This window comes from Picosynechococcus sp. PCC 7117 (assembly GCF_001693275.1).
In the GTDB taxonomy this organism is placed as follows: domain Bacteria; phylum Cyanobacteriota; class Cyanobacteriia; order Cyanobacteriales; family MRBY01; genus MRBY01.
In genome coordinates this window covers 1-41976 of the sequence record NZ_CP016481.1, presented here as the reverse complement: position 1 = coordinate 41976, position 41976 = coordinate 1, and the positions used below count along the sequence as shown (strand labels likewise).

At 43.9% G+C, this 41976-nt stretch carries 41 protein-coding genes; 5 read left to right on the top strand and 36 right to left on the bottom strand.

What is annotated here, in order from left to right; translation table 11 throughout:
• Positions 1-150 precede the first annotated feature (150 nt).
• Together AWQ22_RS15080 and AWQ22_RS15075 are read right to left on the bottom strand one after the other, a co-directional pair.
• Positions 151-474, bottom strand: coding sequence for a toxin-antitoxin system HicB family antitoxin (locus tag AWQ22_RS15080; RefSeq protein WP_065711829.1), 324 nt, complete (start codon positions 472-474; stop codon positions 151-153).
• 2 nt (positions 475-476) lie between these two features.
• Positions 477-908: a putative toxin-antitoxin system toxin component, PIN family gene (locus AWQ22_RS15075; protein WP_065711828.1), complete on the bottom strand. Its 432-nt coding sequence runs from the start codon at positions 906-908 to the stop codon at positions 477-479.
• A gap of 545 nt (positions 909-1453) precedes the next feature.
• Here AWQ22_RS15075 and AWQ22_RS16450 point away from each other — a divergent pair.
• On the top strand, positions 1454-1669 hold the full coding sequence (locus AWQ22_RS16450; RefSeq protein WP_071925410.1) for a helix-turn-helix domain-containing protein: 216 nt from the start codon (positions 1454-1456) through the stop codon (positions 1667-1669).
• Positions 1670-1864: 195 nt separating this feature from the next.
• On the opposite strand, the gene AWQ22_RS15070 is transcribed toward AWQ22_RS16450, so the two are convergent.
• The 15 genes from AWQ22_RS15070 to AWQ22_RS15010 form a co-directional block, all read right to left on the bottom strand.
• Positions 1865-3976 carry a hypothetical protein gene (locus AWQ22_RS15070; RefSeq protein ID WP_065711827.1) on the bottom strand — a complete coding sequence of 704 codons (2112 nt, stop codon included), beginning with the start codon at positions 3974-3976 and terminating at the stop codon, positions 1865-1867.
• Positions 3977-4054: 78 nt separating this feature from the next.
• Positions 4055-5095, bottom strand: coding sequence for a hypothetical protein (locus tag AWQ22_RS15065; RefSeq protein WP_065711826.1), 1041 nt, complete (start codon positions 5093-5095; stop codon positions 4055-4057).
• Positions 5096-5124: 29 nt separating this feature from the next.
• Complete coding sequence (locus AWQ22_RS15060; RefSeq protein WP_065711825.1) at positions 5125-6018, bottom strand: hypothetical protein; 894 nt, start codon at positions 6016-6018, stop codon at positions 5125-5127.
• Between the two features lie 5 nt (positions 6019-6023).
• Positions 6024-6665 carry an alpha-ketoglutarate-dependent dioxygenase AlkB gene (locus AWQ22_RS15055; RefSeq protein ID WP_065711824.1) on the bottom strand — a complete coding sequence of 214 codons (642 nt, stop codon included), beginning with the start codon at positions 6663-6665 and terminating at the stop codon, positions 6024-6026.
• Between the two features lie 48 nt (positions 6666-6713).
• Complete coding sequence (locus tag AWQ22_RS15050; protein ID WP_065711823.1) at positions 6714-9683, bottom strand: ATP-binding protein; 2970 nt, start codon at positions 9681-9683, stop codon at positions 6714-6716.
• Between the two features lie 101 nt (positions 9684-9784).
• Positions 9785-10126 carry a nucleotidyltransferase domain-containing protein gene (locus tag AWQ22_RS15045; RefSeq protein ID WP_065711822.1) on the bottom strand — a complete coding sequence of 114 codons (342 nt, stop codon included), beginning with the start codon at positions 10124-10126 and terminating at the stop codon, positions 9785-9787.
• Positions 10127-10171: 45 nt separating this feature from the next.
• Positions 10172-13057 carry a DUF1156 domain-containing protein gene (locus AWQ22_RS15040; protein WP_065711821.1) on the bottom strand — a complete coding sequence of 962 codons (2886 nt, stop codon included), beginning with the start codon at positions 13055-13057 and terminating at the stop codon, positions 10172-10174.
• Entirely contained in the window at positions 13045-13173 is a 129-nt protein-coding gene (locus AWQ22_RS17410; protein WP_071925409.1) for a DUF1156 domain-containing protein, read from the bottom strand. The genes AWQ22_RS15040 and AWQ22_RS17410 overlap by 13 nt, the downstream gene beginning before the upstream one ends.
• 19 nt (positions 13174-13192) lie before the next feature.
• Positions 13193-15175, bottom strand: coding sequence for an ATP-dependent endonuclease (locus tag AWQ22_RS15035; protein ID WP_232321576.1), 1983 nt, complete (start codon positions 15173-15175; stop codon positions 13193-13195).
• Positions 15176-15178: 3 nt separating this feature from the next.
• Entirely contained in the window at positions 15179-18514 is a 3336-nt protein-coding gene (locus tag AWQ22_RS15030; protein ID WP_084449058.1) for a helicase-related protein, read from the bottom strand.
• A gap of 727 nt (positions 18515-19241) precedes the next feature.
• Complete coding sequence (locus AWQ22_RS15025) at positions 19242-20108, bottom strand: DNA/RNA non-specific endonuclease (RefSeq protein ID WP_232321575.1); 867 nt, start codon at positions 20106-20108, stop codon at positions 19242-19244.
• A 77-nt stretch (positions 20109-20185) separates the two neighbouring features.
• Positions 20186-20473, bottom strand: coding sequence for a hypothetical protein (locus AWQ22_RS16845; RefSeq protein ID WP_157094661.1), 288 nt, complete (start codon positions 20471-20473; stop codon positions 20186-20188).
• A gap of 60 nt (positions 20474-20533) precedes the next feature.
• Complete coding sequence (locus AWQ22_RS16840; RefSeq protein WP_157094660.1) at positions 20534-20935, bottom strand: hypothetical protein; 402 nt, start codon at positions 20933-20935, stop codon at positions 20534-20536.
• 356 nt (positions 20936-21291) lie between these two features.
• A complete protein-coding gene (locus tag AWQ22_RS15015) occupies positions 21292-21807 on the bottom strand; it encodes a TolC family protein (RefSeq protein ID WP_065711817.1) in 516 nt (171 codons plus the stop codon).
• Positions 21773-22708 (bottom strand): phage tail tape measure protein, encoded by a 936-nt coding sequence (locus AWQ22_RS15010; protein ID WP_065711816.1) that lies wholly within the window; start codon positions 22706-22708, stop codon positions 21773-21775. Before AWQ22_RS15010 ends, AWQ22_RS15015 begins: the two co-directional genes overlap by 35 nt.
• 563 nt (positions 22709-23271) lie before the next feature.
• On the opposite strand from AWQ22_RS15010, the gene AWQ22_RS15005 reads away from it, so the two are divergent.
• From AWQ22_RS15005 to AWQ22_RS14995, 3 genes are read left to right on the top strand one after another with little or no spacing between them, the layout of a single operon-like run.
• The gene (locus tag AWQ22_RS15005) at positions 23272-24126 is read left to right on the top strand and encodes a radical SAM protein (RefSeq protein WP_065711815.1); all 855 of its coding nucleotides are present in this window, start codon (positions 23272-23274) and stop codon (positions 24124-24126) included.
• The gene (locus AWQ22_RS15000) at positions 24123-24518 is read left to right on the top strand and encodes a DUF6375 family protein (RefSeq protein ID WP_065711814.1); all 396 of its coding nucleotides are present in this window, start codon (positions 24123-24125) and stop codon (positions 24516-24518) included. The genes AWQ22_RS15005 and AWQ22_RS15000 overlap by 4 nt, the downstream gene beginning before the upstream one ends.
• Positions 24519-24535: 17 nt before the next feature.
• The gene (locus tag AWQ22_RS14995) at positions 24536-28798 is read left to right on the top strand and encodes an NACHT domain-containing NTPase (RefSeq protein WP_065711813.1); all 4263 of its coding nucleotides are present in this window, start codon (positions 24536-24538) and stop codon (positions 28796-28798) included.
• A gap of 473 nt (positions 28799-29271) precedes the next feature.
• Here the strand turns inward: AWQ22_RS14995 and AWQ22_RS17310 are convergent, their stop codons facing one another.
• From AWQ22_RS17310 to AWQ22_RS14920, 17 genes are all read right to left on the bottom strand, one after another.
• Positions 29272-29613, bottom strand: a complete 342-nt coding sequence (locus AWQ22_RS17310) for a transposase (protein WP_257784305.1) — start codon at positions 29611-29613, stop codon at positions 29272-29274.
• A 45-nt stretch (positions 29614-29658) separates the two neighbouring features.
• Complete coding sequence (locus AWQ22_RS17305) at positions 29659-30066, bottom strand: IS5 family transposase (protein ID WP_065710377.1); 408 nt, start codon at positions 30064-30066, stop codon at positions 29659-29661.
• A gap of 174 nt (positions 30067-30240) precedes the next feature.
• Positions 30241-31275 (bottom strand): metal-dependent hydrolase, encoded by a 1035-nt coding sequence (locus AWQ22_RS14980; protein ID WP_065711812.1) that lies wholly within the window; start codon positions 31273-31275, stop codon positions 30241-30243.
• 104 nt (positions 31276-31379) lie between these two features.
• Positions 31380-32027: a hypothetical protein gene (locus tag AWQ22_RS14975; protein ID WP_030007995.1), complete on the bottom strand. Its 648-nt coding sequence runs from the start codon at positions 32025-32027 to the stop codon at positions 31380-31382.
• A gap of 152 nt (positions 32028-32179) precedes the next feature.
• Positions 32180-32962 carry a hypothetical protein gene (locus tag AWQ22_RS14970; RefSeq protein ID WP_065711810.1) on the bottom strand — a complete coding sequence of 261 codons (783 nt, stop codon included), beginning with the start codon at positions 32960-32962 and terminating at the stop codon, positions 32180-32182.
• A 367-nt stretch (positions 32963-33329) separates the two neighbouring features.
• Positions 33330-33593, bottom strand: coding sequence for a hypothetical protein (locus AWQ22_RS14965; protein ID WP_065711809.1), 264 nt, complete (start codon positions 33591-33593; stop codon positions 33330-33332).
• Between the two features lie 89 nt (positions 33594-33682).
• The gene (locus tag AWQ22_RS14960; protein WP_065711808.1) at positions 33683-34696 is read right to left on the bottom strand and encodes a DNA cytosine methyltransferase; all 1014 of its coding nucleotides are present in this window, start codon (positions 34694-34696) and stop codon (positions 33683-33685) included.
• Positions 34697-34699: 3 nt separating this feature from the next.
• Positions 34700-35761, bottom strand: a complete 1062-nt coding sequence (locus AWQ22_RS14955) for a helix-turn-helix domain-containing protein (protein WP_065711807.1) — start codon at positions 35759-35761, stop codon at positions 34700-34702.
• 137 nt (positions 35762-35898) lie between these two features.
• The gene (locus AWQ22_RS14950) at positions 35899-36156 is read right to left on the bottom strand and encodes a hypothetical protein (protein ID WP_065711806.1); all 258 of its coding nucleotides are present in this window, start codon (positions 36154-36156) and stop codon (positions 35899-35901) included.
• Positions 36157-36241: 85 nt separating this feature from the next.
• Entirely contained in the window at positions 36242-36472 is a 231-nt protein-coding gene (locus tag AWQ22_RS14945; protein WP_065711805.1) for a hypothetical protein, read from the bottom strand.
• A gap of 71 nt (positions 36473-36543) precedes the next feature.
• Entirely contained in the window at positions 36544-36966 is a 423-nt protein-coding gene (locus AWQ22_RS14940; RefSeq protein ID WP_065711804.1) for a hypothetical protein, read from the bottom strand.
• Between the two features lie 74 nt (positions 36967-37040).
• On the bottom strand, positions 37041-37469 hold the full coding sequence (locus AWQ22_RS14935; RefSeq protein WP_065711803.1) for a DUF1071 domain-containing protein: 429 nt from the start codon (positions 37467-37469) through the stop codon (positions 37041-37043).
• A 5-nt stretch (positions 37470-37474) separates the two neighbouring features.
• A complete protein-coding gene (locus tag AWQ22_RS16835; protein WP_012308513.1) occupies positions 37475-37645 on the bottom strand; it encodes a hypothetical protein in 171 nt (56 codons plus the stop codon).
• Between the two features lie 74 nt (positions 37646-37719).
• Positions 37720-38061 (bottom strand): hypothetical protein, encoded by a 342-nt coding sequence (locus AWQ22_RS14930; RefSeq protein ID WP_065711802.1) that lies wholly within the window; start codon positions 38059-38061, stop codon positions 37720-37722.
• Positions 38062-38134: 73 nt separating this feature from the next.
• Entirely contained in the window at positions 38135-38686 is a 552-nt protein-coding gene (locus AWQ22_RS14925) for an antirestriction protein ArdA (RefSeq protein ID WP_065711801.1), read from the bottom strand.
• Positions 38687-38763: 77 nt separating this feature from the next.
• Positions 38764-38967, bottom strand: a complete 204-nt coding sequence (locus AWQ22_RS16830; RefSeq protein ID WP_157094659.1) for a hypothetical protein — start codon at positions 38965-38967, stop codon at positions 38764-38766.
• A 14-nt stretch (positions 38968-38981) separates the two neighbouring features.
• Positions 38982-39326 (bottom strand): hypothetical protein, encoded by a 345-nt coding sequence (locus tag AWQ22_RS14920; protein ID WP_065711800.1) that lies wholly within the window; start codon positions 39324-39326, stop codon positions 38982-38984.
• A gap of 258 nt (positions 39327-39584) precedes the next feature.
• Between AWQ22_RS14920 and AWQ22_RS14915 the strand changes: the two genes are divergently transcribed.
• A complete protein-coding gene (locus AWQ22_RS14915; RefSeq protein WP_157094658.1) occupies positions 39585-39953 on the top strand; it encodes a hypothetical protein in 369 nt (122 codons plus the stop codon).
• Between the two features lie 1079 nt (positions 39954-41032).
• Here AWQ22_RS14915 and AWQ22_RS14910 read toward each other — a convergent pair.
• Positions 41033-41344 (bottom strand): hypothetical protein, encoded by a 312-nt coding sequence (locus tag AWQ22_RS14910; protein WP_065711798.1) that lies wholly within the window; start codon positions 41342-41344, stop codon positions 41033-41035.
• The gene (gene parA, locus AWQ22_RS14905; RefSeq protein ID WP_065711797.1) at positions 41338-41976 is read right to left on the bottom strand and encodes a ParA family partition ATPase; all 639 of its coding nucleotides are present in this window, start codon (positions 41974-41976) and stop codon (positions 41338-41340) included. The genes AWQ22_RS14910 and parA overlap by 7 nt, the downstream gene beginning before the upstream one ends.

Here is a 41976-nt window from a genome sequence, read left to right as displayed (position 1 = left end):
TAGTTACGTGATTACGTATTTAAGTGGTTACGTAAATTTTAGCGCGATTTTCCCACTTGAACACGTGAATAAAAAAACAAGTGATTACTTGATTAAGTGGATATAGGGGCGATCGCCAATCCATTTTTGTAAACCATAAATTCAAAAAATCTAGGCTTTGCTGCCTATTTTCTGGCGGAGTTTGGTGATGGTCTCTGAATTTAATTCGCTTTCTGGTTCTACGGTTTCCCTTGAGTCGAGAGCTAACTGCACTTCTTGGGGAGTAGCCTGACCTAAATCCTCTAACAGTTCTTGGAATAAGGCATTTTGTTGTTCAATCATCTTAGGGGAAATAGGTTCAACGATGTAATTTTGGGAAACTTGCCGGGTTAGGGCATAGACAATGTATTGATTTAGGGATACCCCCTCTTGGGAGGCTTGGTAACTAAGCTGTTGGTGGAGGGTTTCGGGTAGGCGTAGAGTTAAACGACTCATTATTATTCATCTCCTGTGAGTTTCAGAATGAGTTCGACGGGGGACAGGACAGGTAAGCCTAGGGACTGTTTTGCCCGTTGGAAATCTTTGAGGTTTGAGGTGACGATCACCGCATTGGCATTCATAGCACAGTCAATGATCAGGTCATCACCGGGGTCGGGGGAACTGGGTCGCCATCGGAAGTAAATTTCAGTAAATTCGGTGAGGGTCAATAGTTTCCTAAGAATAGGCTTGAGGGTTTGCCAACGGGTCGGGGATAGTTTGCGGCTTAAAACGTCTTGGTATTCATAGGCGACCGCTGTGGAAATATGAACGATGAATAATCCGGCTAACCAAGCTTCAATGATCAGCCCTGAGGCACTTCCCTGTTTGGTTAAGCCTTCTAAAACAATATTAGTGTCGATAACGAGGTGTAATCGGGCTTGCTCTGTCATGGCACTACTATAGCACTGGATTTAGTGTCATTAATTAGATCTGACGATCACCAACTTCCTCGATCAGCTTCATGGAAATCCAGATCTTGTTGGGCAGGCTTTAGCTCGCCAGGAACGTCGGGGTTAGGGAGATAATAAGCGATCGCTAAAACCCTTATTCTTTAGTTAAAATGTCCTAAAAAGGTCGATCTTCAAAACATTCTCCATATAAGGCTTTCAGGCAACATTTTTTCTATAACCGTAGGTTTCTGTCGAAATACGCCCTCTGGTCCATCTCGGCATGGCCCCTTAGGCTGACTGGGTTTCCAGCATTCTTGCGCGATCCCTTATCCGCACAAATGTGCACAGTACCCTTAATACGGCTAAGTTTAATGGCTACATCCCCTAATTTGAAATGGATATAGCCTTAGCGCAGGTTTTTGTTCCGTTACTACTCAAGCCCCGGATATCAGAGCAATTCAGCATTACTTAGGACATCGGAATATCCAGCACACAGTTCGATATACTCAATTAGCCGTCAATAGCTTCAATGAATTCTGGGACAATTGAACCAATTTCTCAAAAATTGGCTCCTGTATCCCTGGCCTCGAAAAGGATACAGCCTTAGCGACCAAAACGGGTCTATTGCTAAACAAAGGCCATCTTCGGAGCAGCAGAAGATTGTACATCAGCAACTCAATAAGGGTGAAACAGTCTCAGCTATCGCACGGCAATTCAATACTAGCCGGCAGACCATCATGCGTATCCAAGATAAATCCTGAGCCTATGTCGCGTTATGTACCTTTGTTGGGCCGAACCCAATGCTCGGCCAACCAGGGGGTAAAACTATGGGCTTCATGATGCCAAGCATCCCGTAAGTGGACTTCTTTAAGGGTTCCAAGTTCTGGGATGTTCATAAGATATTGAGAGGATAGGGAGGCGATTAGCCGAGAATTTCTGTGAACAAAATCAGTATTTTAAAACATTCTTTTATTAATAAGATTTTCAATAGTTTTCTTTATTTCGAAAACGGTATGGTCAAGTTCAGATTGAAAACTCAAGATTTCATCAAGGCTTAATTGACTAAAATCTTGTGCTATCTTATCAAGCCTATCCAAAGATAGTAAAGCATTCTGAATGGCCTCTGGTGCTTCTGTTTCCATGTTAAGATTTTGAGATTCATTAATTCTAAAAATATTGACAAGATCTCTTAAAGATAAATTGTCCTTAAATTTTTCAAAAATTTTTTCATCGATTTTAATCGCATGATCAGGATATTTAAGATTGATCTCTCTTAATATTTTTAAATTATCTTGATTTAAGAAAACATCAAAAAATTCATTATCAATTGAGATGTTGTTGAATACATCCCGAATATTATCCAACCAAATATGGATTGAAAGTGATTTCAAAGGCTCTAGTTTATCTTGTAAATTATTATCATTTTCAAACTTCTCTGTAAAATGCTCATTTATATAATGGAGAAAGTTTGTAAATTTTAAATGGCAGTTATCAAGAGGGTAAAAGGATTCATAGCCATCAATAATAAAATCCCATATGTTTTGATGTTGAGATCTAATGTCTCTTATGATTTTTAAAATTTTTATATATTTTCTAACATCATTTAAATCTTCATTGAGAAGATTATTAGAGCGATACTTTTCTGTTATTTTCCATAATTTTTTAGATAGTTCTTCAAGAGTATTGAAATTACTTTGGCGCAAAACCTTAACAAATTCTGGATCGTAATCCAAGAATTCTGATTTATCAATATAACTACTATAAGAATTTTCATCGCCGAATTGCTTACTTGAGATTAGTTTTAATAATTCCAACCATACGGTCTTAGTTGTTAGATTGAATATACTGTCTTGATCATAATATTCATCTTTAGAATGTTTTTCTCTCAGGCTTAAAATTTCTTGTTGAGTATTTTCTATATGAGATCTAGTTGTGTTTTCTAACTTTTCTGAAGAGAATTGAGAGATAGAATAAGATATTTTTTGATGCTGAACTTTATAATCTAATTCTAACATCATTTGATTGTGATTACTGATAAAATCTAAGCTAGAATCAATATTTCTCTTTTTGAAATGATCTAAATAAAAATCAGCCTGCTCGAAATCATTTCCACGAACACTCTGCTCAATTAAAGATTTATTCAAATTGAAAATAGCTTTTTCCTTCAAAAGAATTAAATCTCTAAAGCCTTCAAAATCTAAGTCTTTATATATTTTAATTTTATCGAAAAAGAACTCGGCTCTTTCCAAATCATCTGCATTAAGAGCCTCGTCAATTCTGTGTATCAATAATGTTATTTCTTCTAAGAAATTTCGTCCGTCAACTTGTTTTTCTAAAATTGATTCAATTTCATTCAAAGATAATTTTTCAGGTGTAATCTCTCGAAATTCTTGAGTAATAAGATTAGGTTCACAGTCAACTAAGATAAGTAAATTACTTGAACGACTAATGGCAACCCTTAGGCTATCAATTATTTTTCTATTCCTGATGCCATAAATTGGGCTATTCTGACCTTTAGACTTTTTTAATCTTTTAAGAGAGTTAGTTATATTTAAGATGAATATAGTCTTTCTTTCTAAACCCTTAATTTCCAGCTCAGAATAAACAATTTTACTTTTATGAGTATTATTATAATTTAAGTCGATAACTGCACAGTCAGAAGGATAATTCTTTTCTAAGAAAATGAAAAGCTGATTTAAATCAAGCCTAAAATCTGAAATATCCCAAAGTATAACTTTCCCATAGTCTAAACTTTCATCGGCATTGGATTGTGACGGAGAAATGCTAGGTCTTAATTTTTTATTCAAAACATATTTACTATATAAATCGCAAGTCTCATTTAATAAATTGGCAATATTAACTGGGTTTCTATAATTATTGACGAATGGCCTTTTAGGGGGAGTATCTATACTCTCCCCTAGTCTACTTGTAAAAAGGTTTTGAGTATAATCCCAATGAAATCCACTAGGGCAAATAGTTTGTGATTCATCCCCAGCTAAAATAAATCTAAATGTAAATGGATTATCTTTATTCCGAATCAATTTGCCATATTCTAAAATTAATGCCATTTGTAATATTGTTAAGTCTTGAACTTCATCAACAATAATAATCTCAGCAGACTTACATAATGGTTCAAATTTATCTGTTTAAATTTTATTTAAATTTTCTCTAGCTTTAAATAAATCAGGAAATACTCTTGAAAACTCTTTTTCTCGAAATAAGTAAGATGCAATTTTATGAGCTATTTCTAAATCATAGTAATCAATACTTGTTTCTTGACGGATTTTAGAATAAGACTCAAAATCCAGGAAAGGTTCATTTCTTCCGGGTACTTCAATATCGCCTCGCATCCATGAGAATGGTAAACAAAGTCCATAGATATAAGCACGAATTTCTATCCATAATATTTCTAGCTTCCAGTTTCCAAACTTTCTTTTTTTAAGCTCTTGTCTACCCAAAGGACTATTTGAATATCTTTTTAAAGCTTCTTCAAATTTTTTTAAACTATACCTATTGACTTGGTTATAATATCCAATAAATTCGTTAAAAGTATATGCTTTTACTTTTTCTGATACGTCACTTTTTTGAAAAAAGAGATTAGCTTTATTTTTTAAGCCTTCAGTATAAGTAATATATAAAATTTGGCTGATATTTTTTTCACAAATGAATGCTAGCTGAGATGCTGCACACTCTAATGCTACTGTTTTTCCACTACCTGGATCGCCTTTAATAGCATCTAACTTATATTGATGTTGACGAAAAGCATCAAACTTAATTTCGTTGATAACATCGTTCTGTTCATCAAAACAAGGATCTAGTTCGGCTAGTTTTTGAAATTGGTAATCAGAGCTTTTTCCAGGATCTAATTCTGCTAAGTGGTCATGATGCCTAACAATTCTACAATAAAATTTTTTGACAAATTTAGCGCTTGACGAATCTAAAGCTTCAGATTCGTTAATAATATATTTTCCAGTTATCCACCATAAATAATACTTGCATCCCCGTAATTCAGTCCTAAACCAAGGATATTCAAGGCTAACTGTTGATTTTATTTTGGTTGTATTACCGCTAAGAATAAACTGTCTGAAAATCCAGTCTATTTTTGATCTATGCTCTCTATAATATCCTGACTGTAAAAGCTCATTATGAGCATAGACTTGAAAATTCAACTGGTTATCAATATCCATAATTATTTAGACTTTACCTATCAGAAAATTTAATTTTTTCTCAAAATTATAGAGCAATACTTTTTCCATTTTCTTAAAAAAAGACCGTCTACATTATTGTCAAATAAATTACTAACTAAAATTTCAGGAATATTTACCCTAAAACTCGTCTTTTGTAGATTTTCATAACCGAATTCTTGATATTCTCGAACTATTACAAAATTCTGATGATTATTAGTTTTATTCTGTAAAAAGTTAGAAATTTGCAATAATGAAACATACCTACGATCGATTATGAAAAATAAACTTTGACTGGGTGCAAGATCTAAAATACTATCTAAATTATCTTGTACTATGTTCTGCTGCCAAAGCTCATTAAGACAATTTTGGAAGACAATAATATTGCTTTCTTTAAAAATTCGAGAAAATTTATCAGGGGATCGAGGCTCACACAAGTCAATAGTATGCGGATGGATGTTAATGTAATGCTCTTGATTGTAGCGCCCGACTAAGTATTCTGTAATTTCTCTTGCACTCTGCCAGTGAGAAGTTTCTAGGTCAAATACATTTGTTTCAAGATTATGGTTATTCTCTGAATGCTGACTTAAAAAGTACAGAAAGCCGATTATCTCTGGACATGGACCAGAGCCTAAAAAAGAAATTTTAAAATCTGCGTTAAAGTTAAATTCTTGTTCGATTTGGCAAAAAATATCTGAGCAAATCTCAGCATATTGTGGATAGTAAGCTAGTAAATATGCGGCTTGAGTTTTTATATCTCGATAATCGGCCTGAACCCAGTCTTTCTTATAACTCTTTCTGAGATTTATAAGATTATCTTGAAGAGAGGATAAATATTCTTCAAATTTTTCTGTTTGACAATTATCAAAGAAGCGCGGTGAATATCTAATTGCTTCTAAAATTTCATCATAAATGTTTGGATACATAGTAATTAGTATATTGTTCTGAAAGTAAGGTTAACTCTTGGGGAAACTTTTTTCTTCGTCTTGGCAACTTGGTGAATCCAGTTATGCTGCGTGTTTCCTCCCATTATCAAAAGACTTCCATGCTGGAGCTCTAAGTCAATTTTATTTTTGGGATTACTTTTATGTTTTAAAGAAAACTTTCTAATTCCTCCAAAACTCACTGATGCAATAACAGGATTTAAACCTAACTCAGGTTCATCATCGCTATGCCAAGCCACTCCATCGCTACCATTTCGGTATAAATTCAGTAGCACACTATTAAAGGTATTTGCTACAACTGACTCAACTTTTAATTTAATAATTTTTAACACATCACTCCAAGGCTCTGGATGCTGTAAGATTCCAGAATATTTATAGTCTTTCCCTTCATCGCCATACCAAGCAGTCAAGCGTGGAATAGCCTGTTGTTTGCCAAAAATTTTAATATATTCTTGCTTCCAGTTAGTATTATTTAAAAGCTGATCTAAAAAAGCGTTACTTTCCTGAAGTTTAAAAAAATTTTGATAATATAAAACTTCCCCATCAGAGCTAATAATTTTCTCTGGATTAGAATCTGATGATTTTATTGGGTCTAAATTATTCCAAATATTAAGCTGCTGACCATTCATTTTTTTATCTCTAGGTTTATGTATTGAATGAATTTTTAAGACTTTATCCTATTCATCTGAAAAATCAGAATTTAATCCGAGTTCTTGTAGGGCATTCTTGATTTCATTAGTAGTTTGTTCTGAGATATCACCCGCCAAAGATAGATTGATGCTGATATCCATCTGAATTTTTTCATTGGTGGCGAACTTACTCAAAATTTTGAGGTAAAACTGAGACCATTTTTGAGGGTTTAAGCTTCCCTGCCACTTTAAGTGGTCAGTTATTGGGGGTGGAGGAGGAGGGGGAATTACCGGAGCATCACTAGATAGAATATTTAATGTCGTTGAAGTTTGAATATTATTCACCTCGGCGACAACTGTATAGGAGCCCGGTTTTTCTCCTGCAACCAAGACACCATTATTTTTAATAACGGCTCCTTCCGCTTCCCAATGGATGTCATCAAGTTGCACTGTCCCGCCATATTGATCACGACCTTCCACTTTAAGGAGGACTGTTTCACCAGGCTTAAGCTGGATATCTCGCTGATTGAGCACTAATTGCTCCAGAACCGGGGGTTTGGTGATTTTTTGCTGGTATAGTGCTGCTTTTTCGGCTTTGATCAACACCACATCATCGGAAATTTCGATATCTAGTGGGGAAATATTATCCTGAAAAATAAAGGGTTCATATTGGTCATTGCCAGACCTACCACAGTAAGCGAATTTTCCTTCTTTGATGCCACGGGCGATCGCCTGTTTCACGGCATCACTGGAAAGTAAACGGGGAAATATGGGAGAAGCAAAGAAAGCATCATGGATGGATTTGGTACTCCACTCCGAGAAGGCAATTGACCAATTACGGACGAGGAAGTTAGGGCTGACTGCATCTGTAACAATATCTTCGCTGCGCAAACGGTTCAGAATGAATTTGACGAGGGAATCGGCGGCACTGGAGGTAATCAGACCCAAGTCTAAGATTTTAATTTCGTTATTGCGATCTAGGAGGGCTAAACGTTTATAGGATCGCCAAACGGCTTCCCGTAGATCTCTTTGGGATTTTTGGAGATTGATGCTGAGTTGTTTATGTTGCTCTTCGTCTAACTTAGTTTGTTCATCGCGGATATCTTCCCAAGCCAGTAATTTTCGGGCTTCTTCCCTGAGAGAATCGTCGTTCTCCGCCAAGGAAAATAAAAGAGCACTTTTATAGGTGCGGGCGGATAAACCAGCTTCTCGAACCAGGGTTTCAATGAATTTTCGGGTATGGTCTAGGTCTTGATAGGTATAGTCAATGTCTAAAACTGCCAGGGTCAAAGCAGCTTGGTTGGGTAGATTACTGGGAGTGGTAGGAAAAGGAATAATTTGTAAGCCTTGTCCAGCGGGGAAAACTTTTCTGATTTCTTCCTGTAATCGTTGATGAATGCGATCGCCGGAAATATTGGCGCGACGATCTGCAAGGAGTTTATTGAGATTTGGGTAAATGTTGAACCGATAGCGGGTTTGGTTCACGGTGAGGTAATAGCACTCACTGCGCAACGCTTCGAGGACAGTCTCGACATTGGCAATGTCTAGAGCAGGTTCGGCAACGGCTAAGCGAATTTCTGGGGTTGTCGCTTCAGCATTGGATTGCCCGCCATTGGATTCAAAGAAAATGGTGGTGGCAACTTTACGGTGAAGACGAGCTTTTTTGATACTAGCATCGGCTTCATGGTCTAGCCGAAGGGCATGGGCATCGTTTTTACCGCAAATATCAGTGGTAACCGCGCCTTCAAGTTTATCTGTGCCGAGTTGATCAAAGGCAGCAGCACGGAATAATGGGTCATCGAGAGGAGCTGTCCCTAGACCAATTAACGGATCACGATGATTGCCCTGATAACCTTCTTGATAAGCTTTGGAAACCCAGGCAGCGAGTAACCGTAAAATTCCTCTCGTTCTCTGGAAACGTGGTAGAGCTTGCCATTTCCGTTCAAATACAGAAAAAACACTGGGATGGAAAGGATAGGTAGCTTTGAAGGCTTCTTTAGCGTTATCGACCGGAAACCAACTGGGAATTTGTTGACGGTGGTTCAACATCCAATCGGCGTAATCATGGCAAGTATTGATCGCATCCTTGGGTAACATGATGCGGCCATCGGCAGTGAGAGCATCAGGATTCCATTCAAAGAGCCGACGACGGATAATTTCGGAGGTTTCGGACTCGGCAGAAATCATGATTGCCTTACCGAGACGATCCAACATTTTCTTGTAGCGTTGCTCGTCGGCTTCGTCTGGGGGAGTGTATTCCAGTTCTGAAGCGGGAATAGAAACGACTAGAACAAGATTATCTGAGCCTCGGGCAACTTCGGAGAGGGATTGGACAAAATTGTAGAGCTGGTTGTTATAACCTTTTTTACGGTAGGTAGAGACATAGTTGATAATCTCATCCATCAAAATCAGATTTGGTTTATCTTTGGGCAGCAGAGCCCGAATAACATCGCCTTTGGGTTCGATAAAGTCGGCTTCGTGTTCTGCCAAGATTTTTAATGCCGCTTCGCCGCCAAGTTGATAGGCGATTTCCCCCCATGGGGTTCTACGTTTGGGTGTACCGTCATCGCCGCCGCGCCCGGTGGTAGAGTCGAACTCTGTACCAACAAAAACGGCAACGTTGGCTGCGGGAACAGTATTTAAACCAGCGGCTTGCAAGATTTTGTTTACCCCAGTCCATTTATTAGCTCTGGAACCGTTATTGGCCAGGTGATAGAGGGTCGCGAGGGAGTGAGTTTTGCCGCCGCCAAACTGAGTAGAAAGATTAAAAATGGCGTTGGTGCCTGTAGTTTCTCCGGCGAGGCGACGCAGTACTTGGGCAGAGAGTTCGGTCAGATATTTGGTGAGATAGGTGCGATCAAAAAAGCGATCGCCTTGGATATAGTCTGCTGGGGCAGTACCTCTTCTGACGTCATCTAGATGAACGGCAAACTCAGAGGCATCTAGGGGTTTCCCTTCCCGGAGATCTGCTCTGGGAACTAAGCCATCGATTCTGTACCAAGGTTTGAGGGTTGCCATAATCCGAGATTTTTTTAGAACGGTGAAGAGGAGTTAAAAGTTTTGTGTTTAAGTGATTTGTTAAAGATTTTCGAGGATGAGAATCAGATTTTGTTTTTTCCTCACAGGCTCACCCCTTCCTGGCGCACGTTACGGGTAAAGGCATTATTGGTATTTTGCCAGGTGTCGAGGTTCATCAGAAAGCAACTGATTACGGTGTCATATTGAAGACAGAGATCGGCAATGAATTGGCTATTTTTTTTGTTTTCTTGATAAGCATCAAATTGATTTTTGAGCAGTACCAAAATATCAATATCGGAATCAGGGGCAGCATCGCCACGGGCTTGGGAACCGAAGAGAATGACTTTGGCGAGGTTGTCCTGGTAGTTTTTTTGGAAGTGGTCGCGGAGTTGTTGGAGGATGTGGGAGAGGTTCGGATTAGGGGCGGTGAGGGTTGGATTCATGGTTTTATTGGGGGTTGTGTTGCGTCTTGGAATGTTGCGGAGACATTAAAAACCTAAGCCTTTTTTCTTTGCGAGTACGCCATCTACCCAGCGTTTTTCGTCTGTGCCAGTGGGATAGAGGGCTGATAATGACTGGGCTAATGTCCAGAATTTTTGGTCTTGTCCAATGCCGTCATCAACGATAAATCGTTTGAGGGCTTCGCTACGTCCGGCGGCAAAGAGCAGCATGGATTGGTGGATGCGGTCGAGAACGGTCTTGCCGACTTGGGTAACGGTAATTTCTGTGGTTCCCTGTTGTTCTGTGACTTGTTCGATCACTTCGCCAAAATCGAGGCTGAGTTGTTTACTCCTAGATCTGGATCGTCTGGGGAGTGGGTCTTGGATGCCTTCTTTGCCAAAGAGATAAGTAGCTCGGTTGGAAACAGGCAGTAGGGTGGCATTACTACCACTGATTTGAACCAGACTGGTGAGTTTTTCGAGGTATGCGCCTAAGCCCTGGGCAATTTTCCGAGCGGCATCATATTCGAGGGTGTAGCCGGAAGATTTGATCACTTTGCCGTCGTCATCGGTTTCGGTTTCGGTGGTGGGGTCGGTGGTGAGTGTCCAGAGCCACATGGCGGTTAGGCGGGCATCTTCTTCGAGGTCGGTGGCAGTGGCATTGTCGAAAATCATGCTGAGGGCTTCTTTGGAAACGGTCGCCCACACATATTCTAGGTATTCTCTGAGGGTGACTTCTTCGCCGTTGGCTCGTTCGACGCTGGCATAGCGGGAATAGATTTCGAGGGCTGGCCCCAAACAGGCAAAGATGGCATCGGCTCCGACGACTCCTTCACTGGCTAAACGGGGCATCCATTCATGGATTCGTTGGGGGAGTTCGCCGAGGATTTCTCGCCAATCGCCGATTTCGTTACTGATGCGGGGACGACAAACCAGATGAACCGATGAGGCTAAAGCAGCAGAGTTCATTGCTCGTAAACGGGAACCCATTTCCGTGTCAATCGGCCAGGATCCGGTGATTGTCCAACCCGCTTCGATCATGGCATTTAATTGGGCTTCCCAACCGGATGTAGACTTATGGGCAAAAACAATTACGCCAATACCAGTCGGGGACAGGTAACGATAACCTTCTGCCATTGCTTGACCCATTGTTTTTTCAAAATAGGCTTTATCTTTACCTTTAACTTCATCAACAATACATTCATCATCTTTGGGGGTTAGCAATGTCTGAAAATTGGCAGTTAAGGTTTTGTTTAAAGTTCTTTTTAGCCAAACATAAAAAAAGTCTGACAAATCTGCATAAGGAACAGCATCATAGTAGGGAGGGTCAGAAATAAATGCTTGAGCAAAATCATCTGGCAAGGAATGGGAAGCAGCATTAATTTTTTGAGTTTGAGCAACAATATCAAGTATTAAATTAGCCTGACATACATCTAAAACCCAATTGATTGCACCATCTAAACCACCAGTTGATCCAGAAAAGGAGTTAGCTTCAGCAATATCCCAAACCATCGGAATAGCTTGCCTAGCAAATAAACCTTCAATATTTTCACGTCCAGTATGCCACCTAGATAAAGCGGTTAAAGTATTGGCTTGTCTATCAATTGCTAAACTTAAACAACTTTGAACAGCGATCGCCAAACCTTGATCATCTTCACTAGCTAACTTTTCCCCAACTTCTTGCACCAATCTCACCAAAGTTGTTAACGCTAAAGATTGCCGGAAAGTGAATAAATCACCCCATTCTTCCATGCCATAAAGTTGAACACGAAAGCCTAACGCTCCTTGCGGTGGTAAAGGCTCTTCAGGAACTAAACTTAACTCTCCTTGATGTTCTTTTTTTCGCTTTTCCAACTCCACCTTTGCCCGTTTAATAGCAGCTAAATCCTGCTCATTTGGCAACCGATAAAACCGACCTTTCTCACTCGCTTTCGTTGTCACCACACAAAACAACCGCGCATCATCCGCCCCACCTTTCCTCGGTTTAAGCTGGGATCTCACCGAAGCCACTGGAGTAGTAAAGCCCGTCACCGGACAAGTCGCCGAACCCCTTGTTACCGTGCCATCTTCCACTTCCTTCGCCTTCTGCGGTTCAAAAATCTCTAATAAAGGTCGCCGCACCGTCCGCGTTATCCCATCCGCGTAAGTAATCTCCACCGTTTCCGTTAGTACCTGCCCTTGATTATCTCGTACCCACCGCAATGCTCTTAATCTTTTTGGCTTTTTCCCTAACCAGAGCGATCGCATTAACGGCACTTCTACCGGAATCCCCGACCCATCATCCGGAGCCTCAGAAATAATCGTCCTCGCCCAAAGATAGGCAATGGGAGTCGAACCGTCCTCATCCTGCGGGTAAAACTCCCCTAACTCCTTTTCCGCCTCTTCCTTAATCCACTGCCCCCACTTCCGCACCTCATCCGCCAGAGTTTGCCCATACTTCGGGATATATTCCAACACCACCTTATTGAGGAGAACCGCCACCGGATTCAGATCCGACGCAAAGGCATCCGCCCCAACCCTGAGAGCCTCCAACGGGATCGCCCCACCACCAGCAAAGGGATCAACCACCAGCGGACGAGTTCCCGGTACACCGCCCAAAGCCTCATGGGCAGCCACCGTTAAAGCCCGACTCGTTTCCAGATAATCTGGCTGAGTGCTATTGTCCCAGTTCGCAAAATCCGCAATAAAATCCAGTAGCCGATAACGCAAAACATTCCGATGCTCCGGTTTCGCCATATCCAAAGCATTTTCCGGCTTCGCTAAGACCTGCCACTTTTCCCAAGTCTCCGTAGAACAACCATTCGCCAGATCCTTATCCGTTGCCGCCTTCTTCGCAAAAGCAGTGATAAGTGCCGCAGCCCGCTCCCGAAACTCATCAGGACAGAGAGGATCAACCGGGTCAATCCATAACGCCGCACAGGTCACCGCGCCCACCAAATATGGAGCGTAGAAATATGACCATGACGAATCGATTTTTCCCGCCGCGCATGGGCAGAAATTTTCTTGATCGGCAGGTCAACTTCAATGAGGCGTTTTGGGTAGGTCGGCATCGTTAGAGATTTTTAATAGTTAAAGATGAGTTAAAAAATTCCACTCATCAAACCAAGTAGAGCGATCCACAAGACTAAGTAGTGCAATAAAATCTTGCTCAATATCGAACTGTATATTTTGAGCGCTAATTACTTGATTAATAATTGCTTGAACATCATCTTTCTTAGCGTATTTATAAAACTCTTGTGTCGTCAAGATGCGATTAAAATAGTTACGATAAACAGTCGATAACTGAACATTATTTTCTGGGATTGATTTATCATTTCTCCCTAACATCTCATCACTCTTAAGTTTATCTCGCACAGCATTGGCACATCGATAAACCACTTGTTCTATCGCCCCATCATCATTGAAAAATTGCTGTAGCTTAGGAGTCATGTGATTAAGATATGCTTGCTGTAAAGCTTGAGTGAGAGAAATTGAGTCTATTGAAACCTGTTGATCACTCAACCACAAAGATAGCAACTTACCAAACTTATCAAAATCTGTCAGCAAAGTAGATTCAAACGTATAAGAGTTAGGAATATAAGTTGGTAGCTCAAACCTATTATTGAGATTATTTAGGATTTGATTTTTGTGGTCATCACTCAGGAAATCCCTATCGAAAATTAACGCGGATTTTTGCCAGAGGGTTTGTTGGTTTTTAATTAATTTAAAGATTTTTTTATAACTTGGTAAATCCTTAAAAAGGCTAGTGACTCCACCCAACACCCAGAAAGAATATTTTTTTGTATTTACACCAATCGTATTCTTTTGCAGGAGAGTGTAAATTGCCTTAGCATCATCCTGACCTTCAACAAAAATAATCTTATCCGCTTCAATCGCATTAACAAAATCCAAGCCGTTACTATTGCCCAAAGAACTAATCACAGGATTTAAAGCTGAAGGATAAATACCTTTAAAGTGGGAGTCGACAAAAAGTTCCTGTTGAGATAAAGGATTATATTCATACTGGGGTCTATTTTCCAGATGAAATAACTGATGTAATGGCACTTGCCGAATCAAACTTTCATTATGAGTTGTCAAGAAAATTTGGGTCGTCTCAGAAAACCTTAAGAGTGTGTTGATTAGTCGTTTTTGAATATCACGGTGAATATGGCTATCTGGTTCATCAAAAAGCGTTAAATTTAGATCATTCTGTTCCCCAGGTGAATATAAATTTAATAGAATTACAATAATCTGTAATGTCCCACTGCCCAATAAGGAAATATCTTTTTCCACATCGCGATTATCAATTTTGTAATTAATAATTACCTTAATATCATTTCGGAAATTGCTCGAAGTGAAGAAGTTGATTTCCGTGCTGGAACTATCAAAAAGAATATAGGACAGATCACGCTTAAATCTTTCATATAGTTGAGGGTCAGCCTGATCACTATGAAGCGTATAAAGACGATTACGGATAACTTCCACTGACTCTCGTTTTTGAATCGACTCACGCACTTGGGGAGTGGTCAAAAATCTTTCATCAGCTCTAATCGCAGCAACAGGAGAAGCAAAAGAACAGGCGATCACTTTAGGGAAGTTACGAAATATTTGATTAAACTGGACAAAATCAAAGTTTTGGCGGTTTAAAAACTCTAGCTTATAGCTGTTTCCGTGGGAATTGGCAATAGAGAAACCAATAGAAAATGTATGGCGTACTTCTGAATTATCTTGCTTAAATTCAAAGGCTAAAATTAGCTCTATTTTTTGAGTTGTGTCACATTGAAAAAATAAGTCATTAATACTAGAACTACGGACTGTTTTAATATCCGTATAGAGTATGTATTGATTATTTTTAAAAACATAATCTCCCGCTTGCCATTTACCAGAAGCAGAACGACTAGCTTGATAAATCAAAACATTAAAACACTCATGCCAAAGGGCGATCGCCTCAAGTAGATTTGTTTTTCCCGCATTGTTAACCCCAGTAAAAACATTAAAATCTGGATCAAGATTTACAGTCACATCCTGAAAAGACTTAAAATTTTTAATCTGAATTTTGCTAATCTTGATCACAATTTATTCTCCCTTTGCTTCCATAATCAAATCAGAGTTGACTTGGTAGTGTTCAACACTCATGATCGCTTCCCAACCCAGAGTACGCGGATCACGAATCGGATAAACTTCCGGTTGGGTTGCACAGTTGAAAACCACATATAACCAATAATCCCGCTTTAATCGTTTTGCCGTGCGGTACTCATTCCGACTTAAGGCCACAGCCCCCACACCTGCCCGACCTTTGACCTCAATAAAACGCACATCAGTAGCAGTATAGGGGTCTTCGGGGTGCGGTTTGCGAGAGATTAAGTCGAACCCTCGATTCTGGGACTCCACACTCTCTACTTGATAACCTTGGGCTTCCTCATGGGCGATCACAGCTTCTACCGCAATCCGTTCGATTTCAGCATCACTAACCATCATCGCCATGGTGGGGGAATCCCGCTCTGGGTGAGGTAAGACCCATGCCCGACCATAATGATGAATCCCGCCGATCACACAATTAATCTCCTGATTGAGTTGTTCCGTGCGAGTTTCCAGACGGTCATTGAGATCATCCAGACGATCCTCAAATTGCTTAATCCGACCATCTAAACCTTGCTCCTCCGACCCAGAGGCTTTCTGATCCATCAATTCAATAAACTGACATTGAACCTTATCAATAATGGTATTCAGACTAATTTTCATGTGAGCCTGAATCTTCTCGATGGTATGCCGACGCTCTTCTTGAACCTCATTTAAAAATGGCTCCAAAGCTTCCTCATAGAGATGGGTCTCCACCGATGCCAACGACGGCAAACAACTAGCATCCGGTGGGGTGGTCTCTAGAGGGGCGATCGCCAAATCAAGGAAAACCTCTGGCTGCCTTACTGACATCTCACCAGAAAGACGGGTCTCCACCACAAATAATTTTTTATGGAGTACATTACTGCGTCCATCCCGGACTTCTGCCACGAATACATCAAGACAAGAAGGCTCATGACGATTGAGGTCATAAAAGATTGCTCCTCGTTTCAAATCCGCTTGGGTACTCTCTAATACCGAGAACCTGACCGCTTCAAATAATGGATGCCCCGGTGTCACCCATTCCAAAGTTGCATCTTCTTTCAGCAGATTTTTATCAAAAACAATATTTTTGTACTCTCTACCGAGCTTGCCATAATCTCTTTCGAGGCGATCGCCAATTTGCATCAGAGTTCTAGGTAAACGCCCAACTCGGTATTCGTGGCTATGTTTACGCACCAGCTTCGGAGTCAAACTCGCTTCCGTCGCTGCATCCACAAAAAAATCTTCAATACTCTCCGGCGTTAGCTTTTTCTCCTTTGCATCAACAGTTTTATCCAGTAGCTTCGATAAATCCAGTTCCCGCTTAGCTAAGCCTTCGAGGGTAGAATTCGTGATTTCCTGAAAATGCTGTAAATCAACCTGCTCAACAATTCGAGCCTTGATCACATCCTCAGTTAAATTTCGAGAATACATATCCCGCACCATTCGTTCCAAATGATTGGATGGGAATAAATCACCTAAAACGTTGAAAACTTTACCTGTTTGTTCTGGATCTAAATCAGATTCAATTGCGCTGATCCGTTCAAATAACTTACTGAGAACACGACCTTCACGAGTATTTGTTGACACAAAATTGAGAATTAGGCAATCTTTTTCTTGACCATAGCGATGAATCCGCCCCATCCTTTGCTCTAATCTGACTGGATTCCATGGAATATCATAATTAACCATTAGCCAGCAGAACTGGAGATTAATACCCTCCCCTGCCGCTTCCGTCGCAATCAGCACTTGACAGGACTCCCGAAATTCTCGTTCCGCAAAAATTCGGGTATTGGGAGTATTGCGATCGCCGATCTTCATGCCCCCATGAATTTGCGTGACTGATAAGCCCCAATCCCTAAGCTTTAGAACCAAGTAATCTAATGTATCCTTATGCTCGGTGAAAATCAGTAGCCGCATTTTTGGATCATCAAATAACCTGTATTTATTGATAACCTCCTTAAGCTTGACTAACTTAGACTCTACTTCACCCGTTTCAAGCTCCAAAGCCATTCTAATCAGCTTAGTCAATTCCACAATTTCATCACGTAAATCTTGTGGGTCAATAGAAGCAACAACATTCTCCAAATTAGTCAGGATATTTTGCTGTTCTTGCTCTGTTAAATCATCAAAATCATCAGGTAATTTACTATTAATTTTTTGTTGACGATAAGCCTCTGGATCTTCCAAAATCTTTTCACGTCTATCTTTCATCCGCTCTAGGCTACGTCGTACAGCAAACATACTTGAAGCAAAACGCCTCTGCAACATCGCCATTGTGAAGCCTAACGCTCGACCTCGAACAGAATCATCTTGAGAAGCCTTAATCGACTGGTCTTCTACATACCGAGTTAGTTCATGGTAAAAATCTGCTTCTTCATCATCAATTGTGAAATCAATCGTTTTTACTTCCCGCTTTGTAAATAATTTAGTTACCTGACCAGTTTCAGGATCGGGAAAAGTCACAAGGGATTCTTTTGTTCGACGGAGATAAAATGGCGCAGCATTATCTTCCATTGCTTTATGCAGACTTTTTACATCTCCATAAACATCCTTATCTAATAACTCCAAAAATAAACAAAAATTATCTGGATCTCCCTTATGGGGAGTCGCTGTCATCAATAAGTAATGGTCAGTTAATTTAGATAATTCTTCCCCAAGCTTGTACGCTAAAGTCTTTTTCTTTTCACTATAAGCACTCATTTTATGGGCTTCATCGACAATAATTAAATCCCAATTAGCCCTAAGCAAACTTTCTCGTGCATCTTCAATCCTTGAAACCCAAGATACAGAAGTCACAACTTGATTTTTTTCTTGCCATGGATTTTGACCATAGTTTGCCCTCAAGGTATCGCCCCTAAGAACTTCAAAATCTTCCCTAAACTTATCCTTCATCTCTCGCTGCCACTGGAATGTTAAGTTGGCAGGAGCAACGATGAGAACCCTTTGGGCTAGACCTCTAATCTTCAATTCCTTGAGTAGCAGACCCGCCATGATCGTTTTTCCCGCACCAGGGTCATCAGCCAATAGAAACCGAATTCTGCCAGACTTCAAAAAATAGTCATAGACCGCTTCTAACTGGTGAGGAAGCGGATCAACACGGGCGATCGCCAGCGAAAAATAGGGATCATATTCATACGCCAATCCCCAGCGGAGGGCATCAACAGCTAAACGAAAACGACGCGGATCTGCATCAAAGCTCTCTGCTTGCTTAATAAAAGCCAATTGTTCAATCTGTGCCGCATTTAAAATCTGGTCATAAAAACGATTCGTCTCTAAGCCAACAGCTTGTACCTTCAGAGAAGACCCCATCGGACTAGAACTAATGACCCTGACTACTTCTGGGTACAAAGAACTTTTGATCAGAACATTTGGCTTTAACACACTCGTAATCCTTGCAATACAATACTCTAAGCCTGATTTCCAACAATTACTGAAGGGAAGAATTAGCTGAAATCAAGAAATTGAAAGCAAGGATACTGAAATCTAACAGAGTACTTTATTAATGCTGGCATAGGTGGTCGGTTTCCAGTGATTTTTCCCATGCTAAGAAGAAACAACCATCACCTACAACTAGAATCACGAAAATGTAACATTTTCTGGCAAATTCTCTCGAATATGAGTTTTGTGAGCTTTTTTACTGCTGTGTAGCATCGCCAAATATCTACCATAGGCATAAAATAGAGTTGTCACCCGAAAACTTTGGTCGGTTTTCCATGGGTGACTATTTTTTTGGAGAAACACAACGGCGATCGCCTTCCTTCAAACCCTTACAGAGCAATGATCTCCAGCGATAAAATGAATTTAAAAGTAGACAAAAAATGACTTAAGCTTACAATAACTTGTAGCTATTTACAGTGAAACCTATATACAGCAATGCTTTCAGGGATTTTAGTAAGCTTACGATAATACGCTTTAAAGCACGCTTCACCGCCTAAAATTTTATATGCGATTATTCACTTCATCAATGCTTTTTTCTCATTGGAGATGACGAATAGGCGCATCGCAAAGCGGATTTCTTCGAGATCGCCTATCACCATCATTTTTGTAAACCAAAATTCAGGCCACTCCACTGCTCTACTTCATAGACAGTGGTTTTACCCAGGCGAAAGTCCGTGCCGAATGGAGTGTCCTGGGGAAAGAGATAGACTTCAGTCTTGCCGTTGTATTGGATGATACGCCAGAAGTAATCAGGAATATCGTTCGGTTCGTCAGCATTGATCAGGCTGAGGGGTTGGTTGTCGTAGGCGGTTCCCACAATCACATAAACCTCACCGTATTGCTTGACGAGATCTCGTTCATATTCTTCGAGTTCTTTCCAAGCGCCCCGGTTCAGGCTAGCTTTCTGGGGGACGATATTGCTGAGATAGTTCACTTGTTGCCAGTTCTTGCCTCGAAATGAAGCGAGAGGAGCTAGGTGGCCTCGGTCATAGTTGCCCCATTTATAAGCTCCCCGGAAGTCTTCGGGTTCTAAAGTCTGGTCGCGGGCGATCGCCGGATCAGCTTCCCACTCCCGGTCTTGCTCTGAACTGCCTGTAATAGTGGCTTGGTCTAAACGGAAGGCGACCCAATCAGCGAACTTAGTATCGTCGTTGGAGCTGAGGCAATAAATACCCCGCACAATTAAATCATTAGTGGCTGGGGTTCCGGTGGGTAAACCATTGGGGAGATGGATGGGGCAAGGGTTATTGCTGGCAATCGCCGCTTGGGGGGGAGCTGCACCCTGGGAGTCTGTCGGTTGGGATTGAGTTGGAGTAGAGTTTTGCGCCTCATTGGGTTCCGTGGGGGGTTCGTAATTTTGTGCGCCAAAAAAGACTAGGCCGATGCCAATCAATAAAGGGATAGCTCGGATGGGATGCTTGATGATTGATTTGGCTAAGGCGATCGCCCACTTGATGTCTCTCATGGATGCTGTAATATTGACTCTCTCCATTATCTAGGGAGACTGCCAAAAAAAAGGGGGCGAAGCCCCCAGCAGAACAACTAGCGAGAAACAGGAACCGAAACGACCCAGACCAGCCCAGAGACAGAGCAGACCCCGGGACGCACCCAGACCGGAACACCCACCAAGCGGGAAGCCCGGAACCCGAACCGAGCCGCAGCACCAGGGGAAGCGAACTCAGCCCAGACCACCGAGCCAGAGAAAGCCCGGAGCGAGCCGCGCACCGACCAACCGACACAGCCGCAGGACAAGGCAAGGCCAGAAACACGGCGGAACGGAACCAGAGCACGGGAACCAGAACGACCGACAGAAAAAGAACGACGAATCACGGCAAAAACCTCAGCAACGAAAGGACGAAAAAGAAAAGGGGGCGAACCCCCAGGAAAAAACTAGACAAGAACACCAGAGCGACGGAGCCGACCGACCCGGGCAGCAAGAGCACCACCGGAGAGAGGACGACCAGACCGGGAAAGCAGCAAGCAGCAGGACGACGGAACGACAGCAGCACGCACCGCCAAGGAACAAGCAGGAGCAGCAGCAGGACGAGACACCGCTGGGGGAACCGGAGCCGAGCCAGCAGAACCGGAACGACGGCTCGACTGAGCTCGCCGAGGTCCAAAGACAACGAGAAACAAGACAGAAACGAGAAACCAACAGAGCAAAAACACGGGCAAAACCCCCAAAAAAACAACAACGCGGCCACACCGCAAGGGTTTTTCTGCCCCGCTCAGTAACCTGTGGCAATTCAGTAACGACCAGCGGAAAGCCCGGAGTGCGCGAGGAAAATGCACCCTGGCCGCGCGGAAAGTAAGCTCGCCAAATTACCAGTAACGGTGCCTCTGGAAGTCGCGCATTAGGCCAGACCGAAATCAATATCAGCGCCGCAGCTCGGTATAGGCTTTGTAGCGGGTATTTGGCGGGGAAAATAGAAAACCTGTGTGGCCTCAATAACCTGTGGCGAGGCAGTGAACCTTTCGGGAATATGCAAGTTTGCCAATATAAAGCCCCCTTGGGGGCACGTGCCCTTCGCGGCGTAGAGCGATGCGTTTATAAACCGCGCTTTGCGCACGATATTTTAAGGACTAGGGAAAAAATGAAAAATCCTTGGGCTGTTGGATACCCAAGGAAGTCTGTCAGTGTTTTTGTTCTACTGTTTATCTTCGCAGATGTCGTTAATCGTCATGGTTAATTTCTCTTTTTCTGCGGTTAGCTGGGCCAAACGATTTTGAAAGTTGAGATATTCGGCAGGGCTGCCCTGACCCCGCTGGAAGTAGATTTCAAAAAGTTGAAGGCGTTTTTGCTCGGCGGTGAGTTCGGTTTCAAGTTGGGCCAGTTGATCAAGGTCGGCTTGGATTTGGTCGGCGATCGCCTGTCTTCTCATCTCAGTTCTGATATCGGCTTCGACTAGATTGAAGCGACTGGCATCGGCCTGGGCTTCGGTAGTGCGGATTTGTAACTCGGCCCGTTGGCGATCGCCACCCCCAAAAAGATTTTGCAGAATACCGATGGGATTAGGATTTAACCAAGTTGTCCAGCGGCGATCGCGTTGGTAGTCAGCAGAGGCTTCAAGGTTCTCTAAACGAGATGCTTCAACATTTTTAGCCTGGGTAATGAGTTGTAAATCGGGGTCATTCTCGATCTGGCATTGGGTCAGGGTCGCCAAGTCGTAGGGTGATTTCGGCGTTGATTGTGCCTTCACTCTGCTCCAGCCACCTAATGCGGCGCACAGTACCAGGGTAAGGGCTACGGATGGTAGAGACTTGGGCAAGGCGACTTTCCACATCGGCGAGTTTGGTATTGAGGTCACTGAGTTGATAGGCACGGCTGCGCTGTTGGTTCTCGAACTCCTGTAATTGCTGCTGGTAGGCAAGGGCGTTGGCATTGGCTCTTTCGATGCGTTCGGTGATCGCCAGGGAGGAGAGATATTCTTGGTGCTGCCGCTGGGCCTGGGCATCCTTGAGGGCGGCGATCACCTTGTTGAGTTCTAATTCGGCGGTCTGTTGGTCAATCTTAAGGGTTTCGAGTTTGGCTTTCTCGTGGGTGACTAGCAGTGGCTCATTGAGCTGGGCAATTTCTTCAATGAGGGATTTCTGGTCGGCGATCGCCAATTTGGCTAATTCTAATTTGGTGGTGGCCTGGGCGATATTGGCTTTGTGGATTTCGTAGCTCACTGGAGGCAGTTCCGGGGTCATGGGAACAGCACGGGGGGCCAAAGGTGGTGTGACTTTAAGGGTTTCGAGGCGGGCGATCGCCAATTCTAATCTTTGTTTTTCCATCAAAAGGCGATCTCGCTCCTGGGGGCGATCGGCAATGACCTGGTTAATTTTCACGGTGTTCCCTTCTTTGACCTTGAGATCGTCCAGTTCAGTGAGTTTAACCTTGAAAGTATAACGACTGGGGCTATTGCTGACTTCTTCTACGGGTTCAACTTCCCTTTCTTCCTGTTGGGCGATGGAACCGAGGGGCAACAAAAAGGCACCAAAACTCATAAGAATCACTATCACCGAAAACAGATAGCGGACGGGTTCACTGGGTTTGAGTTTTTGTATGGCAAAATTTAGCATTGTTTTTGGTGTAAGACAAAAATTTCTTTAAGGGAACCTCGAAAAATTCAAAGTTTCGCTAGATCGACAACATATCCTCGTTGTTTCAAGCTAAAAAATCGTCAAAAAAGCAATTAATTGAGATTCCCATAAGAGAAAGTACCTTCAAGTTTTTTCAGGGTAAAAATACCCAAGCGGTGATTACTGTTAATTATTGGAAGTCTGGCTCGCAATACTATTCTGATAAAGTCAGGTTCTCATAGTACAAGCTGCAGTATAACTCTTAGTACAGATGTTATCACGATAAAAAACCTCTACAGAGTCTTTCCCTTGGTGACGAGCTAAAATTTATAGAAGTTATTTAAACTGTTTTTGTAAACTTCTATGTTTTGTGAGTCTAGTCTCCTGGAAATCCTACTTACTATGTAATAGCTTTGTATATTTTCAACTGGACTAAAAACTGTAAGGATTAGCTTCTAATTTTTAATGTGTCTACAGTTAATAAGCTATCTATTAATACCACTTCTCGTTCAAAGATTCGTGTTGGAGCCGCAGGTTTACACCTATTCAATAGAGTTACTGGGATGAATCTCTTAGTAGATGAAATCAGGTTACCTCCAAGTATGTGGTCAGCCGCTCCGCGCCAAGTATCGATTGCATTAACGAATGCTTGTGATCTTGGATGTCCTCATTGCTATGCACCAAAAAATCCCGCTGTGCTAAATTTTGAGCGGTTAATGAGCTGGTTAAGCGATTTAGATGTTAATGGTTGCATTGGTGTGGGCTTCGGAGGCGGAGAGCCGACTTTATATCCTCGACTCGTAGAACTCTGCTCCTACGCAACTGAAAAAACGGGTTTGGCTGTTACTATGACCACTCATGCCCATCATCTCAGCGATCGCCTTCTTCAGGATCTATCAGGAAATGTGAATTTCATCAGAGTGAGTATGGATGGGGTTGAAGCCACCTACGAATCTCTCAGAGGAAGACCTTTTTCGACCTTGATTCAACGTATCAAGGCACTTAGTCAACGTTTTCCATTTGGCATCAACTTTGTGGTTAACTCAAAAACCATTGATGACCTTGATAAAGCTATTGATCTCGCGGAAGAATTCGGTTGCTCTGAATTCTTACTTTTGCCTCAAGAAGCCACCCTAACAACTGGCGGGATTGATAGCGAAACTTGTAGAGTATTGCAAGAATGGGTGGCTAACTACCGTGGATGTATTCCCCTTGCAGTTAGCGAGAGTGGTGCTGATGGACTTCCGACCTGTAATCCCCTTATTGCGGAAACAGGATTAGAGGCTTTTGCCCACATAGACGCTTCAGGAATTTTGAAACCAACCTCATACAGTACTGACGGTGTTCAGATTCTTGACGATGGACTGATGTTAGCACTTCATAAGCTAGCTAGAAATAATCAGGAGATAAATGTATGAAAATTTGGCATAGCTACGGGTCTGAACACTCAATGAACTTAGTGATGATTGGTCAGTTTAAGAGCGTTGATGACGCGAGAAAAACCAAACAAATAATTGATCAGCTTACTGAAAAGCTTGCTGAAAAAATAGAGGTTGGTAGAACTCAAAATCGATTTGAAGATGAAGTTTTGGCTCTTTTAGAGGATGCAAATATCTATACTCTTAGTCCTCTTGAACTTGAGCAGTTTTTGTATGACGTAAGCACTCGAATAGAAGAAGATAAACTGATTCTAACTACTGATGAATCAGAAGTTTCCGCTTTTATGAAGCTTATGATTGATAGAGGAGCAAAAATTGAAATTTTTTCAGCTCATAATTACCCAGATGCTGAGTATAGTCGAGATAAATAAACTTTTAAGATACTGTAATGCCTTCTCTAGACTGGACAAAATTTTATTCACTTCCAGGTGATAAGACCCGTAACTTTGAAAATCTATGTCGTGGTCTCATAAGACTGCAATATGGACGATTTGGAGATTTCAAAGCTTTGGCTAATCAACCTGGGGTTGAATTTCACATAAAACTGACTGAACCATGTCAGCTTGGTAATGCATTTCGTTGGTTTGGATGGCAATGTAAACTATACCAGCGAAATAAAAATGGAACACTAAAATCAGCAAGTTGTAAAGATATTGAACACTCACTCAAAACCACTGAAAGAGTATTACCAGATCTCACAGATTGGGTTCTTTGGACACCCTATACTCTCAGTAAGAAAGACCAGGAATGGTATTACAGTCTTTCGACACAATACAAGTTGCACTTATGGGCTGAGGAAGAAGTCGATACTTACCTAAGTGGCGATGCCCTAATACTCAGAAGCACCTACTTTGGCGAGCAGGTTTTAACTCCAAGTAATCTGGCAGAACGACACAGGATAGCAATTCAGCCAATTCAAGAACGCTGGCTAGAACCAGTCCACCAAGCCGTTGACGCCGAGCGGATAATTCGGCGAATGTTGGGAGAGGTTGATTCATGGGGACAATTGATTGAAGTTGGGAAGCGTTTGAAGAATATATCTAACTTGCTATCGTGTGAGTTAGACGACGCTGCGCCCAGATTAACACCCTACATAACCTCTTTTATTGATGCTTGCTCAGCGTTTGCTGATACTCTGATAAATTTTCATCAAATCCTTGCAGATGGAGACCTTGATGTTATCCAGCAAAAACTAAAGGAACGCAAAATATTAATCAATATAGATGTTCGTTCAACTCCCAGACACTTACGGTCTGCCAACCATCCTGCTGCACTACATGCCACTAATGCGCTAGACGATATGTACACGGCGCAAGAACTCCTCGATGAAGCTGAAGAATTTCTTGGAGTTGGTCTGGTTGCAGTTCTGGCAGATGCAGGTGGTGGTAAAACGCAGATGGCTGCCCAGTTAACTGCTCCCCAGGAGATGAGAATTGCTGGCATTTTTCTCCAAGGCCGTAATCTTCACAGAGGGCAGTCTCTCGATGATCTTGCAAAAAATCTCTCAATCAATGGCATTCCTATGCCGAGTATAGAGATGTTATTGGCAGCAGTGGATGCGGCTGGTAAACGTGCCTGCTGTCGATTACCAATTGTAATTGATGGACTTAATGAAGCTGAGAATCCAAAGGATTGGAAGCCTGAATTAGCTTCGCTCAGCGAGATTGTAAAGAAATACCCTAACGTTCTAGTAGTTTGCACATTGAGAACTGGAGAACGGAAAAAGGAAGATTGGCATCCATATCGAGAGTCACAAACTGAGACTAGAGAATCATTCGCAGTTATGGCTCTTCCTGATGGCATAAAGGCAATAGAAAGTGAGGGGTTTGGAGGTGATGTTGATGAGGCAATCGAAAAGTATTTTAGCCACTTCAAAATAGACCCTGGTGATTCAGAGATTCCTACGGAGTTTTTACAGCACCCACTAACGCTGAGAATATTCTGCGAGGTCACCAACCCGAAAAAAGAATCTGAAGTCAAGATTGATTATTTTCCTACCTCGCTTGCACCACTATTTGACAAATATGTTGCTAATGTTGCTGAGCGAATTTCACAGATGATTAACCTCAACCATAGTTATACTGCAAATGAAGTGAAGAAGGCGATTTACACACTTGGAATCGAATTATGGAAGTGCGGAAAGCGGGAAATTAGCGAGTCAGGCTTTCGTGATGCAGTGTCTGATGCTTCTCGTGCGTGGGATAGCAGTATCGTTAATCTTCTGGCACAGGAAGGGATTCTCTTCAAGAACCCAGGTAATGAGTCGTTTGACTATGTAGTCACGCCAACTTATGACGCGCTCGGAGGGTATATTGTCGCTAATGCTCTTCTCATCAAGTACGTGCGGGATTCTTCCTTTGCTTGGTTGAATAATCCTGAGGTTGTTGCACTATTCACTGGTGATACTAGCCATGAATTGGCATTTGACATACTTAGATCTTTGGTCACACTGACTCCGCGCCGAATGCAAGGGAAACAAATTTGGCAGTATGTCTCAGAACCGTTAAAGAAAAACGCTATTGCATTGGCGGCTGAAATAGATGCAGAGTATTTAGACCAAGAGACAGTAATTGCTTTATGGAGCCTTTCAAATGAATCCTCAAGCTTTAGAAGTCGACTGTTCGTTCGATTCCAAGTAGCCCGTGCAGTAGCACTTCACCCACTTAATGCTGCTTTTCTTGATGAAACGCTTCGAGCAATGTCGGTTTCTGAGCGAGATCTTGTTTGGACTGAGTGGATTCGAGAAACACGTTCCGAGAGATTTAACGATCTAGTGGCAATAGAGGGCAGGTGGAAGCAACAGACAAACTTTCGGACTGATTCTGATCAACTTCGTGCTAAGTGGGTCATGTGGCTTTTGACCTCTACAGACCGAGAACTTCGTAATGTGGCAACCCGTGCATTGTATTGGTTTGGACGAGGAAACCCCGCAGCATTATTTGAAGATGCCTTGACGGCACTTGCGATCAACGATCCTTATATCCCAGAGCGAATGCTTGCTGCAAGCTATGGAGTTGCAATGGCTCGTCATGTGGATTTAGGCGACCAAACCTTTGTGACTGAAACCTTGCCCACCTATGCACGAAGTATCTATGACTCAATGTTTGCAGAAAGTGCACCATTTAGCACTACCCATTCCCTTACGAGAGAATACGGAAGCCGGATTATAGAAATGGCTTCTCTACACCATCCTGAGCTTTTCACCTCTGAAGAGATTCAAAGAAGTAAAGCTCCATTTAAAGGCGGACTTAGGGATTGGGGTGAAAGTGAGGCATCTAAAGAAAGACGATATGGTGCAGATTCACCATTCAGAATGGATTTTGAAAATTACACTCTTGGGCGTTTGGTGCCAGGGCGCAGCAATTATGATTTCACCAATGAAGAGTATCAAAAGGTTAGGTCACAAATTCTTTGGCGGATTGAGCAACTTGGATGGTCAAGTGAAAAGTTCAGGAATAGTGAAAGCTCAATAGAGGACGAAAAGCGTTGGAGTAGGGCAGGAGGTGTTGTTCAGAAGATAGAGCGTTATGGTAAGAAATATTCATGGATTGCCTTTTATGAAATGACGGGGCTATTACATGACTTAGGGAAAATTAAGAGATCCCGTAAGCGGGGTGGGAACTGGGATTTAGATATTGACCCAAGTTTTCCAGAGCAATCACCAGAGGTTCACCTTATACACGCAGACTTCCTTGGCGATCCTGACATGGAGATGAAGGAATGGATCACCAATGGAGTACTACCTGATGTAAATCCCTATCTTCAAATGGCGGAGATTCAAAACGAAGCTGGACCTTGGGTTATGTTAGATGGTTATATAGCACAGGAAAACGAAACTCTTGGTCGAAATATTTTTTGCTTCATCCGAAGTTTTCTCGTCTTGTCCAGTGAGGCTGATTCTTTTTTCGAGCATCTATCCAATCAAAACTTAGGTGGAAGATGGTTGCCTGAAAAGCCATCGGTTGGCTATACATTTTCAGGCGAGATTCCGTGGTGTGAAACGTTTCCTGAAAATAACGATTGTGAGTTCTCGTTCATGGTAAAAGAGGAGACTATTAAAGTTGAGCGGATGGAACAAAGATTCTTTTTAGATGGTAAACAGCTAGATTTGAGTCATGTCGATATAGTTAGACTTCGCTTATTAGGTACTAATGCATGGGAAGATGGCAAGCTGAAGCTCAGCGAAGAGGAACTTGAGCGTATTGAAATTCGTGAAATCCCAGTGGAAGTTGAAGAAGTAGAGCAGGATATTATTACATATCATACGCTAATTCCTGTCTGTGACTTTAGTTGGGAAAATAGTCGTAGCGCTGCCAATAATGCTAGTCATGCCACTACGTTAGTAAAAGAGATTGCCTCAGATTTGAAACTAATTGGTCAACCACAGACTTTCGATCTGGTTACAAACACAGGAGTGAAAGCAACATGTGAAGTTTCTGATCGTAGTGATGATTTCAACAACAGCCAGTCACTGTTTTACATGCGAGAGGAATTATTGAGAGATTACCTTGAAAAAAACGATCTTGCTCTTGTTTGGGCTGTCTGGGGTGAGCGTGGATATTCATCAAACTTGACAAGTGGATTCTTGGATAGTGCCAACCGTCCAGAGTCAGCTTATTTTGTGTACAGTTTTACCAAACGCTATGAGTGACTGAAATACACCTATTTGGATTTAGGTTTAAGTTTGCAAAGGACTATATTTATATCTGGATCCTCTCATAGTTGCATATCTAAACTGAATGCATTGTGTCACTTGGCTGAGTCTTCTAGTTGGTGTTTATTTAGCAATGGACCCGTTTTGGTCGCTAAGGCTAAAACCATTGATATGTAAGCTTTTCAAGCATGAGTATAATAACTCATTAAAAGTTCGACTTTGACAAACCGTATTCTTCAGCAAATATATAACTGTCTCATTTATGATGCTTAGAGCAATAACTAAAAAAGTCTAGAAGTCTTATAAATAGCGGGTTTGGCAAGAATAATTGTCCCATTTAAACATAGAAGTGGGACAGTATTCTGACTTTCTAGGGACTCAAAAGTTGATCTCAAAAATTGCTTAGCGACCAAAATAGGTCGATTGCTAAACAAAGGCCTAGTTTAAGAGGCCGTTTATAAAGTAAATCTTTAGGAAACTAGCCGACGTAGCATAAGACGACTCATGGAAGCGTAAATCCCTGCCTCCGATACCTCTGGTAATTGCTCATAGTCCTTACTAAGGCGACGATACCAATTCAACCAACCGAATGTACGCTCAACAATCCAACGTTTTGGTAACACCACAAATGCCTTACTGTTTCTGCTAATCACTTCCACCTTGGCTTGAACCATTAACCACAGACTTAAGGCAAAACGCCCTCCCCGATATCCGGCATCGACCCACATCAACCGAAATCGTCTCAATAGTTCCTGCTGCTGTTCCCTGAGTTCCATCACTGCCGCCAGGGTAAGGGCTACGCTCTGAGCCATTCCCTTCAGAGACCAGGACTTTGTAGAGTAGCCCTAAACTGTCGACTAGCAGGTTTCTCCGTCTTCCTTTGACCTGCTTACCACCATCGAAGCCATAGACTTCGCCCTTTTTTCTGTCGTTTTAACCGATTGGCTATCAGCAATCAAGACGCTAGGTTCTGCGCTTTTCCCCACTGATTGGCGACAGCGGGTACGCAGAGCATGGTTGATTTCTTCCCAGACTCCTTGCCTCTGCCATTTGCGATAGTAGTAGTAGACTGTGGAAGAGGGAGGAAAGTCCTTGGGCAGATAGGCCCATTGACAACCCGTTTTGAGGAGATAGAAAATTCCATTGCAGACCTGTCGCATATCAGTGGTACGTGGATGACCGCCGGACTTTGGAGCAGGAATTAAGGGTTCTAGTAAAGCCCATTCTGCATCGCTTAAGTCACTGGGATAGGAAGCTTGAGACATTGGTGCTAGTTTCCTGTGTCGTTATGCTTATGTTTGACCTTAACGACTTCACGGGCAACAATCCTATTCTCTTTATCTTTACTTTATAAATACCCTCTAACTTCCGTGAGTTAGCCCCTACTTAAGCAGTATAGCTGTAGAGCAATCTGTTTGTTTCTAGTCTAAAAACTATGCTCAGGAAAGAAAAGTAGGCGCTGGGCTAAAAACCTTAAAATCAAGCTGCCCGATCGCCCATTGGTCTTGGAGAATTGAGATCACCTGATTCAAGTCAGCATAGGTGAGAGTGACCCTGGTGCCATAAACCTGAATCTCTGGCGGTAAGGAACTGGGCAGTTCATCAGGGAAATCAATGGTGACACTGCCGGAAACCAGGATAAGGCTGTTGGGATAACGCTGGGCGATCGCCTCTAACCCTTCCCCTAGTGGCTCATCATTAAAACCCTGGGTAAAGGTTTCAGTGGTCTGTTCATTACGAATATCTAGGCGCACAAGGGTGGGAATAATATCGCCATTCTCAGCCACCTTATAAACGCCCTGACCATCAGTAACCAGATAGCCATTATCCTCGGCCACGATGAAAAATGTTTGATTGACGGGTTTACGGTCACTGGCCCAAACCCCTTCCACATGGAGCCAAGTCGCGTACTGGGCAGCATTGGCATTGTAGGCTTTGATGCTGTGGTCCCGTAGATTTAGAGTGCGGCTGGCAACATCGCGGAATCCACCATTATTCAATAGATTCAGGTTGAGGAACAGAATTAAGACAGCGATCCCCAAGACCCAATATTCAGCCTTACCGCCCGTCTTCATGCGCCGCTTGGGATTCATGCCACAGACACACCAGGCTTGGAGAGGATAAAACAACTGTACGCCCTGCTTGGTAAAGGTGTCGGAGAAGATAGCGAGAAAGTGACCTAATGGTAAGGCGATCGCCCAGGGGGTCGGGATACCGAGGAGATACCAAAGTGCTACGGCGATCGCACTGAGGACGGCATTAAACAAAAGGCAGTGGGTGACGGTGCGGTGGGGGTAACGGTCTTCGAGCCAGTGGGAAACAGGAAAAAAGACCTGACCCACGAGGCTATGGGAGCTGTCGAGGTCAGGAATTTGTGAGCCAATAATTGCCAAGCCTAGCACCACTGGGTCAGCGGTTTGCAACAGTAGGGTGGTGCCACAAACGCCAATAATGGCATGGGTCACACTCATCATGGTTCATTCCTCCTGTTTGGTGTAAGACAAAAAATACCCCCTCTGCCTATCGGCATCTCCCCAGAGGGGAGAACACCCCTCTAGCTCCCCTCTAGGGGAGAAGTTTATTGACCATATTTGCGCCTCGCGCCTCGGATTTTACCAATCTGCCGGAGCATGACGCCTAATACCAGGGCGATTCCACCAATCACGTACAAACCGCGATCGCCAGTGCCCAAACCAATGAACCGGACGATACTGAAGGCCATTAAAGCAGAGATGATGATTGGACTAATGTCGAGGTACAGACTGTGCTCCGGCTCTGGATTTAGGCCCAGCTTCTCATTCCTGACCGCTTTTCTCGCCAAAAGAGGATTTCGGCCAGCAACAGTTAACAGCTTGGCGATTTGGTGGTCAGTGAGGGATAAGTCATTTTTTTCAGCTTCCTCCAGAATCACACCCCGAATCGCCTCAATGGAGGGCCGCTCTAATTCCACCTCCAGCATTTGCAGGTAAATGTCCCGCTTAATCACTGCGACGGCGATCGCCACGACAATCACCTTACCCATGCGCATGAGGGTTTCCAGCCAGTAACGGATAGAAGCTGGCAGGCGTTTCGCTTCGGGAATAATCAGCAAACTACCCTTCTCAATTTCCTGGGCTAACTTTTCCTTGATTTCATCCGCCGTCAACTGGCGATCGCCTATCACTTCCCCCTCTTTGTTGTACTTGGGTTCCGTGGTGTCCACCCGAAATTGTTTTGCCAGCTCCATGAGGAAAGTTTTGGTACTGCCCTGGTAGGCGACAATCGCCCAGGGTTCAATGTCTACCGCAGCGGCGATCGCCTCCGGTAGACCCTCGAATAAACCCGCTTCCCCCAGGACAAGACAATGGTGGCCCTCCTGAATGATGGAAATGATCTGGCTTAGGTTTTCTGGATTGACCCGCTGCGATATTTGGTAAGGATCTGGCTGGCGATCGCGGCGGGATTGGCTAAAGGGTCACGGATCGCCCTCCGGGTTTGCTCAATCTTGCGGCGTAAATCTTCTGGTAGATCATCCTCTGTCATCTGCTCGACAAGGTGGGCCATGACCAATTCCGGCTGGAGAATCTGCTTCGCTTTCTTGGCCTGGGCAATGCGAATGAGAGCATCAAGATCGGACTCATCGGAAAGGTCTAGGTTATCCATGGAAGTGGTTGGAAATTCAGAGATTATCTCCTCCTCATAGAGCACCGGAAACTCATCACCGGAATCCGTTGAAAGTTCCCCACCCTGGGCGACCGGAATATCTGGAGTAGCTTGAATCTCTTCGACCGAACTATCAGTAATAGAATCGCCAGAAGTGACCGGAATATCATCATGGTGATGGTTTGGAATAACATCGGAATTTGGAGGAGGCGGAGGGATTACCTGAGACTTTTCCGGTTGAGATTCCAGCGGATTTACAGAGGGAGAATCTTCTTTTTCCGGTGGCATTGGGGCTATAGATTCCGATTGAGATTCCGGTAAATCATTAGCAGTTTCCGACGTAGATTCCGATGGGGCATTCAGAGATTCCTTGTAGGCTAAGAGAATGTCCAGTTCCGCCTGGGTAATGGTTGTCCGGCCATCACGACGTTCCGGTTTGATTCCGGTGGCCTTGAGGTAGGCATAATATTGGGACTTTCCGATGCCGAGTTTCCGCTGGGCTTGATTCCGGTCGTACATGAAAATTTTTTTATTTTCTATAGATCCATAATATGGCCGCATTTTCCGGTGGACTTTCCGGTCAGAATTCCGGTAAACATTCCGGTGCTGATTCCGGCCATATTTAAGCATAACCGGAAACTAAAGCGTTGATCCCCTCCTAGCGAGACCGGAAGCTTAATAGTGACTGGAAAAATAATTATCGGCGGAATATTTGCTTTCCAGCGTGACCAATGGCGAAAGAAGGTTAGTTGAGAATGTTGGCGATCGCCCCATTGATATTTGAAGGAGATGGATGAAATCAGGGGCTATTCACAAGGGAGGAAAAAACTGGATGATAACCAAGATAAGCCAGCTATCAGCATCCAGTAATTTCTCCTTACAAAAACTATTGTTCAAAATATTCCTTGGTGATGTCACAACCAGGCTGATTTCCTTGCTCAAGTAGTGCCCCGGCTTCTGGAATCGATTGGGAAACAGCATTGATCAGCTTTTCCACAAGACTCCGCACCATGAGGCCACTTTCACCATGAATCCAGTGTTGTGCCGTCTGGAGATAGGCAACGAGCACGAATATCTCAAAAGCACTTAGGGAAAGGGGGATTTTGGAGTCGTGGTTGATTAGGGATTGAAGAATGTCGTTGTTGTTCATCTGTCTGCACGATTATTTTTTGTCTTACACCAAATCCAGAACCGAACGGACTTTGGCAATTGAGGCGGGAATTTTTGTCTTACACCAGATTATTCAAGCCTGCCTGTCTCAATAAAGTTCAAGATACGAACCACATTTTGATTGGCTTGGATCAATTGATATACCGCTGTGACCTGGGGAAACTTGATGCGCTTCGACCTCGTTGACCATCGTTGCTGATTCTCCTGCCACTCTCTCCATTGATAAAACCAGCGGTAGTGATGGGGATAATCGAGGGCAATATCTTTGGGTACCCGTTCCCCTTGAATGATGGGATAGGTTTTGCCACGGCGGGCTTCGGTGAATGGAACTAAACAGCCAGAGGCTTTCCCGCTGCTGCCCCGTGGTCTACCGCGTCTTTTGTTGGTGATACCAGTCAACGAAGTGGAGGGCGATTGCTGCTTGGGCTGGGGTGACGGTTTTCCCGGCAAGTCTGCGGACATCGTTACGTCCTTTAAGGCCACTGGGAACGAGGTAGGCAGTTGGGTAAAGCGTTGTCCGGTGATTGAGCTGAAGAGATTCCACGGAAAACCCATATACATCGCCATCGCCTCGGGGCTGAATTGATAGCCAGAGGGAATAATGCTTAATTGCTTCAGCCTTTGTTCTAACTTCGTCTGACCAGCATGCGCTTCGTGCCGCTGCCCGTGGTCAAGGTAGGCAATAACAAATGTTCTTTCCCGTCGGTGGGATGCGCCAAGGTCGCTAGCGGCGATTGTAAAACCCGTTGTTTGATAGCCAGCCATTCGGCATCCCCCAAGGATTGCTCGTAAACCTCTAGTGGCAATGCCCACAGGTTGTTCCCAGATGAAGTATTGGGGCCGGACTTGGCAGAGGATACGCAGTCCTTCGCGCCATAATTGTGATTCGGGGTGATGGAGTCCGGTTTTGCTGCCTGCGTGGGAGGTTCCGGTGCAGGGGAAGCCGCAGGTGATGAGGTCGAATTCTTTTTGTTGGGGGTGGTAGGTGCGGATATCTTTGTGAATGGTGACTTTGGGGAAGTAGTTGGAATAGACGGCGCTCCCTCCGGGGACAGCGAAGCTGCGCGCCTGTTCGTCACCCATACATCAAAATTGAAGTTCTGGCCAGTCATCTCCCCCTCCAGCACCGGATTTGTCTTGTTTTGACCGATTTGGCTTGGCTTTATTGAATCCCTCTAGGGCTTGGGCTTGTTTTTGCTTGAGAATTTCCTTGATGCTCTGGAAACCCTTGGCGATCGCCCCTGATTCACGGCTTTGATACCAAGAAAGCGCCCGATGGAGTTCCTGCACAGAGTTATCTTTCCAAAGGACATACCAACCATGGTGTGACACCGAATAGTACACTTTTACTATCTCGCCCCGGGCCAATAGATCTCTAACGATACTGTCTTGTTCTTGGGTTAGATTTGGTTTTTGCTGTGCTTCAGCCTGTGGCTCTACTACCTTTTTAGCAGTGGTCTTGTAGAACTGGTTTTTCAGCCAATCGAAGTTAGCAGCAATCCACTTGTCGATCATTTGAACAGGTCGGGGTAGTGCAGATGCTCTTTTTTCACAAAATTTCAAAAATTTCTCTCTCTCTTTTTCTGGGAGAGTCTGAATAAGGTCTATATAGTCTGAATAAGTCTTAGGAGGTTCAGAAGTATTGCTATCACTGGGTTTTAGCGATTGATTGTTGTGTGGAGACTTTGCTTGTCGTCCTGAGACTTCGTTTGTCGTCTGTACGCGACAGTTGTCGTCCTGAGACTTCGTTTGTCGCGTGGGAATCTGCGTAAAATTTTTTGGGTCTTCTGGGGAATCTATTTTTAGATTGGGGGTTAGGGTGATGGCCTCTTGTACTGATTGAACGGCTTCGGTGATCGCCTCTTTGGTTTTGAGGGCGATCGTCCTGACGGTTTTGAAACCATGTTCTAACCAGCCTTGTTTTTTGAGGACATTGAGGGCGCTGTTAATTGTGGCGCGGTGTCGCCCTAGTTCTTCGGCAATCTGAGCGACGTTAATTTCTAGACCATCACCAAAGGGGTCACGGACACGGAGGTAAAAGAGTAAATCGCGTTCGGCGGGCTTGAGTTGGAGGGCGGCTCGATATTCAGATTCGGTCAGTTTGTAAAATTTTTCAGACGTGGGGGATGCACAAGAAATATTGTTCATGTTAGTATCGATGTAACAAGATAAGTTTTGTTGCCCTTGTCTCGATGCTGCGAAACATTCAGAGACGAGGGTCTTTTAATATTTATACTCAAAGCTAGTGTAAGTTTGCAACTACTAGCGACGAATATTGCAATTCATTAGTTCGTTTCAAGCTTTGCGACTTTCGCTTGGATCGCCGCAAAGAGCTCTGGTTGATTGCGAATAACCTCAATGAGGATGCTCCTGAGTAAGGGAGTATTTTTGCTGCCATCTTCTTTCAGTAGTTTTTCAGCAATGTCCACGGGCAATCTGACGCCAAAAACAGAAGGGTGCATTTCTTCATTTTTTTTGAGGTCGCCATATTTTGCACGGGCTACTTCCTGAAATTTTTTAGGGAGAGTGTTTAGTTTTGACATGGCCTTTCCTCTAGTTAACAAGTTTATTCTACTGTTTAGCAGACTGAGCAACCTACTCAAAAAGGGCTAAATGCTGATACGGGGATCATGCACCACAAACGTCTTGGTGTTCTGCCAATGCAATTTCAAGCATTACTTCGAGAATGCCCTCTTTGAATGCCTGTTTGATTGGGGGTGGGGCGTTACGAATTTGGGGGGTTGCTTGGTGGCCAAGGATGAACCGCTTAAATGCTGTGGGGTCATCGTCTGGGTTGAGTTCAGTGAGGGCGGTGTGAGTGAACTCGTGGCCGAGGGCTTTAGCGGTTTTTGTGTCCATATCGTTTGTATCAAGAGAAAACTGGGCACTTTAGCAAAAGGTTGTGCCCAAGTCAGATTTTTGCAAGGTGATCATAAATATTCGATGGCATCACCTGCTGTTGAGCAAAGATGTCCATCATCGGAGAGGTATTCTGTATCTCTACCCTTGGGGAAGTGGGTCGTTACCCAGGCGTCAAAAATATCACCGTGGGGATAGCCTCTGTCTTTTTCCCAGAAGCCAACGCCATGGCCTTGGATTGTGAAATATAGATCATTACCAATGCGGCGTAATTGCTCTATATCTAGGGTTTTCAAGTGGGGATGATTATCTTTGTAGAACTTTTCGCATAGGGTAGTGGCTTCAAACTTCATGGCAGAGTCATATCCTTTGTAGTCTTCCTGGGAGATGTCGGTATCTTCCCAGAAGTCCGGGTTATCGATAGTGCAGAAGTCGAGGGCTTCAAAATAGCCAGATAGGATATCCGCTAGTTGCTTGTGCTCATGTGTGTCCATGTTTTACCTGTGTGAGTGGAGACAGGCAGTTTGATGACTTACCTAGGTCGAATTTTATCGTTATTGGTAGAGCGTTATTGGTAAAGGTAGAGTCCTAAGCCAAACTTGGCACAGGCTCGTCGGAAAGCCATACTCTCGGCATTACTGGATGGATCGCCATAGGGATGCTCGACCACTTCTCCGCTGCGCTTGACTAATTTGAGAGTTTCGGTGCCAGTGGCTTCTCGATAGACTCGTCCCTCGGCAACGGCGAGGGTTAATCGTCCGGTCAAAAATAGGCGATCGCCTGTGGTTTCCATCTTCACAATTTCCCAAGTCCAGGCAGGGCAATATTTATCCAGAATCTTCACGGCATTGTGCCAGGGTAAGTAAGTGATATTCCGGTCTTTGATGCCTAGGAGGGCATCGGGGATAGGTCGGGATAAAGTCTCAATGGTTTGCTGTAATGTCCATTCGCCGGGAGTACGTGGGCGCTGGGTTTGAGGGGTTGTGGTGGTAGTCATAGTATTTAGTCTTCCAATAGAATTTCTTCTGCTTGTTCAAAAAGTTTGTAGAGTCGGGTGGTGCCAGGTTTACCAAGGGCTTGTTCTACATTCCAGGTGCGGGAATAGTGCTGCTCGATGTAGTTGCGGAGTTTGATAAGTTCCTGGGCTAAGGCTTTAGCGTTGGGTTTGTTCATGGTTCGTTTTTGGGTCTGACTAACTCCTCCTCACCTGCTAGGGCAGGCCAAGGATTAATAGGAGGGCATGGGTGTTACTCATAAGCCATCAGATAGGCTTCATCACAGGCGCGGTTCGGTTCATCTTCGGCATGGAGTTCGTTCAGGTGTGCTTGGGTTTGTTCCCGTGGGAGTGCGCCATACTCCATCCAGTCCCAAATGATTGTGAATAGATTCCCGTTGGCGACTTCTTGGGTGATCGCCACAGCTTCACAGGCTGGGAAGTAATCTGTCTGGCGTTTTCCGTTGGAGGCTGTAAAAATCACTTTTACAATGTCGCTGTCGATAGTTGCTTCAATATCTAGGGTCAGGGGATACAGATGCTTGTTGGCGGTTTCAAGGGTTGTCAATAAATTAAGCCAGTCTTGATATTTCATCGTTGTGATTTCTGAGAAGTGAATATGACCCCTCCCAACCCTCCCCAAGGAGGGCTAGGCTTTGGGGTAATGGTTATAGGTAGGCGAAAACGTAAACTTGATGCTTGGGTGTTGGTTCTGCAAAGTAGTCAGTAATAAACCAATCACGGGCGATCGCCGCAAAGTCGATGTAGCAGGTCATCATTCCGGCTTTCTCCCAGGCGTCAAGGGTGCCAAGGTCTTCAAGCTGGGAATAAACAAAGTCTTCTTTGTCGTCGTAAATACCCTGATAAGCATCCTCGAAAGCTTCAACTGTTGAGGCAACATCACCATATCGAGCAGTGCCATAAAAAGCAGCAAAGGCAGGGCCATGGTTGGCGATCGCCTGGGCTAGGGCTGATACAGTCTCGAAGTCTTCCCACTCGCTAAGGTGGATATTTCCGAAATTGTCATAATCATGGATCGCCCATTCCTCGCAAATGTCGCTAAGCTTCCAGGCTGGGAAAGTCTTGAGCATTTCTCGCACTTCTTTGCGGATGTCTTCGGCATCTTGGTCTGCATCAATCCATGCACCATGTAAAAAGCCGTTGTTGTAGGCCGCAAGGCAAGCCACATAGATCCGAGGGGTATCGGTTAAAGTAAGCATGATTTTTAATTCCTGAAAAGATTAAACAAGGTGGGGGAAACCCTCCCAACCCTCCAAAGGAGAGCTAGGCAGTAGAGTTAGGCGCTAATGATTCCGCGTCCCTTGGGCAAGCTCAATAAGTGCTCTTGCGCTTCCTGCAAGGTGGGATAACTAGCGATCACCTGCCACCCATCAGCCACCTGTTCCGCAAGCCAAGAGGCCGATAAGCGAGAAACAAAACAAGTGCCTGAGTAGGGAGACTTGAGAATGTAGTAATAAAGCGGTGGATAAAACGTTCTCATCACTAATCCCTCTCCTAATACGGCAACCAGTCAGAAGGAAACAGGTCACAGCAGGGATACTTGATATCTAAGCTGTGCGCCTCAAAATAACTGCAACCATAGGCAAGGTCACGCCATTCATTCTCGATGTCTGCGTTGGTGAGGGGCTGGGAAAACTCCATGTCTGATTCGGCGCAAATTTCCCCATGAAAATTGGTGACAGCAGTAAAGCTGAAACGATAACGGGTATTCCAGCAAACCCGAACCCCTGCCGGAAGTTCTTCGTCTCTAGACTCGAACTGGTAGCGGCCAATCGTAGTGTTATAGGCCGTCCGGTCAGCCATCTCCGATAGCTGCCGTAAAATATCTAAAGCGGTCATAACTAAATGTCCTTAGTTGTGGTTGTTAGGGCTTGGGGGGAAGGTAGGATTTCCCTCCTTGCCTGCTTTTATTATAGCCGCAAATTACCTTGTTAACAAGCAAAAATACCCGAACAATCCATAAGAAAAGCTAATATATAAAGCAGTCAATATACCTAGTTAACAAGGTAAAATATAGAGGTAGCTAGTAAAGAGAGAGAACAAGCTATGCTCGCATTCAGCGGCCCAAGACAATTAACTACACAAGAAACCAAACAAGTGCTAAACCTACTCCCCGCAAACCCTCCAGCGGTCGGGGTGGGAGATGCCAAAGGACTAGACGCCCTAGTAGCAGAACACTACGCAGGAAAAACAGACCTCACCATCTACCATGTAGAAGGCCGGGAAAGATGGCAGTTCGCCGCTAGAAGTCAGCGGATGATAAATGACGCCACAGTATTAATCGCCTTCCCTAACAAACCATGCCCGGAAAGCTGCACCCCTACAAAACCCTTCAGCGGTCACGGTAGCGGCACCTGGGGAACTATCGCCTATGCCGTAAAGAAAGGGCTAAAGGTGACAATCTACTCTCTCGACGGTAGCCAAGCACCGAGCTGGGCAAAGCAAAGACAGCTAACTCTGATCTAAACCCGCAGGGGCGAAAGCCCCACGAGCGACAGGGGGCAACGGAACAAACCAACAGCCCCCAGGCCAGACCACAACCGAACAACCCACAAGAGGACAAAAAGACACGCTGCGCGCGCCCCTACCCCCTCTAACCCACCCCTCTCTCTACTAGCGACGTGCCGCCCAAGAAAAATAAAAAGCACGCCACAAACGCCGGGATAGGGACGTAGCTTGCTTAGGCCCCAACGTATAAATCTACCCGACAGCCGAAGATCGCCGACGTAGGAGGCCAACGTAAGAAAATACGGGCTAACGGACTCCGGCGGACTGGTGTTGCTAGAATGCCTTTTCGCGGCTAAGGAAGCGTAGTTACGCCGCAATAGTGCGGCATCCTCACTTCTATCCTGTTGCTCCGCCTATACCCATCAGTAGGGGATTGGGGTTTAGAAAGTAACAGTCACGTTGGCGGCAAGTAACCTTTGGGAACAGAACTGTCTGGGACAGCAGGATAAGACTTGGTGGGCAGTGGGCAAAAGGTAGGCAATAACCTCCATGGGGACAGGTAAAGCGGCAGAATGCGGCTTTTTCAATAATCAAAGATAACCGTCATCGGTGCTTTGCGCGGACGACTCCTTATTTCCTGTCCCCTGAACTTAAACCAGGAATGTGAGGCGATTTAAGCTTGAGGCCGTAACAAGAGAAACAGGGGCGATCGCATTTTCCCTATCTTTTAGAGAGTCTCAACATTAATCTGATGTCAGCTATAGATTCAGACAATTAAAAAGCTGCAGGATTAGACCGAGGAGGCGTAAGCAAGTGATTACGTATTCACTTAACTACTTGATTTTTCTTAAAGACTAGAAAGCAGTTATTATTAGCCGGTCTTCTTTGATGGCGCAGTTGGATTTTTCCAACAAAGGTACATAATACGGCATAGAAATTTAAGCATAATCTTTAAAAGAGCTTCGTTTGAGCGGTATTAGCACCTCCTGGATATGAGGATATTCTAAGCTGCAGATTCCTAAGACTAGTGACATAAACTATATGTTCTCCTCAAGAAAACAACTCTACTTACTCACGTAATCACTTGTTTACTTGATTCAGTAATCACGTGCTTTCATCCATTCTTCAGCAGCTTCCCGCAAGATCTCATTCATGCTGCGATCGCCGTCAAAGGCGGCATATTTCAGGCGTTTGTACTGAGCACTAGCCATATCAAAACTGATCCGATGGGGATATTTTTTACCCTGCTGTTTATCTTCAGAGGCTTCGGGCTGAGACGGCGGGGGAGTAACTGCTTCATTAGTAGTAAGTTCTGGGTCTGTGCCTCCTTTGTTAATCCATTCGTCAGCGGCTTGAGGTATTGGGTTAGATTTTGGGTTTCGAGCAATACGACTTTTCTTCGCTACCATTTTTTAACCTCCATTAATTTCAAAATGTCTTTGGCAAATTTCAAAACTTCTTTTGAGGCAGAACTGGTTGCAGACATTTCCATGACGGTATGGCCAGATGAGGACTCACTAAACGCTACCCGTTGGGCGATCGCCTGCGGTAGTGTGGGAAGGTCATATTCAGATAAAGCTTCTTCCACATCACGACCAATTACAGTGTTGGGAATCCGGCGGTTAATGATGAATGCGGCTTTAATTTCTGGTTTAAATCCCTGGGCTTCGTCAATAAGGGTGACAGTCTCCGATGCAGCCCATACATCATAGGAACTAGGCTGAACGGGGATTAAGACGACATCAGCGGCAAGGATCGCCGTTCGGGCTAAGGCGCTCACCCGTGGGGGCGTATCAATCACCACATGGTCATAGTCTTTAGCGATGTCAGGCAAATCTCGGTGTAAAGTATTTCGTGCCATCCCAATTACAGTAAAGGGCGGCTTTTCTTCTCGTGCGGCTGACCAGCCTTGGGCACTTCCTTGGGGATCGGCATCGACTAACAAAACTCGTCGCTTTGATAGGGCGATCGCATGGGCGAGATGGATTGCCAAGGTTGATTTCCCGCTCCCGCCTTTAAGGGAACTGAGGGTAATAATCAT

Excerpts from the sequence above, each read along its gene's own strand:
- AWQ22_RS14910 (WP_065711798.1), bottom strand. The coding sequence starts at position 41,344 with ATGGTAGCGAAGAAAAGTCGTATTGCTCGAAACCCAAAATCTAACCCA.
- AWQ22_RS14930 (WP_065711802.1), bottom strand. The coding sequence starts at position 38,061 with ATGAAATATCAAGACTGGCTTAATTTATTGACAACCCTTGAAACCGCC.
- AWQ22_RS15000 (WP_065711814.1), top strand. The coding sequence starts at position 24,123 with ATGAAAATTTGGCATAGCTACGGGTCTGAACACTCAATGAACTTAGTG.
- AWQ22_RS14935 (WP_065711803.1), bottom strand. The coding sequence starts at position 37,469 with ATGACTACCACCACAACCCCTCAAACCCAGCGCCCACGTACTCCCGGC.
- AWQ22_RS14940 (WP_065711804.1), bottom strand. The coding sequence starts at position 36,966 with ATGGACACACATGAGCACAAGCAACTAGCGGATATCCTATCTGGCTAT.
- AWQ22_RS14970 (WP_065711810.1), bottom strand. The coding sequence starts at position 32,962 with ATGTACGACCGGAATCAAGCCCAGCGGAAACTCGGCATCGGAAAGTCC.
- AWQ22_RS15080 (WP_065711829.1), bottom strand. The coding sequence starts at position 474 with ATGAGTCGTTTAACTCTACGCCTACCCGAAACCCTCCACCAACAGCTT.
- AWQ22_RS15010 (WP_065711816.1), bottom strand. The coding sequence starts at position 22,708 with ATGCTAAATTTTGCCATACAAAAACTCAAACCCAGTGAACCCGTCCGC.
- AWQ22_RS14960 (WP_065711808.1), bottom strand. The coding sequence starts at position 34,696 with ATGGGTGACGAACAGGCGCGCAGCTTCGCTGTCCCCGGAGGGAGCGCC.
- AWQ22_RS17310 (WP_257784305.1), bottom strand. The coding sequence starts at position 29,613 with ATGGCTCAGAGCGTAGCCCTTACCCTGGCGGCAGTGATGGAACTCAGG.
- AWQ22_RS15030 (WP_084449058.1), bottom strand. The coding sequence starts at position 18,514 with ATGGGGTCTTCTCTGAAGGTACAAGCTGTTGGCTTAGAGACGAATCGT.
- AWQ22_RS15005 (WP_065711815.1), top strand. The coding sequence starts at position 23,272 with ATGAATCTCTTAGTAGATGAAATCAGGTTACCTCCAAGTATGTGGTCA.
- AWQ22_RS15065 (WP_065711826.1), bottom strand. The coding sequence starts at position 5,095 with ATGGATATTGATAACCAGTTGAATTTTCAAGTCTATGCTCATAATGAG.
- AWQ22_RS15025 (WP_232321575.1), bottom strand. The coding sequence starts at position 20,108 with ATGAGAGACATCAAGTGGGCGATCGCCTTAGCCAAATCAATCATCAAG.
- AWQ22_RS15050 (WP_065711823.1), bottom strand. The coding sequence starts at position 9,683 with ATGGCAACCCTCAAACCTTGGTACAGAATCGATGGCTTAGTTCCCAGA.
- AWQ22_RS17305 (WP_065710377.1), bottom strand. The coding sequence starts at position 30,066 with ATGTCTCAAGCTTCCTATCCCAGTGACTTAAGCGATGCAGAATGGGCT.
- AWQ22_RS15070 (WP_065711827.1), bottom strand. The coding sequence starts at position 3,976 with ATGGCATTAATTTTAGAATATGGCAAATTGATTCGGAATAAAGATAAT.
- AWQ22_RS14945 (WP_065711805.1), bottom strand. The coding sequence starts at position 36,472 with ATGGACACAAAAACCGCTAAAGCCCTCGGCCACGAGTTCACTCACACC.
- AWQ22_RS14955 (WP_065711807.1), bottom strand. The coding sequence starts at position 35,761 with ATGAACAATATTTCTTGTGCATCCCCCACGTCTGAAAAATTTTACAAA.
- parA (WP_065711797.1), bottom strand. The coding sequence starts at position 41,976 with ATGATTATTACCCTCAGTTCCCTTAAAGGCGGGAGCGGGAAATCAACC.
- AWQ22_RS14925 (WP_065711801.1), bottom strand. The coding sequence starts at position 38,686 with ATGCTTACTTTAACCGATACCCCTCGGATCTATGTGGCTTGCCTTGCG.
- AWQ22_RS15045 (WP_065711822.1), bottom strand. The coding sequence starts at position 10,126 with ATGAATCCAACCCTCACCGCCCCTAATCCGAACCTCTCCCACATCCTC.
- AWQ22_RS17410 (WP_071925409.1), bottom strand. The coding sequence starts at position 13,173 with ATGCCGACCTACCCAAAACGCCTCATTGAAGTTGACCTGCCGATCAAG.
- AWQ22_RS14965 (WP_065711809.1), bottom strand. The coding sequence starts at position 33,593 with ATGAACAACAACGACATTCTTCAATCCCTAATCAACCACGACTCCAAA.
- AWQ22_RS16830 (WP_157094659.1), bottom strand. The coding sequence starts at position 38,967 with ATGAGAACGTTTTATCCACCGCTTTATTACTACATTCTCAAGTCTCCC.
- AWQ22_RS14975 (WP_030007995.1), bottom strand. The coding sequence starts at position 32,027 with ATGGAGCTGGCAAAACAATTTCGGGTGGACACCACGGAACCCAAGTAC.
- AWQ22_RS14950 (WP_065711806.1), bottom strand. The coding sequence starts at position 36,156 with ATGTCAAAACTAAACACTCTCCCTAAAAAATTTCAGGAAGTAGCCCGT.
- AWQ22_RS15055 (WP_065711824.1), bottom strand. The coding sequence starts at position 6,665 with ATGAATGGTCAGCAGCTTAATATTTGGAATAATTTAGACCCAATAAAA.
- AWQ22_RS14980 (WP_065711812.1), bottom strand. The coding sequence starts at position 31,275 with ATGATGAGTGTGACCCATGCCATTATTGGCGTTTGTGGCACCACCCTA.
- AWQ22_RS15060 (WP_065711825.1), bottom strand. The coding sequence starts at position 6,018 with ATGTATCCAAACATTTATGATGAAATTTTAGAAGCAATTAGATATTCA.
- AWQ22_RS15075 (WP_065711828.1), bottom strand. The coding sequence starts at position 908 with ATGACAGAGCAAGCCCGATTACACCTCGTTATCGACACTAATATTGTT.
- AWQ22_RS14995 (WP_065711813.1), top strand. The coding sequence starts at position 24,536 with ATGCCTTCTCTAGACTGGACAAAATTTTATTCACTTCCAGGTGATAAG.
- AWQ22_RS14920 (WP_065711800.1), bottom strand. The coding sequence starts at position 39,326 with ATGACCGCTTTAGATATTTTACGGCAGCTATCGGAGATGGCTGACCGG.
- AWQ22_RS16835 (WP_012308513.1), bottom strand. The coding sequence starts at position 37,645 with ATGAACAAACCCAACGCTAAAGCCTTAGCCCAGGAACTTATCAAACTC.